Source organism: Agromyces sp. GXQ0307, from assembly GCF_044769845.1.
Classification (GTDB): Bacteria; Actinomycetota; Actinomycetes; order Actinomycetales; family Microbacteriaceae; genus Agromyces.
The window spans coordinates 454,081-510,857 of the sequence record NZ_JBIZVY010000003.1 but is presented as its reverse complement, the minus strand read 5'-3'; the positions used below and the strand labels follow the sequence as shown (position 1 = coordinate 510,857).

51 protein-coding genes, 3 tRNA genes and 1 riboswitch (2 of these 55 only partly in view) are annotated in these 56,777 nt (G+C 71.8%); of the genes, 31 read left to right on the top strand and 23 right to left on the bottom strand.

Annotated elements, in window-relative coordinates:
• Positions 1–1,185, bottom strand: partial view of a maltotransferase domain-containing protein gene (locus tag ACIQH8_RS12420; RefSeq protein ID WP_400999057.1) — the 5' portion only. 831 nt of this gene lie to the left of the window's left edge; 1,185 of the gene's 2,016 nt are visible here — the first part of the coding sequence; its start codon is at positions 1,183–1,185; its stop codon lies beyond the left edge, outside the window.
• A 117-nt stretch (positions 1,186–1,302) separates the two neighbouring features.
• Between ACIQH8_RS12420 and glgP the strand changes: the two genes are divergently transcribed.
• Positions 1,303–3,867 carry an alpha-glucan family phosphorylase gene (gene glgP / locus ACIQH8_RS12415; RefSeq protein WP_400999055.1) on the top strand — a complete coding sequence of 855 codons (2,565 nt, stop codon included), beginning with the start codon at positions 1,303–1,305 and terminating at the stop codon, positions 3,865–3,867.
• A gap of 115 nt (positions 3,868–3,982) precedes the next feature.
• Here the strand turns inward: glgP and ybaK are convergent, their stop codons facing one another.
• Both ybaK and glgX read right to left on the bottom strand, forming a co-directional pair.
• Positions 3,983–4,480, bottom strand: a complete 498-nt coding sequence (gene ybaK / locus ACIQH8_RS12410) for a Cys-tRNA(Pro) deacylase (protein ID WP_400999053.1) — start codon at positions 4,478–4,480, stop codon at positions 3,983–3,985.
• The gene (gene glgX / locus ACIQH8_RS12405) at positions 4,480–6,687 is read right to left on the bottom strand and encodes a glycogen debranching protein GlgX (protein ID WP_400999051.1); all 2,208 of its coding nucleotides are present in this window, start codon (positions 6,685–6,687) and stop codon (positions 4,480–4,482) included. The genes ybaK and glgX overlap by 1 nt, the downstream gene beginning before the upstream one ends.
• 50 nt (positions 6,688–6,737) lie before the next feature.
• On the opposite strand from glgX, the gene ACIQH8_RS12400 reads away from it, so the two are divergent.
• The 16 genes from ACIQH8_RS12400 (at position 6,738) to ACIQH8_RS12325 (ending at position 24,512) form a co-directional block, all read left to right on the top strand.
• Positions 6,738–7,973: a cysteine desulfurase family protein gene (locus tag ACIQH8_RS12400; protein WP_400999049.1), complete on the top strand. Its 1,236-nt coding sequence runs from the start codon at positions 6,738–6,740 to the stop codon at positions 7,971–7,973.
• A 165-nt stretch (positions 7,974–8,138) separates the two neighbouring features.
• Entirely contained in the window at positions 8,139–9,278 is a 1,140-nt protein-coding gene (mnmA, locus tag ACIQH8_RS12395; RefSeq protein ID WP_400999046.1) for a tRNA 2-thiouridine(34) synthase MnmA, read from the top strand.
• Positions 9,279–9,511: 233 nt separating this feature from the next.
• Complete coding sequence (locus tag ACIQH8_RS12390) at positions 9,512–10,273, top strand: hypothetical protein (protein WP_400999044.1); 762 nt, start codon at positions 9,512–9,514, stop codon at positions 10,271–10,273.
• Positions 10,274–10,383: 110 nt separating this feature from the next.
• Entirely contained in the window at positions 10,384–12,726 is a 2,343-nt protein-coding gene (gene ligA, locus ACIQH8_RS12385) for an NAD-dependent DNA ligase LigA (protein WP_400999041.1), read from the top strand.
• An 11-nt stretch (positions 12,727–12,737) separates the two neighbouring features.
• Complete coding sequence (locus ACIQH8_RS12380; protein ID WP_400999039.1) at positions 12,738–14,513, top strand: alkaline phosphatase family protein; 1,776 nt, start codon at positions 12,738–12,740, stop codon at positions 14,511–14,513.
• Between the two features lie 36 nt (positions 14,514–14,549).
• On the top strand, positions 14,550–14,849 hold the full coding sequence (gatC, locus tag ACIQH8_RS12375; RefSeq protein WP_129234694.1) for an Asp-tRNA(Asn)/Glu-tRNA(Gln) amidotransferase subunit GatC: 300 nt from the start codon (positions 14,550–14,552) through the stop codon (positions 14,847–14,849).
• Positions 14,846–16,375 carry an Asp-tRNA(Asn)/Glu-tRNA(Gln) amidotransferase subunit GatA gene (gatA, locus tag ACIQH8_RS12370; protein WP_400999035.1) on the top strand — a complete coding sequence of 510 codons (1,530 nt, stop codon included), beginning with the start codon at positions 14,846–14,848 and terminating at the stop codon, positions 16,373–16,375. The genes gatC and gatA overlap by 4 nt, the downstream gene beginning before the upstream one ends.
• Positions 16,375–17,892, top strand: coding sequence for an Asp-tRNA(Asn)/Glu-tRNA(Gln) amidotransferase subunit GatB (gene gatB / locus ACIQH8_RS12365; RefSeq protein WP_400999032.1), 1,518 nt, complete (start codon positions 16,375–16,377; stop codon positions 17,890–17,892). Before gatA ends, gatB begins: the two co-directional genes overlap by 1 nt.
• Before the next feature lie 118 nt (positions 17,893–18,010).
• Entirely contained in the window at positions 18,011–18,685 is a 675-nt protein-coding gene (locus ACIQH8_RS12360; RefSeq protein ID WP_400999029.1) for a hypothetical protein, read from the top strand.
• A 34-nt stretch (positions 18,686–18,719) separates the two neighbouring features.
• Entirely contained in the window at positions 18,720–20,006 is a 1,287-nt protein-coding gene (locus tag ACIQH8_RS12355; protein WP_400999026.1) for a DNA polymerase IV, read from the top strand.
• Positions 20,007–20,108: 102 nt separating this feature from the next.
• A complete protein-coding gene (locus tag ACIQH8_RS12350; RefSeq protein WP_400999024.1) occupies positions 20,109–20,453 on the top strand; it encodes a hypothetical protein in 345 nt (114 codons plus the stop codon).
• A 92-nt stretch (positions 20,454–20,545) separates the two neighbouring features.
• Positions 20,546–20,656: riboswitch (TPP riboswitch) on the top strand.
• A 37-nt stretch (positions 20,657–20,693) separates the two neighbouring features.
• Positions 20,694–21,347: an ECF transporter S component gene (locus ACIQH8_RS12345; RefSeq protein WP_400999022.1), complete on the top strand. Its 654-nt coding sequence runs from the start codon at positions 20,694–20,696 to the stop codon at positions 21,345–21,347.
• 2 nt (positions 21,348–21,349) lie between these two features.
• Complete coding sequence (locus tag ACIQH8_RS12340; RefSeq protein ID WP_400999019.1) at positions 21,350–22,861, top strand: ABC transporter ATP-binding protein; 1,512 nt, start codon at positions 21,350–21,352, stop codon at positions 22,859–22,861.
• On the top strand, positions 22,858–23,658 hold the full coding sequence (locus ACIQH8_RS12335) for an energy-coupling factor transporter transmembrane component T family protein (protein ID WP_400999016.1): 801 nt from the start codon (positions 22,858–22,860) through the stop codon (positions 23,656–23,658). The genes ACIQH8_RS12340 and ACIQH8_RS12335 overlap by 4 nt, the downstream gene beginning before the upstream one ends.
• The gene (locus tag ACIQH8_RS12330; protein WP_400999013.1) at positions 23,655–24,218 is read left to right on the top strand and encodes an ATP-binding protein; all 564 of its coding nucleotides are present in this window, start codon (positions 23,655–23,657) and stop codon (positions 24,216–24,218) included. The genes ACIQH8_RS12335 and ACIQH8_RS12330 overlap by 4 nt, the downstream gene beginning before the upstream one ends.
• Positions 24,219–24,266: 48 nt before the next feature.
• Complete coding sequence (locus ACIQH8_RS12325; protein ID WP_353814284.1) at positions 24,267–24,512, top strand: hypothetical protein; 246 nt, start codon at positions 24,267–24,269, stop codon at positions 24,510–24,512.
• 2 nt (positions 24,513–24,514) lie between these two features.
• Here ACIQH8_RS12325 and ACIQH8_RS12320 read toward each other — a convergent pair whose 3' ends face one another.
• The 4 genes from ACIQH8_RS12320 to orn form a co-directional block, all read right to left on the bottom strand.
• A complete protein-coding gene (locus tag ACIQH8_RS12320) occupies positions 24,515–25,765 on the bottom strand; it encodes a hypothetical protein (protein ID WP_400999010.1) in 1,251 nt (416 codons plus the stop codon).
• Between the two features lie 25 nt (positions 25,766–25,790).
• Positions 25,791–26,138, bottom strand: coding sequence for a metallopeptidase family protein (locus ACIQH8_RS12315; RefSeq protein WP_155843353.1), 348 nt, complete (start codon positions 26,136–26,138; stop codon positions 25,791–25,793).
• Between the two features lie 25 nt (positions 26,139–26,163).
• A tRNA-His gene (locus ACIQH8_RS12310) sits at positions 26,164–26,239 on the bottom strand.
• A 39-nt stretch (positions 26,240–26,278) separates the two neighbouring features.
• Positions 26,279–26,920 carry an oligoribonuclease gene (gene orn, locus ACIQH8_RS12305; protein ID WP_400999006.1) on the bottom strand — a complete coding sequence of 214 codons (642 nt, stop codon included), beginning with the start codon at positions 26,918–26,920 and terminating at the stop codon, positions 26,279–26,281.
• A 90-nt stretch (positions 26,921–27,010) separates the two neighbouring features.
• Here orn and ACIQH8_RS12300 point away from each other — a divergent pair.
• Positions 27,011–27,083: transfer RNA gene (locus ACIQH8_RS12300), tRNA-Arg, on the top strand.
• Here ACIQH8_RS12300 and ACIQH8_RS12295 read toward each other — a convergent pair.
• The gene (locus tag ACIQH8_RS12295) at positions 27,045–28,226 is read right to left on the bottom strand and encodes a cation:proton antiporter (RefSeq protein ID WP_400999821.1); all 1,182 of its coding nucleotides are present in this window, start codon (positions 28,224–28,226) and stop codon (positions 27,045–27,047) included. The genes ACIQH8_RS12300 and ACIQH8_RS12295 overlap by 39 nt on opposite strands.
• 127 nt (positions 28,227–28,353) lie before the next feature.
• On the opposite strand from ACIQH8_RS12295, the gene nadE reads away from it, so the two are divergent.
• Positions 28,354–29,178 (top strand): ammonia-dependent NAD(+) synthetase, encoded by an 825-nt coding sequence (gene nadE, locus ACIQH8_RS12290; protein WP_400999003.1) that lies wholly within the window; start codon positions 28,354–28,356, stop codon positions 29,176–29,178.
• A gap of 45 nt (positions 29,179–29,223) precedes the next feature.
• Here the strand turns inward: nadE and ACIQH8_RS12285 are convergent, their stop codons facing one another.
• Positions 29,224–29,907: a hypothetical protein gene (locus tag ACIQH8_RS12285; RefSeq protein WP_400999000.1), complete on the bottom strand. Its 684-nt coding sequence runs from the start codon at positions 29,905–29,907 to the stop codon at positions 29,224–29,226.
• Positions 29,908–30,011: 104 nt separating this feature from the next.
• Positions 30,012–31,019: an aldo/keto reductase gene (locus ACIQH8_RS12280; RefSeq protein WP_400998998.1), complete on the bottom strand. Its 1,008-nt coding sequence runs from the start codon at positions 31,017–31,019 to the stop codon at positions 30,012–30,014.
• Between the two features lie 20 nt (positions 31,020–31,039).
• Here ACIQH8_RS12280 and msrA point away from each other — a divergent pair, with 20 nt between their 5' ends.
• The 5 genes from msrA (at position 31,040) to ACIQH8_RS12255 (ending at position 35,202) form a co-directional block, all read left to right on the top strand.
• Complete coding sequence (msrA, locus tag ACIQH8_RS12275; RefSeq protein WP_400999819.1) at positions 31,040–31,564, top strand: peptide-methionine (S)-S-oxide reductase MsrA; 525 nt, start codon at positions 31,040–31,042, stop codon at positions 31,562–31,564.
• 177 nt (positions 31,565–31,741) lie between these two features.
• Positions 31,742–32,320, top strand: a complete 579-nt coding sequence (ssb, locus tag ACIQH8_RS12270) for a single-stranded DNA-binding protein (RefSeq protein WP_400998995.1) — start codon at positions 31,742–31,744, stop codon at positions 32,318–32,320.
• A gap of 66 nt (positions 32,321–32,386) precedes the next feature.
• On the top strand, positions 32,387–32,938 hold the full coding sequence (locus ACIQH8_RS12265) for a DUF6993 domain-containing protein (RefSeq protein ID WP_400998992.1): 552 nt from the start codon (positions 32,387–32,389) through the stop codon (positions 32,936–32,938).
• A gap of 100 nt (positions 32,939–33,038) precedes the next feature.
• Positions 33,039–34,721, top strand: a complete 1,683-nt coding sequence (gene ettA / locus ACIQH8_RS12260; protein ID WP_400998989.1) for an energy-dependent translational throttle protein EttA — start codon at positions 33,039–33,041, stop codon at positions 34,719–34,721.
• Between the two features lies 1 nt (position 34,722).
• Positions 34,723–35,202 carry an acyl-CoA thioesterase gene (locus tag ACIQH8_RS12255; RefSeq protein ID WP_400998986.1) on the top strand — a complete coding sequence of 160 codons (480 nt, stop codon included), beginning with the start codon at positions 34,723–34,725 and terminating at the stop codon, positions 35,200–35,202.
• Positions 35,203–35,274: 72 nt separating this feature from the next.
• Here the strand turns inward: ACIQH8_RS12255 and ACIQH8_RS12250 are convergent, their stop codons facing one another.
• From ACIQH8_RS12250 to ACIQH8_RS12240, 3 genes are all read right to left on the bottom strand, one after another.
• Positions 35,275–35,832, bottom strand: coding sequence for a hypothetical protein (locus tag ACIQH8_RS12250; RefSeq protein ID WP_400998983.1), 558 nt, complete (start codon positions 35,830–35,832; stop codon positions 35,275–35,277).
• The gene (locus ACIQH8_RS12245) at positions 35,829–36,290 is read right to left on the bottom strand and encodes a Rieske (2Fe-2S) protein (RefSeq protein WP_400998981.1); all 462 of its coding nucleotides are present in this window, start codon (positions 36,288–36,290) and stop codon (positions 35,829–35,831) included. Before ACIQH8_RS12245 ends, ACIQH8_RS12250 begins: the two co-directional genes overlap by 4 nt.
• Before the next feature lie 114 nt (positions 36,291–36,404).
• On the bottom strand, positions 36,405–37,286 hold the full coding sequence (locus ACIQH8_RS12240; protein ID WP_400998979.1) for an acyl-CoA thioesterase: 882 nt from the start codon (positions 37,284–37,286) through the stop codon (positions 36,405–36,407).
• A gap of 94 nt (positions 37,287–37,380) precedes the next feature.
• Here ACIQH8_RS12240 and ACIQH8_RS12235 point away from each other — a divergent pair, with 94 nt between their 5' ends.
• A complete protein-coding gene (locus tag ACIQH8_RS12235; RefSeq protein ID WP_400998976.1) occupies positions 37,381–38,061 on the top strand; it encodes a hypothetical protein in 681 nt (226 codons plus the stop codon).
• Between the two features lie 77 nt (positions 38,062–38,138).
• On the opposite strand, the gene ACIQH8_RS12230 is transcribed toward ACIQH8_RS12235, so the two are convergent.
• The 5 genes from ACIQH8_RS12230 to pepN (ACIQH8_RS12210) form a co-directional block, all read right to left on the bottom strand.
• The gene (locus ACIQH8_RS12230) at positions 38,139–39,824 is read right to left on the bottom strand and encodes an FAD-binding dehydrogenase (RefSeq protein WP_400998974.1); all 1,686 of its coding nucleotides are present in this window, start codon (positions 39,822–39,824) and stop codon (positions 38,139–38,141) included.
• Between the two features lie 99 nt (positions 39,825–39,923).
• On the bottom strand, positions 39,924–40,307 hold the full coding sequence (locus ACIQH8_RS12225) for a globin (RefSeq protein ID WP_400999817.1): 384 nt from the start codon (positions 40,305–40,307) through the stop codon (positions 39,924–39,926).
• 14 nt (positions 40,308–40,321) lie between these two features.
• The gene (locus ACIQH8_RS12220; RefSeq protein WP_400998971.1) at positions 40,322–41,437 is read right to left on the bottom strand and encodes a mechanosensitive ion channel family protein; all 1,116 of its coding nucleotides are present in this window, start codon (positions 41,435–41,437) and stop codon (positions 40,322–40,324) included.
• Between the two features lie 109 nt (positions 41,438–41,546).
• Positions 41,547–44,102 carry an aminopeptidase N gene (pepN, locus tag ACIQH8_RS12215; protein ID WP_400998968.1) on the bottom strand — a complete coding sequence of 852 codons (2,556 nt, stop codon included), beginning with the start codon at positions 44,100–44,102 and terminating at the stop codon, positions 41,547–41,549.
• Entirely contained in the window at positions 44,102–46,654 is a 2,553-nt protein-coding gene (gene pepN, locus ACIQH8_RS12210; RefSeq protein WP_400998965.1) for an aminopeptidase N, read from the bottom strand. The genes pepN (ACIQH8_RS12215) and pepN (ACIQH8_RS12210) overlap by 1 nt, the downstream gene beginning before the upstream one ends.
• A 120-nt stretch (positions 46,655–46,774) precedes the next feature.
• Between pepN (ACIQH8_RS12210) and ACIQH8_RS12205 the strand changes: the two genes are divergently transcribed.
• The 6 genes from ACIQH8_RS12205 to ACIQH8_RS12180 all read left to right on the top strand — a co-directional run bounded on the left by ACIQH8_RS12205 (position 46,775) and on the right by ACIQH8_RS12180 (position 53,588).
• Positions 46,775–47,302: a ribose-5-phosphate isomerase gene (locus tag ACIQH8_RS12205; RefSeq protein ID WP_400998963.1), complete on the top strand. Its 528-nt coding sequence runs from the start codon at positions 46,775–46,777 to the stop codon at positions 47,300–47,302.
• A 3-nt stretch (positions 47,303–47,305) separates the two neighbouring features.
• The gene (locus ACIQH8_RS12200) at positions 47,306–48,310 is read left to right on the top strand and encodes an Fpg/Nei family DNA glycosylase (protein ID WP_400998960.1); all 1,005 of its coding nucleotides are present in this window, start codon (positions 47,306–47,308) and stop codon (positions 48,308–48,310) included.
• A 7-nt stretch (positions 48,311–48,317) separates the two neighbouring features.
• The gene (locus ACIQH8_RS12195) at positions 48,318–49,841 is read left to right on the top strand and encodes an amidohydrolase (RefSeq protein ID WP_400998957.1); all 1,524 of its coding nucleotides are present in this window, start codon (positions 48,318–48,320) and stop codon (positions 49,839–49,841) included.
• A gap of 117 nt (positions 49,842–49,958) precedes the next feature.
• Positions 49,959–51,527, top strand: a complete 1,569-nt coding sequence (locus tag ACIQH8_RS12190) for a multicopper oxidase family protein (protein WP_400998955.1) — start codon at positions 49,959–49,961, stop codon at positions 51,525–51,527.
• A complete protein-coding gene (locus ACIQH8_RS12185) occupies positions 51,511–52,923 on the top strand; it encodes a sensor histidine kinase (RefSeq protein ID WP_400998952.1) in 1,413 nt (470 codons plus the stop codon). The genes ACIQH8_RS12190 and ACIQH8_RS12185 overlap by 17 nt, the downstream gene beginning before the upstream one ends.
• The gene (locus ACIQH8_RS12180; protein ID WP_400998949.1) at positions 52,920–53,588 is read left to right on the top strand and encodes a response regulator; all 669 of its coding nucleotides are present in this window, start codon (positions 52,920–52,922) and stop codon (positions 53,586–53,588) included. Before ACIQH8_RS12185 ends, ACIQH8_RS12180 begins: the two co-directional genes overlap by 4 nt.
• 22 nt (positions 53,589–53,610) lie before the next feature.
• Here ACIQH8_RS12180 and ACIQH8_RS12175 read toward each other — a convergent pair whose 3' ends face one another.
• From ACIQH8_RS12175 to ACIQH8_RS12155, 5 genes are all read right to left on the bottom strand, one after another.
• Complete coding sequence (locus tag ACIQH8_RS12175) at positions 53,611–54,321, bottom strand: hypothetical protein (RefSeq protein ID WP_400998946.1); 711 nt, start codon at positions 54,319–54,321, stop codon at positions 53,611–53,613.
• A gap of 62 nt (positions 54,322–54,383) precedes the next feature.
• The gene (locus ACIQH8_RS12170) at positions 54,384–54,890 is read right to left on the bottom strand and encodes a Dps family protein (protein ID WP_400998943.1); all 507 of its coding nucleotides are present in this window, start codon (positions 54,888–54,890) and stop codon (positions 54,384–54,386) included.
• A 174-nt stretch (positions 54,891–55,064) separates the two neighbouring features.
• Positions 55,065–56,153 (bottom strand): hypothetical protein, encoded by a 1,089-nt coding sequence (locus ACIQH8_RS12165; protein ID WP_400998941.1) that lies wholly within the window; start codon positions 56,151–56,153, stop codon positions 55,065–55,067.
• Positions 56,154–56,353: 200 nt separating this feature from the next.
• Positions 56,354–56,424 (bottom strand) — tRNA-Gly (locus tag ACIQH8_RS12160).
• A gap of 105 nt (positions 56,425–56,529) precedes the next feature.
• Positions 56,530–56,777, bottom strand: the final stretch of a protein-coding gene (locus ACIQH8_RS12155; RefSeq protein ID WP_400998939.1) for an SCO7613 C-terminal domain-containing membrane protein. The gene runs 3,412 nt beyond the window's last position; the window shows 248 of its 3,660 coding nt (coding positions 3,413–3,660); the start codon falls outside the window, past its right edge; its stop codon occupies positions 56,530–56,532.

The following is a 56,777-nucleotide window of genomic DNA, read 5'->3' as shown; positions in this document are numbered from 1 at the left end:
GGGCTTGGTGTGCGGGTTGTCGACGCGGAAGATGCGCACGCCCTGCTTCATCCAGTGCCGAACGATCCGGGTCACCTCGGCGACGAGGCCCTCGAAGTCGTCGTCGAAGTTGATCGGGTAGATGTCCTGGTACTTCTTCGGCGGGTTCTCGGCGTACGCGATCGTGCCGTCGGGCAGGGTCGTGAACCACTCGGGGTGCTCGGTCACCCACGGGTGGTCGGGGGAGGCCTGGAGCGCGAGGTCGAGTGCGATCTCGATGCCGAGCGCCGCGGCCCGGCGCACGAACGCGCGGAAGTCGGCGAGCGTGCCGAGGTCGGGGTGGACCGCGTCGTGGCCGCCGGTCGCGGCGCCGATCGCCCACGGCGAGCCCGGGTCGAACGGGCCGGGCGTCAGCGTGTTGTTGGGACCCTTCCGGAACGCGAACCCGATCGGGTGAATCGGCGGCAGGTAGACCACGTCGAAGCCCATCGCCGCGACGCCGTCGAGCCGGCGCTGCGCGGTGCGGAACGTGCCCGACCGCCAGGAGCCGTCCTTCTTCAGCTGGCGTGCTCCTTCCGAGCGCGGGAAGAACTCGTACCACGAGCCCACGCCGGCGCGCCGCCGCTCGACGAGGATCTCGTGCTCCTCCGAGTCGGTGGTGAGCCGCGCGAGCGGTCGGGAGCGGAACTCCTCGAGCACCGGGTCCTCGAGCAGGGCGCGACGGGCGGATGCCGCGGCCTCCGTGTCGCGGAGTGCCGCGGCGTACGCCTTCAGGCGCTTGCGCACGGCCGCGGGGCGGCCCGCCTCCTTCGCGGCGCGCTCGGCGAGGCGCGCGCCGATCTCGTACATGAGCTCGACGTCGACGCCGGCGTCGATCTTCACCTCGGCGTCGTGCACCCACGTGCCGACCTCGTCGCCGAAGCCGGTCACGCGCCAGCGCCATGTGCCGAGCTCGTCGAGCCGGACCTTCGCCTCCCAGCCGTCGGTGCCCGCCGCGAGCGCCGTCATGCGGTGCCGCTGCTTCACGCCCGACGGGCTCGTGAGCACGAGCATCGCGCCGACCAGGTCGTGTCCCTCACGGAACACCGTGGCGCGGAAGGGGACCACCTCCCCGGAGAACGCCTTCGGATTCCATCGCGGATCGGGCAGGGCGGGCGTGAGCCGGGTCACGGGGATCCGGCCGGCTCGGACTGGGCGGCTCGTCACGTTCCGACCGTAGCGCGGATGCCGCTCGATCGACACCGGGTTGCGCGGTGCTGCGCCCCGCGGCGCCGTGCCGTTCGTTCATCTCTCGGACACACGGTGCTGCGTAGGGTTGACCCCGTGAAGCCGATCCGCAAGTTCACCGTCCGCGCCGTCGTCCCGCCGCAGCTCGGCGCGCTCGAAGAGCTCGCCGCGAACCTCCGCTGGTCGTGGCACGAGCCCACGCGACGCCTGTTCGAGCACATCGATCCGGTCGGCTGGCGCCGGTCGGGGCGCGACCCGATCGCGTTCCTGGGCGATGTCGAGGCCCGCCGTCTCGATGAGCTCGCGGCCGACGATGGCTTCATCGGCTGGGCCGAGCGCGAGCGCGACGAGCTCCGCGCCTACGTGTCGGAACCGCGCTGGTACCAGTCGCTCGGCGCGGACACGCCGAGGACGGTGGCGTACTTCTCGCCGGAGTTCGGCATCACCGAGGCGCTGCCGCAGTACTCGGGCGGACTCGGCATCCTCGCCGGCGACCACTTGAAGGCCGCGTCCGACCTGGGGGTGCCGCTCGTCGCGGTCGGCCTGTTCTACAAGGCCGGCTACTTCTCGCAGGCGATCGCGCCCGACGGCTGGCAGCAGGAGCGCTACCCGGCTCTCGATCCCGACGGGCTGCCGCTCTCGGTGCTGCGCCGCGCCGACGGCACACCGGTGCAGGTCACCCTCGCCGTCCCCGGCGGGCGCAGCCTGCATGCCCGGGTCTGGCAGGCCGCCGTCGGACGAGTGCCGCTGCTGCTGCTCGACACCGACATCCCCGCGAACGACGACGACCTCCGGCAGGTCACCGATCGGCTGTACGGCGGCGGCGGTGAGCACCGGCTCCAGCAGGAGCTGCTGCTCGGCATCGGCGGCGTGCGCGCGCTCCGCGCGTGGAGCGGACTCACCGGCCGGCACTTCCCCGACGTGTTCCACATGAACGAGGGGCACGCCGGTTTCCTCGGCCTCGAACGCATCTCGGCGTGCATCGGCGACGGGCTCTCGTTCGCCGAGGCGCTCCAGCTCGTCCGCGCCGGGACCGTCTTCACGACCCACACGCCGGTCCCCGCCGGCATCGACCGGTTCGACCGTGCGCTCGTCGCGAGCTACCTCGAGTCGGGGCTGCTGCCCGGCATCGACCCCGCCGACGCGCTCCCACTCGGCCTCGAACCGGGCGTGCCGGCGGAGGACAGCGCGTTCAACATGGCGATGATGGGGCTCCGCCTCGCGCAGCGTGCGAACGGGGTGTCGAAGCTCCACGGCGAGGTCAGCCGACGCATGTTCGGCGACCTGTGGCCGGGCTTCGACGCCGACGACGTGCCGATCACCTCGGTCACCAACGGCGTGCACGCACCGACGTGGACCGACCCGGCCCTGCTCGCGCTCGCCGAGGAGCGGCTCGGCACCGGCGACACCGAGCACGCCGACTGGCTGAGTGCCGCGGTCAGCGACGCCGAGCTCTGGGGCGTGAAGCGCGGCATGCGCCTGCAGCTCGTCGAGGATGCCCGTCGCCGCCTCGCGAACGCGTGGGCCGAGCAGCACGGCGGCGCCGTCGCGCCCGACTGGGTGCGCCGCGTGCTCGATCCCGACGTGCTCACGATCGGCTTCGCGCGCCGCGTCCCGACGTACAAGCGGCTGACGCTCATGCTGCAGGATCCGGAGCGCTTCGCGGCGATCCTCACGAACCCCGACCGCCCGGTGCAGTTCGTGATCGCCGGAAAGGCGCACCCGGCCGACGAGGAGGGCAAGCGCCTGATCCAGCGCCTCGTGCAGTTCGCCCAACGACCCGAACTCCGCGAGCGCATCGTGTTCCTGCCCGACTACGACATCGGCATGGCCCAGCTGCTCTACCCCGGGTGCGATGTCTGGATGAACAACCCGCTGCGTCCGCTCGAGGCCTGCGGCACGTCGGGCATGAAGGCGGCCATGAACGGCGCCCTGAACCTGTCGATCCTCGACGGGTGGTGGGCCGAGTACGCCGCCGACGATCACGGTTGGGTGATCCCGACGGCGGATGCCGCGGGCGACCAGGCCGAGCGGGATCGGCTCGAGGCATCCGCCCTCTACGACCTCATCGAGCACCGCATCACGCGGCTGTTCTACGACCGCGACCGCGACGGCGTGCCGACCGAGTGGATGGGGCGCGTGCGCCGCACGCTCGCGCACCTCTCGCCCGAGCTCGGCGCCGACCGCATGGTTCGTGAGTACGTCGAGCGGCTGTACCGCCCGGCGGCCGAGCACGCCACCATGGTCGGGGCGGACGGGGCGAAGCCCGCGCGCGAGCTCGCCGCGTGGGGCGCGCGCGTGCGCGCCGCCTGGCCGGGCGTGCAGGTCGCGCACGTCGAGTCGGGCGGGCTCGAGTCGACGCCGCACGTCGGCGACGAGCTGCACCTGCGTGCGCACGTCGCGCTCGGCGCGCTGACGGAGGCCGATGTCTCGGTCGAGGTCGTCTACGGCCACTCGCACGGCGACGACCGCATCGACGACGCGCGCGTCGCCGAGCTCGTGCCCGACGGGGCGTCGACGACGGATGCCGCGACCTGCGTGTACACCGGCACCGTCACGCTCGACCGGGCCGGCGCGTTCGGGTACACCGTGCGGGTCGTGCCGCGGCATCCGCTGCTCGTGTCGCCGGCCGAGCTGGGCCTCGTCGCGTCCGCGGGCTGATCCCGGCAGACGCGTCCGGCCGTTCGTCGGACGAATCGATCGGCGCGCCGACGAGCGGACGGCGTGTCGCCCGGTTCGTCCGACAACCGGACGGTCGTCCGGGCGGTGCGCCGGGTCAGCGCCCCCGGGCGATCGGCGCGTAGCGGCCGGAGGTGACCGCGAGGAGGTCGTCGGGCGCGAGTTCGAGGTCGAGGCCGCGGCGCCCGCCCGAGACGAGGACCGTGTCGAAGAGGATCGCGGTCTCGTCGAGCACGGTCGGCAGGGCGACCTTCTGGCCGATCGGGCTGATGCCGCCGACCACGTAGCCGGTCTTGCGTTCGGCGACGGCGGGGTCGGCCATCTCGGCGCGCCGGCCGCCGAGCGCCGCGGCGAGCGCCTTGAGGTCGAGCTGGTCGGCGACGGGGACGATGCCCACCGCCAGCGCCCCATCGACGTTCGCGAGCAGGGTCTTGAAGACGCGCTCGGGTTCGATGCCGAGCTTCTCCGCGGCCTCGAGGCCGTACGCGGCGGCGCGCGGGTCGTGCTCGTAGGGATGCGCGGTGAAGCGGATGCCTGCTCGCGTCAGCAGGGCGGTCGCGGGCGTGCCGGCCGAGGCATCCGCTCGCCTCGCCATCAGGCCGGCTCCTCGGCCGCCGCACCTCCGGCGTCGCCCGCACCGACCTCGGGCGCATCGGCGCGGCGACCGTCGTCCGCGACGTCGGCCTCGTCGGCACCCGCGCCGAGCGAGCCCGCCGCGGCATCCACCAGCACCGGTGCCGGCTCGCCCGACGCGCGGAAGAGGCGCATCGACTGCGCCGCCATCGTCAGGCGCGTGCCCGGCTCGTGGCGTGCCCCGAGCTCGTCGCCCGGCTCGTCGACCGCCGAGTCCCACAGCAGTTCGTAGTCCTCGACGCCCGGATGCGCGGGCAGCAGCACGTCGGCGGTCGTCTCCGAAGCGTGCACGACGAGCAGGATGCGGTTGAACCCCTCGAACTCCGGCGTCGAGGCCGCGAGGAACTGCAGGGTCCGCTGCGAGGGGTCGTGCCAGTGCTCGATCGTCATGGTCTCGCCGTCGGCGTTGTACCAGTCCATCTGCGACGCGCTCGGCACGTGCTCGCCGAAGCGCCCGTAGTGGACCGGACGCAGGGCCGGATGCTCGCGGCGCAGCCGCAGCAGGTGCCGCGTGGTCGCCTCGAGCGCGGCATCCCGATCGACGGGCGACCACACGAGCCAGGTCAGCTCGGAGTCGTGGCAGTACGCGTTGTTGTTGCCGCGCTGGCTGCGCCCGTACTCGTCGCCCGCGGTGAGCATGGGCACGCCCGCCGAGAGCAGCAGGGTTCCGAGCAGGTTCCGGATGCTCCGCCGGCGCGCCGCGATGACCTCCGCGTCGTCCGTGGGGCCCTCCACGCCGTGGTTGTACGAGTTGTTGTGATCGGCGCCGTCGCGGTTGTGCTCGCCGTTGCCGAGGTTGTGCTTGACGTCGTAGGCAGTGAGGTCGGCGAGCGTGAAGCCGTCGTGCGCCGTGATGAAGTTGAGGCTCGCGAGCGGCCCGCGCTCCGCGGCGAACGAGTTCGACGACCCCGCGAGGCGGGTCGCGAAACGCCCGATGCCGCTGCCGGGCTCGCCGAGGCGCTCGCGGCGGAGGTCGCCGAGCCAGAAGTCGCGCATGCGATCGCGGTAGCGGTCGTTCCACTCGCTGAAGCCCGGCGCGAAGTTGCCGGTCTGCCAGCCGAACGGCCCGACGTCCCATGGTTCGGCGATGAGCTTGCCCGCGCCGATCACGGGGTCGGCGAGCATCGCCCGCAGCAGCGGGTGGTCGGGGGAGTAGGCGCCCAGCGCGTCGCGACCGAGCGTGGCGGCGAGGTCGAGGCGGAAGCCGTCGACCTGGAGTTCGTCGGCCCAGTACCGCAGCGAGTCGAGCACGAGGCGGACGGGCGCGTCGTGGCCGAAGTCGAGCGTGTTGCCGCACCCCGTCGTGTCGACGTAGCGTCCGTGCGCATCGTGACGGTAGTACGCGGCGTTGTCGATGCCGCGGAAGCTGTACGTGGGTCCCTGCCGACCCTCTTCGGCGGTGTGGTTGTAGACCACGTCGAGCACGACCTCGAGCCCCGCCTCGTGCAGGCGCTTGACCATGCCGGCGAATTCCCGCCGCACGGCGGCGGGCCCCCGGGCCTGCGCCTCGGCGCTCGCGTACGGCGCGTGCGGCGCGAAGAATCCGAGCGTGTTGTAGCCCCAGTAGTTGACCTGCCCCTGGCGGACCAGTCGCTCCTCGGCGACGAACGCCTGCACCGGCAGCAGTTCGACGGTCGTGACGCCGAGCCCGGTGAGGTACTCGAGCGATGCGTCGTGCGCGAGCCCGGCGTACGTGCCCCGGAGCGCCTCCGGGATGCGGTCGTTGAGCCGGCTGAACCCCTTCGGGTGCGCCTCGTAGATCACGGTGTGGTCGAGCGGCACGCGGGGCTTGCCGACGCCGCCCCAGTCGAAGCCCTCGGACGCGAGCGAGTCGAGCACGATGCCGCGCCAGGAGCCGTCGGCCGCCGGTTGGAGTCCGCGGGCCCACGGATCGAGCAGCGTGTGCGCCGGGTTGTAGGCGTGCTCGAGACCCGGCGGCCCGTCGACGCGCAGCCCGTAGCGCGCGCCGGGCACCAGGGCGTCGGATGACGCCTGCCACACGCCGTGCTCGTCGCGTTCGAGCGGCACGCGCTCGACGGCCCAGTCCAGGTCCTCGGCGCCGAAGACCTCGAGGTCCACGGAGGTGGCGTGCTCGGACCAGACGCGGATCGTGCCGCCGCCCGGTCCGGTGCGCACGCCCAGGTCGCGGAGCGGGTCGGCCGGAGACATGCGAACTACAGTAGTTCGTGGGGAACCGGTTCCCGGTCAGGAGGTGCTCGATGCCCCGCCCCGACCCCGTCTACCTCGATCACGCCGCCACGACGCCGCTCCGAGCCGAGGCGATCGACGCGATCACGAACGCGCTGCGCCTCGTCGGCAACCCCTCGTCGATCCACAGCGCGGGCCAGCACGCGAAGCGGCTCCTCGAGGAATCGCGCGAGCAGGTCGCCGCGACGCTCGGGGCCGACCCCATCGAGGTCGTCTTCACCGGCAGCGGCACCGAGGCGGTGAACCTCGCGATCAAGGGCCTCTTCTGGCGACGCCGGGCCGAGGCGTCCGCCCGACGCATCCTGCTGCCCGGCGGGGAGCACCACGCCACGATCGACACGGTCGAGTGGCTCGCCGCCATGGAGGGCGCCGACGTCGTCGAGCTGCCGCTCGACGGGCTCGGACGGCTTCGGATCGACGCGCTCGCCGCGGAGCTCGCGCGGGACGCGGCATCCGTCGCCCTCGTCACGATGCTCTGGGCGAACAACGAGGTCGGCACGATCGAGCCGGTGCGCGAGGCGGCCGAGCTCTGCGCGCGGGCTGGCGTGCCGCTGCACGTCGACGCGATCGCCGCGTACGGGCACGTGCCGATCGACCTGCACGCGATCCGCCGCGAGACCGCGGCACCCGCGGGCGCGGGCCTCGTGGCGATCAGCGTGTCGGCGCACAAGGTCGGCGGGCCGGTCGGCATCGGCGCGCTCGTGCTCGACCGCACGACGCGCCTCGAGCCGCTCCTGCACGGCGGGGGGCAGCAGCGACGCATCCGGTCGGGAACGCAGGACGTCGCGGCGGCGGCCGGGTTCGCCGCGGCGGCACTCGCGACGTCCTCGCAGGCGGCCGCCGAGGACGAACGGATGGCGCGCCTGCGCGATCGGTTGGTGGCGGGGGTCGCGGCGTCCGTGCCCGACGCGCGCCTCTCGGGCGATGCCGAGCGCGCGGGACGGCTGCCCGGCAACGCGCACTTCTCCTTCCCCGGCTGCGAGGGCGATTCGCTCCTGTTCCTGCTGGACGCCGCCGGCGTCGCGGTGTCGACGGGGTCGGCCTGCCAGGCCGGCGTCCCCGAGCCCTCCCACGTGCTGCTCGCGATGGGTCGCACGGAGGCCGAGGCGCGCGGCGCGCTGCGGATCACCCTCGGCGCGTCGACGACGGACGCGGACGTCGACGCGTTCCTCGCGGCGCTGCCCGGCGCGGTCGAGCGCGCCGCTCGCGCCGGCATGGCGGACCGCGTCACGAGCTTCGACCGCTGACCGTGGGAGTGCCTTTTTCAGGAGTTTTTCGGCGTGTCGCCGGATTCGTCGGCGTTTCTTCCTGAGAAATGTGCGGATCGGCGGATTCCTCCTGAGAAACGGACGAGACGGGCGGGGAGGAGCGGATCCAGCGAGGGCGCAGGGAGGGGTTCGTAGACTGGGGGCATGCGAGTCCTGGCAGCGATGAGCGGCGGCGTCGACAGCGCCGTCGCGGCCGCGCGCGCCGTCGAGGCCGGCCACGACGTCGTCGGGGTGCACCTCGCGCTCAGCCGCATGCCCGGCACGCTCCGCACCGGCAGCCGCGGCTGCTGCACGATCGAGGACTCGATGGACGCCCAGCGCGCCGCGAACGTCCTCGGCATCCCGTACTACGTGTGGGACTTCTCCGAGCGGTTCAAGGCCGACGTCGTCGACGACTTCATCGCCGAGTACGCCGCCGGCCGCACCCCGAATCCGTGCATGCGATGCAACGAGCGCATCAAGTTCGCCGCGCTCCTCGAGAAGGCGCTCGCGCTCGGCTTCGACGCCGTCGCCACGGGGCACTACGCGAAGATCACGACGGATGCCGCGGGCCGCCGCGAGCTCCACCGCGCGAGCGCGGAGGCGAAGGACCAGTCGTACGTGCTCGGCGTGCTCACGGCGGAGCAGCTCGCGCACGCGTACTTCCCGCTCGGTGACACGCCGTCGAAGCAGCTCGTCCGCGAGGAGGCCGCGCGCCGCGGCCTGTCGGTCGCGCAGAAGCCCGACTCGTACGACATCTGCTTCATCTCCGACGGCGACACGAAGGGCTGGCTCGCCGAGAAGGTCGGCACCGCGCCGGGCGACATCGTCGATCGGTCGGGCGCCGTCGTCGGCGGGCACGACGGCGCGCACGCGTACACGGTCGGCCAGCGTCGCGGGCTGCGGCTCGGCACGCCCGCTGCCGACGGCAAGCCGCGGTTCGTGCTGGAGGTGCGCCCGAAGGAGCGGACCGTGGTCGTCGGCCCGAAGGAGGCGCTCGCGGTCGCCGAGATCGCCGGTTCGCGGTTCTCGTGGGCGGGCGCCGACCCCGTGGGATCCGGCCTCGTCGCCGCCGACGGCGACGTCTTCGAGTGCGAGGTGCAGATCAGGGCGCACGCCGACCCGGTGGCCGCGGTCGCGAGGGTGGGCTCGGATGCCTCGGGCACGGCCGAGCTCGTGATCACGCCCGTCACGCCGCTCGACGGCGTCGCGCCGGGACAGACGGCGGTCGTGTACGTCGGCACGCGCGTGCTCGGCCAGTGCACGATCGACCGCACTGTGAGCGCGGTCCCGGTCGACGTCTGATCCGGGACCGATCTCCGTCAGGGGGTCGACTCGCGTACGCGCGCCGAGGCGGCGGCCACGCAGGTCCGCGGTCCGCGCGTCCGCCTGAGCGCCTGCTGGACGTCGCCTGCATGCCTGGAGCGCGGGCGGCGGCCGTTTGTCAAGGCCTGCGCGCTCGTCGCGAACCGCGCGTAGGGTCGCAGGCGCGCCGACGGGGCGACATCCCACGGCCACGACCAGAGAGGGGACCCACCATGAGCACCTCATCCGATCGACCCGCCCGCGACCGGTTCGCGAGCACCCCCGCCGATCGCGACGGCGACGGCATCCGCGACGACCGCGAGGTCGTCGATCGCGACGGCGACGGCATCCGCGACGACCGCGAGGTCGTCGATCGGGAGGGGCGGGTGGTGCACGACGAGCGGCCGGTCGTGGCCGATCCCGCGGTGCGGGCGGCCATGCTCGAGCGCGAGCGCGAGCGGTTCGGCGGCATGATGTTCGGTTCCGCCTTCTTCGGGTGGCTGACCGCGGTGGGCGTCGCCGTCCTGCTCACGACGTTGCTGGCCGCGACCGGCGCGGCACTCGGCCTCGGCACGCTCGGCGAGGACCTCGACGAGGCGGCCGCCGAGAACGCCGGCACGATCGGCATCGTCGGCGCCATCGTGCTCCTGATCATCCTGTTCGTCGCCTACTTCGCGGGCGGCTACGTCGCGGGGCGGATGGCCCGCTTCAACGGACTGAAGCAGGGGCTCGCCGTCTGGCTCTGGGCCATCATCGTGGCCGTCGTGGGTGCGATCATCGCCGCGATCGCGGGCAGCCGGTACGACGTCCTCGCGAACCTGAACGCGTTCCCGCGCATCCCCGTGACGGAGGGCGAGTTGACGATCGCCGGCATCGCGACGCTCGTGCTCGTGATCGCCGCCAGCCTGGGCGGAGCCGTGCTCGGCGGGAAGGCGGGGACCCGGTACCACCGTCGCGTCGACGCGGTCGGCTTCGGCACCGAGCCCGTCCGGTGACCGCTCGCCGGGAGCGCGGAGGCCGCGCACCCGGTCGGTAGCGGGAGGCCGGCGTCGGGTTCGGCGCCGGCCTCCTGTGGCGCCGTCGGACGTCGGAGGGCGCTCATAGGATGACACTCGTGAGCGACATCCCCACCGAGTTCGACGACGCCCGCAGCGAGTCCGAGGCGCTCCGCGAGCGCATCGAGCGATACCGGACGACGTACTACTCCGAGGGCGTGAGCCTGGTCAGCGACGCCGAGTACGACGCCGACTTCCACCGACTCGAGGCCCTCGAGCGGGCGTTCCCCGAACTGGCGGGGCAGGACAGCCCGACGCAGCAGGTCGGCGCAGCGCTCGTGTCCGTCGGGTTCCCGTCGCACGAGCACGCCGAGCGAATGCTGAGCCTCGACAACGTGTTCAGCGTCGACGAGTTCGTCGAGTGGGCGACGAAGGCGCAGGCGGCGGCGGGCCGCCCGGTGCGCTGGCTCTCCGAGCTCAAGATCGACGGGCTCGCGATCAGCCTCGCGTACCGCGACGGCGTGCTCGAGACCGCGACGACGCGAGGCGACGGTCGCGTGGGCGAAGACATCACCGAGAACGTCGAGTTCATCCCCGCGATCCCGCGCCGGCTCGAGGGCGACGGGTTCCCCGCGTTCTTCGAGGTACGGGGCGAGGTCTTCCTCCGGTCCGAGGACTTCGAGGCGCTCAACGAGCGCCAGCATGCGCTGCAGGCCGACTTCGCCGCCGAGCAGCGCGCCAGGGGGCGGGCGGAGGAGACCATTCCGACGCGTTTCCCGGAGTTCGCCAACGCCCGCAACACCGCAGCGGGCAGCCTTCGGCAGCGGCGCGAGAACAAGACCCCGCAGCAGCTCGAGCTCATGCGGGACCGGCTCGGCCGACTCGCCCTCTACCTGCACGGCATCGGCGCATGGGAGCGCCCGCCCGTGTCGAGCCAATCCGAGATCTACGGGCTGCTGTCGGGGTGGGGGCTGCCGGTCTCGCCGCACTCGCGCGTGTTCGACACGATCGACGAGGTCACCGCCTTCATCGCCGATCGAGGCGAGCATCGTCACGACGTCGAGCACGAGATCGACGGCATCGTCGTGAAGATCGACGAGCTCGCCCTGCACGACGAACTCGGTGCGACGAGCCGGGCGCCGCGTTGGGCCATCGCGTATAAGTACCCGCCGGAGGAGGTGCACACGAAGCTCCTCGACATCCGCGTCGGCGTGGGCCGGACGGGCCGCGCGACGCCGTACGCGGTGATGGCACCGGTGAAGGTGCAGGGCAGCACGGTCGAGCAGGCGACCCTGCACAACCAGGAGGTCGTGAGGGCCAAGGGGGTGCTGATCGGCGACACGGTCGTGCTGCGCAAGGCCGGCGACGTGATCCCCGAGATCCTCGGAGCGGTCGAGGAACTGCGCGACGGCACGGAGCGCGAGTGGCGGATGCCGGAGCGCTGTCCCGAGTGCGGCACGCCGCTGCGCCCCGCGAAAGAGGGCGACATCGACCTCCGCTGCCCCAATGCGCGCAGCTGTCCGGCGCAGGTCCGCGGGCGGGTCGAGCACATCGGCTCGCGCGGCGCCCTCGACATCGAAGCGCTCGGCGAGGTCACGGCCGCCGCGCTCACCCAGCCCTTCGTGCCGTCGACACCGCCGCTCGTCACCGAGGCGGGGCTCTTCGACCTCACGGTCGACGAGCTGGTCCCGATCGAGGTCGTCGTCCGCGACGCCGAGACCGGCGAGCCGAGGACCGATCCGGTCACCGGCGAGGAGATCCGTCGCGCACCGTTCCAGAAGGTCCGGGTCACCTATCCTCCGGGCAGTGAGCAGATGTCGGCGGCCGAACGTCGCGCGGCCGGAATCCGGAAGGACCACCGCGAACTGATCCCGTCGGAGGCGGCCTCGAAGCTCCTCTCCGAGCTCGAGAAGGCGAAGACCAAGCCGCTCTGGCGAATCCTGGTCTCCCTCAACATCCGGCACGTCGGACCGGTCGCTGCACGTGCGCTGGCCGACCACTTCGGGTCGCTCGAGGCGATCCGTGCCGCGAGCCACGACGAACTCGCCGAGGTCGAGGGTGTGGGCGGCATCATCGCCGATTCGCTGCTCGAGTGGTTCGGCGTCGACTGGCATCAGGAGATCGTCGATCGGTGGCGGGCGGCGGGCGTGCAGTTCGCGACGCCGGGCCATCCCGGGCCGGGGCGGGCCGCGGACGCGGGCGGCGTGCTCGCTGGGCTCACCGTCGTCGCCACGGGCAGCCTCGAGGGCTTCACGCGCGAGGGGGCGCAGGAGGCGATCATCGCAGCGGGCGGCAAGGCGGCCTCGAGCGTGTCGAAGAAGACCGACTTCGTGGCGGCCGGCCCCGGTGCCGGATCCAAGCTCGCGAAGGCCGAGGAACTCGGCGTCCGGGTGATCGACGCCGCCCAGTTCGCGATCCTGGTGACGGAGGGACCCGACGCGCTCGTCGGATGAGGGGGCGGAGCATGCAGGCCGAGGAACACGCCGAATCGTCCGAGCTCGTGCGCCCGGAGGGCGAATCCGGCACCACGCGTCGGGACTTCCTGCGCTACGGCGGCGTGGCGGGGGCGAGCGCGATCGTCGCGGGCGGGGGAGCGGCCGCGATCGCCGCCGCAGCCGGCCACTCGGCAGGCGTCGACGAGGGGGCGGCGGGGATCGCCCCGCTGCCGCCCCCGCCGCCGACCCGCTCGAAGCCGGGCTTCGACCACCTCGTCGTCGTGATGGGCGAGAACCGGTCCTTCGACAACCTCCTCGGCTGGCTCTACGACACCGGCGACCTTCCCGACGGGGTGAGCTTCGACGGCCTCGCGTTCGGGGAGTTCGCGAACGCGACCGCCGATGGCGAGCGGGTCCCCGCGCACGTCTACGACGGCCCGACCGACGCGATCATGCGGCGCCCCGACCCCGATCCGGGCGAGGAGTACCCGCACGTCAATACGCAGCTCTTCGGAACCATCCGGCCCGCGTCGAACGCGACCGCCGAGATCGACGACATGACCGCGCCCTTCAACGCCCCGGACGGCGGTGCGACGGCGGGCATGGACGGCTTCGTGATCGACTACGCCAACCACGTCGAGCATCGCCGTCGCGACCCGGAGGACCGCGACATCCGTCAGATCATGGGCTCGTTCTCGCCCGAGATGCTGCCCGTGCTCTCCACGCTCGCGAAGGGGTTCGCGGTCTATGACGCCTGGCACTGCGCGGTGCCGTCGCAGACGTTCTGCAACCGGTCGTTCTTCCATGCCTCGACCTCGCACGGCTTCGTGACCAACCGGGGCGACGGCGGCTATCGCAAGTGGCTCGACGCCGAGGCGAGCCCCACGATCTTCAACCGGCTCGACGACGCGGGCCTCGACTGGCGGATCTACTTCGACGACCTGCAGCTGGTGTCGATGACGGGCGTCATCCACGCCCCCGCGCTCGAGAAGTTCTGGCGCACCGCGCATTTCGCGCCGATGTCGCAGTTCTGGAGCGACGTGGCCGACGGCAGGCTGGCGCCGTACAGCTTCGTCGAACCGCGGATGATCTTCGACCACAACGACTTCCACCCGCCGGTCGGCCGCCTCCGCGAGTCCGACGTCGACGGCGACGAGGTGACCGACGGTGCGATCTCCGACGTCCGGGCCGGCGAGGCCCTCATCCACTCGATCTACTCCGCGATCCGCGAGAGCGCGGCCGAATCGGGTTCGAACGCGATGAACACCATGCTCCTCGTCACCTTCGACGAGCACGGCGGCACGTACGACCACGTGCCGCCGCCCGCCGCGACGCCGCCGAGCGCCGACGACGGCGCCGGGGAGATGGGCTTCACGTTCGACCGGCTCGGGTGTCGCGTCCCCGCCATCGCGATCTCGGCGTACACGGCCGAGGGCGCGGTCATCCACGACCCCATGCACCACGGCTCGGTCATCGCCACGCTGTGCGCCGCCCACGGCCTCGACCCGCTGACCGACCGCGATGACGGTGCGCCGACCATCCGCAACGCCGTGACGCTGGAGGCACCGCGGCATCCGCTCACCTGGCCCGCCACCACGCCGCAGTACACGCCGCCGAATCCCGAGGCCGAACCCCCGCACCCCGGCGACGCGCACCGCACCGCCCCGCTCAGCCCGCCCGCGAAGGGGCTGCTCGGTCTCCTCGTCGCCAAGTACGGCGGCGACGAGGCCGAACCGCAGACGTATGGCGACGCGTACGAGCTGCTGCAGAAGTACGGCGTCGGCCTGTTCGGCACGCCTCGATAGAATCGCTGCATCCCCATTCCCGGACGACGGAGCAGCATGTCTGAAATCAGCGCCGAGCAGGTCGCGCATCTCGCGAACCTCGCACGTATCGCGCTCACCGAGGAAGAGATCGAGCACCTCACGACGGAGCTCGGCCAGATCATGCAGGCGGTCGAGAAGGTGAGCGAGGTGGCCACGCCCGACGTGGTCCCCACCAGCCACCCGATCCCCCTGCACAACCCGCTTCGGGAGGACGTGCCGGCCGACGTGCTGAGCGTCGAGCAGGCGCTCTCGGGGGCGCCCGAACACGACGGCACGCGATTCGTGGTCTCGGCGATCCTGGGGGAGGAGCAGTGAGCGAACTGATCCGGCTGAGCGCCGCCGACCTCGCCGCGAAGCTCGCCTCCGGCGAGGTCTCGTCCGTCGAGGCGACGAAGGCCCATCTCGACCGCATCGCTGCGGTCGACGGCGCGGTGCACGCGTTCCTGCACGTCAACGCCGAGGCGCTGGAGACCGCCGCCGACGTCGACCGCCGTCGCGCGGCCGGTGAGGAGCTCGGCCCGCTCGCGGGCGTGCCGATCGCCGTGAAGGACGTGCTCGTGACCAAGGGCATGCCGTCGACGTCGGGCTCGCGCATCCTCGAGGGCTGGATCCCTCCGTACGATGCGACGCCCGTGCGCAAGGTGCGCGAGGCGGGCATGATCCCGCTCGGCAAGACCAACATGGACGAGTTCGCCATGGGGTCGTCGACCGAGCACTCGGCCTACGGGCCCACCCACAACCCGTGGGACCTCGAGCGCATCCCCGGCGGCTCGGGCGGCGGCTCGGCTGCGGCCGTCGCGGCGTTCGAGGCGCCGCTCGCCCTCGGCAGCGACACGGGCGGCTCGATCCGCCAGCCCGCGCACGTCACCGGCACGGTCGGCACCAAGCCCACGTACGGCGGTGTCAGCCGGTACGGTTCGATCGCGCTCGCGTCCTCGCTCGACCAGATCGGCCCCGTGAGCCGCACCGTGCTCGATGCGGCGCTGCTCCACGACGTCATCGCCGGGCACGACCCGCACGACCAGACCTCGATCCCCGACTCGTGGCCGTCGATGGCCGAGGCCGTTCGACGCGCGGATGTCTCGGGCCTCCGTATCGGCGTCGTGAAGGAGCTCGACTCCGACGGCTTCCAGTCGGGTGTCCGCCAGCGCTTCCACGAGTCGCTCGAACTGCTCGCGGCGAACGGCGCCGAGATCGTCGAGGTGAGCGCCCCGAACTTCGAGTACGCGATCGCCGCCTACTACCTGATCCTCCCTGCCGAGGCATCCTCGAATCTCGCGAAGTTCGACTCGGTGCGCTTCGGCCTGCGCGTCGTCCCCGAGGGCGGCGGCACGGTCGAAGAGGTCATGGCCGCCACGCGCGAGGCCGGATTCGGGCCGGAGGTCAAGCGCCGCATCATCCTCGGCACCTACGCGCTGTCGGCCGGCTACTACGACGCCTACTACGGCAGCGCGCAGAAGGTCCGCACCCTCGTGCAGCAGGACTTCGACGCCGCGTTCGCGAAGGTCGACGTGCTCGCCACGCCGACGGCGCCGACGACGGCGTTCAAGCTCGGCGAGAAGCTGCACGACCCGCTGTCGATGTACCTCAACGACGTCGCCACGATCCCCGCGAACCTCGCCGGCGTGCCGGGCATCTCGGTGCCCGCCGGGCTCGCTCCCGAGGACGGCCTGCCGGTCGGCATCCAGTTCCTCGCGCCCGCTCGCGAGGACGCGCGGCTCTACAACGTCGGCGGCGCCCTCGAGGCGCTCCTCGTCGACCGCTGGGGCGGCCCGCTGCTCGCGCAGGCGCCCGACCTGTCCACCCACGAACTCAAGGCGACCGAGGAGGGCGTGGTCTGATGGCGCGCGCGGCACTGATGGACTTCGACGAGGCCCTCGAGCGCTTCGAGCCGGTGATCGGCCTCGAGGTGCACGTCGAGCTCAACACGAAGACGAAGATGTTCTCGTCGGCCCCGAACCCGGCGCACGACGAGTTCCACGGCGCCGAGCCGAACATGCTCGTCGCGCCGGTCGACATGGGCCTGCCGGGCTCGCTGCCGGCCGTGAACGGCACCGCCGTGCGCTACTCGATCTCGCTCGGGCTCGCGCTCGGCTGCTCGATCGCGCCGTCGAGCCGGTTCGCGCGGAAGAACTACTTCTACCCCGACCTCGGCAAGAACTACCAGATCTCGCAGTACGACGAGCCGATCGCCTTCGAGGGCTCGGTCGAGGTCGAGCTCGAGAACGGCCGTACGTTCGAGGTCGCGATCGAGCGTGCCCACATGGAGGAGGACGCCGGCAAGCTCACCCACGTGGGCTCGACGGGCCGGATCCACGGCGCCGAGTACTCGCTCGTCGACTACAACCGCGCGGGCGTGCCCCTCGTCGAGATCGTGACGAAGCCGATCGTGGGTGCGGGGGCGGATGCCCCGGCGCTCGCGCGCGCGTACGTCGCCACGATCCGCGACATCGTGCTCTCGCTCGGCATCTCCGAGGCGCGCATGGAGCGGGGCAACCTGCGCTGCGACGCGAACGTCTCGCTCCGTCCGAAGGGCCAGGCGAAGTTCGGCACTCGCACCGAGACGAAGAACGTCAACTCGATGCGCTCGGTCGAGCGCGCGGTCCGGTACGAGATCCAGCGTCAGGCGGCGATCCTCGCCGACGGCGGCACGATCACGCAGGAGACGCGGCACTGGCACGAGGACACCGGCACCACGAGCCCGGGCCGTCCGAAGTCCGACGCCGACGACTACCGGTACTTCCCCGAGCCCGACCTGCTCCCGGTCGAGCCCGACCCGTCCGTCATCGAGGAGCTGCGCGCCGCGCTGCCGGAGCCGCCCGCCGCGCGCCGGCGTCGCCTGAAGGCCGAGTGGGGTTTCACCGACCTCGAGTTCCAGGACGTCGCGAACGGCGGCCTGCTGAACGAGGTCGCCGCGACGATCGCCGCGGGTGCGAGCCCGGCCGCCGCCAAGAAGTGGTGGACGGGTGAGCTGACCCGCATCGCGAACGCGCAGGGCGCGGATGCCGCGGGCCTGGCGGAGCCGGCGCACGTCGCCGAGCTCGCGGCGCTCGTCGACGAGGGCACGCTCACCGACCGGCTCGCCCGCCAGGTGCTCGAGGGCGTCATCGCGGGCGAGGGGTCACCGCGCGAGATCGTCGACGCCCGAGGGCTCGCGGTCGTCTCCGACGACGGCGCGCTCATCGCCGCGATCGACGAGGCGCTCGCCTCGCAGCCGGATGTGCTCGCGAAGATCCGCGACGGCAAGGTCCAGGCCGCGGGCGCGGTCATCGGCGCGGTCATGAAGGCCATGCAGGGCAAGGCCGATGCGGCCCGCGTGCGCGAACTCGTGCTCGAGCGCGCGGCCGCCGACAGCTAGGTCGATCCCGTCGACGGATGCCGCGGCGCGCGTGATCCCGCCCGCGGCATCCGTCGTCTCACAGCCCGCTCTTGGCGGGCCTCAGTAGCCTGACCCCCCGAACCTTTGCGAGGACACCATGGGATTCCTGGACCGACTCTTCGGCACCGACGACCGCACGGCTCGACCCGCCCGGCCCGTGCCGCCCGCACCGCAGGCGCGACGGCTCAGCGAGGACGAGCTCGCGATCGAGCGCTACCGGTACCTGCTGCGCACCGCGCCGCCCGAGTCGATCGAGGCGGTGCACGCCGAGGCGTTCGCGAAGCTCACCCCCGCGCAGCGGCAGCAGGTGTACCGTTCGCTCGCCGAGCAGGCGCCCGAGGGTGAACGGCTGGTCTCGGACGACCCGAATTCGCTCGCGCGCGCGGCGACGCGGCAGGAGCTGCGCCAGCCGGGGTCGATGGAGCGCGCGTTCGCGGGTGCTCCGGGCGGGGCGGGCGCGGCCCCCGGAATGCGGCAGGGGCCCTCGTTCGGCTCGATGGTGGGCGGCTCGATGCTCGGGACGATCGCGGGCGTCGTGGTCGGCTCGGCTCTCGCGCAGGCATTGCTGCCCGACCCGGCGGCGTTCGACGCGTCCGCTGCGACGGATGGCGGCGCTGATGCGGGCGGCGACGCCGGCCCGGACGCGGGTGCCGATGCGGGGTCGGTCGACGCCGCCGGCGCGGGCGATGCGGGCGGCGACTGGGGCGGCTTCGGGGATCTCGGCGGCGGCGGGGATTTCGGCGGCGGCGATTTCGGCGACTTCGGGTTCTGATCCCGGTGTCGGCGGCGGGCGCTAGGGTTCCTGCGTGAGCAAGCAGGACGGCTCGTCGAGACAGGTCACGACCGGGCCGGTCGACGACTCCGCGACCCCGATCCTGCACGTCGACATGGATGCGTTCTTCGTCTCCGTCGAGCTGCTGCGCCGCCCCGAACTGCGCGGTCGGCCCGTACTCGTCGGCGGCACGGCCGGCCGCGGGGTCGTCGCGGCCGCGAGCTACGAGGCGCGGCGCTTCGGCGTGAACTCGGCGATGCCGATGTCGGTCGCGCTGCAGCGGTGCCCGAACGCGATCGTGCTCCGCGGCGACTACCGTCGCTACTCCGAGTACTCCGAACGCGTGATGACGATCTTCCGGGAGCTCACGCCGCTCGTGGAGCCGCTGTCGATCGATGAGGCGTTCCTCGACGTCTCGGGGGCGCGACGCCTGCACGGCAGCCCGGCCGAGATCGCCTGGACGATCCGTCGGCGCGTCCGTGATGAGACGGGCCTCACGTGCTCGGTCGGCGTCGCTGCGAGCAAGTACGTCGCGAAGGTCGCGTCCTCCCGCGCCAAGCCCGACGGCATGCTCGTCGTTCCCGCGACCGAGACGACCGCGTTCCTGCACCCGCTGCCGGTCGCGGCGTTGTGGGGCGTCGGTCGCGTGACCGAGGAGTCGCTCCTGAAACTCGGCCTCCGCACCGTCGGCGACGTCGCCGAGATGCCCGAGGAGGCGCTCGCACGCGCCATCGGCCCGGCCCTCGCGGCCCGCCTGACGCGGCTCGCGAACGGCATCGACCCGCGCGACGTCGAGACGCGACGGGTCGAGAAGAGCATCGGGCACGAGACGACGTTCCACCACGACCTCGTCGCGCACGACGAGATCGCGCGCGAGCTCCTCAGACTGGCGAATGATGTCGGCGTGCGCCTGCGCCGCGCGGGGATGCTCGCGCGCACCGTCACGCTGAAGCTCAGGTACGGCGACTTCACGACCGTCACGCGGTCGCGAACGCTCGCCGAGCCCACCGATGTCGCGCGCCGCATCTACGAAGAGGCCATGGTGCCGCTCGGCGAGCTCGTCGGAGACGGCCGCCGCGTCCGGCTCATCGGCGTGCGCGCCGAGCACCTGCGCCACGCCGGCGACGGGGCGCCGCTCTGGGATCCCGACGAGGAGTGGCGCGACGCCGAACGGACGATCGACGAGGTCGTGCGCCGGTTCGGGCGCGGTGCCGTGCGTCCGGCGGCGCTCGTCCGGCCCGCGGCGGAGTCGGCGGCGCCCACGATTCGCGATGCGGCGGCCGACGACGAGCCGCCGCCGGGCCCCCGCTCCTTCTGGTGACGCGCACCGTCGACGGCGTGCGAGGGTCGACCGAGCGGGGAGCGGACCGCGGCATCCGTCAATGCCCTTCCGAGGGCCGCGACGCGCAGGTAGCGTGGCCGCATGGCTGATTTCGTGCTCGAGCTCGCAGACAAGGTCGCCGGCGTCGGCGTTCGCACCTCCTACGCCGACAAGGTCGAGATCGGCGGTGCCGAGGTCGTGCCGGTCGCGCTCGGCGCCTACGGCTTCGGTGGCGGCGCCGGCAGCGGCACCGACAGCTCCGACCAGCAGGGCGAGGGCTCGGGCGGCGGTGGCGGCGGCTGGTCCGTCCCGCTCGGCGCGTACGTCGGTCGCGGCGGCGACGTCCGATTCGAACCGAACGTGCTGGGCCTGCTCATCGTCTCGATCCCGCTCGTCGTCGTGACCGGCAAGGCACTGCGGCTGGTGATCCGCGCACTGAAGAAGTAGCGCCGCCCCGCGGCATCCGCCTGCCGCGCCGGCGCAGGTGCGGGCGCCTGGCGTCATCGACGACGCGAGGCCCTCCCGTCGCGCGTATACTCGTTCTCGAACACGGGAGTCCGGTGAGCCGGGCTGAGAGGAAGGTTCTCCAACCTTCGACCGTCGAACCTGATCTGGGTCATGCCAGCGCAGGGAGGGCATCCGATCTCATTTCCCGTGCCGCTTTCCACCAGACGAAAGGGCACGACAGTGCACGAGACATCCACCGACCAGACCCCCACGGCCGGCACCGGCGGCGAGCGTGAGCTCGCGGCATCCCGCACCACGCGCTGGCGGGTCGTCGACATCGTCGTCGCGAGCGTGATCGGCGTCGCCACCGGACTGGTCTTCCTCTTCTGGAACAACGTCGGCTACGCGTGGTTCAGCGCCGCCGACGCCCTGACCCCTGGCCTCGGCGGCATCGCCGTGGGCATCTGGCTGATCGGCGGCGTGCTCGGCGGACTCATCATCCGCAAGCCGGGCGCCGCGCTCTACGTCGAACTCCTCGCGGCGATCGTCTCCGCGCTCATCGGCAACCAGTGGGGCATCGAGACCATCTACTCCGGCCTGGCGCAGGGCCTCGGCGCCGAACTCGTCTTCCTCGCGACCGGTTACCGCCGGTTCGGCGTCGTGACCGCGATGCTCGCGGGCGCGGCGGCCGGTGCCGCGGCGTGGGTCCTCGAGCTGTTCCTCTCCGGCAACCTGCAGAAGTCGGCCGAGTTCCTCGCGCTGTACTTCGGCACCGTCGTCGTCTCGGGCGCCGTCCTCGCGGGACTGCTCGGCTGGATCGCGGTGCGAGCCCTCGCCGCCACCGGCGCGCTCAACCGGTTCGGCGCCGGACGGGACGTCGCCGGACGGGTCTGAGCATGGACCGTTCGTCGTCCGCCGCCGGCCCCGCCCGCGTCGAGGCCACCGGGTGGGGCTGGCGGCACGCCGGCCGTCATCGACCCGCGTTGCACGGGATCGACCTGCCTATCCACCCGGGGGAGCGGGTGCTGCTGCTCGGTCCGTCCGGGTCGGGCAAGTCGACCCTGCTGCACGCTCTGGCCGGAGTACTCGGCGGCGACGACGAGGGCGAGCACCACGGGAGCCTGCACATCGACGGTCGCGCACCCGCCGAGGCGCGCGGGCGTGCGGGTCTCGTGCTGCAGGACCCGGATTCGCAGGTGATCCTCGCTCGCGTCGGCGACGATGTCGCCTTCGGCTGCGAGAACCTCGGCATCCCTCGCGACGAGATCTGGGCGCGCGTGCGCGAAGCGGTCGACGCGGTCGGTCTCGACCTTCCGCTCGATCATCCGACGTCGCGCCTGTCGGGCGGCCAGAAACAGCGGATGGCGCTCGCCGGCGCGATCGCGATGCGTCCCGGCCTGCTCCTCCTCGACGAACCCACCGCGAACCTCGATTCCGTCGGCGTCGGCGAGGTGCGAGCCGCCGTCGCACGCGTACTCGACCGGACCGGCGCGACGCTCGTCGTCGTCGAGCACCGCGTCGACGTGTGGCTCGACCTCGTCGACCGCGTCGTGGTACTCGGGGCCGACGGCCGGCTGCTCGCAGACGGGCCTCCCTCAGGCGTGCTCGACGCGCGGCGCGAGGCGCTCGCCGCCGCTGGGGTGTGGGTTCCGGGCGTGCCGCTCGGGGTGCCCGAGGCGGCGGAAGCCGCGGCGCTCGGCGCGGGGGCCGCGATCTCGACCGAGGCACTCGCCATCGGGCGCCCGGGCGGCGCCGTACTGCACGAGGGGCTCGAACTCGTCGTGCCCGAGGCATCCTCCTCGGTGCTCACCGGGCCCAACGGCGCAGGCAAGTCGACGCTCGCGCTGACGCTCGGCGGTCTCGTCCCACCGCGGGCCGGGCGTGTCGTCGCCGCACCCGGGATCGCCCGCGGGATCGGCGACACTCCGGTCCGCTGGCGCTCGCGCGACCTCCTGTCGCGGATCGGCACGGTCTTCCAGGAGCCCGAGCATCAGTTCGTCGCCACGACCGTGCGCGACGAGATCGCGGTCGCGCCGCGTGCACTCGGGCTCGCGCCCGGCGAGGTCGAGGCCCGGGTCGACGAGATCCTACAGCGGCTCCGCCTCGATCACCTCGCCGCGGCCAACCCGTTCACCCTCTCGGGCGGTGAGGCGCGGCGTCTCACGGTCGGCGCCGTGCTCGCCACGCGGCCGAGCGCGGTGATCCTCGACGAGCCGACGTTCGGCCAGGACCGGCTCGGTTGGATCGAACTCGTGCGACTGCTGCACGAGCTCGTCCGCGAGGGCACGACGCTGTTGTCGGTGACGCACGACGCGGCCTTCATCGCCTCGCTCGGCGCGCACCGGATCCGACTCGATGCGCGCGGCCCCGTGGCATCCGCAGCTGCGACACGGGACGGACGCGCATGAGCACGGTCGACACGGCCGATGCGACGGCCTCCCTCCCCACCCTCCGCTTCGTCGACCGGGTGAACCCGGCCACGAGGCTCGCCGCGGCCATGGTGCTCACGACACCGCTCCTCCTCACCGTCGACTGGGTGAGCGCCGCGATCGCGCTCGCCATCCAACTCGTGCTCTTCGCGATCGCGGGTGTCACTCCCGGCCTTCTGCCTCGACGGACGTGGCCCATCCTCGTCGCCGCACCGCTCGCCGGCATCAGCATGCTCCTCTACGGCCGCCCGTCCGGAACCGTGCACTGGGAGTTCTGGCTGGCGAAGGTCACCGACGGATCGATCGAACTCGCCGTCGCGGTGACGCTGCGGGTGCTCGCCATCGGGCTGCCGGCCGCATTGCTGTTCCTCCGCGTCGATCCGACCGACCTCGCCGACGGGCTCGCCCAGGTGTGGCGGCTGCCCGCGCGCTTCGTGCTCGGCGCGCTCGCGGCGACGCGACTCGTCGGACTGTTCGTGGAGGACTGGCGCGCCATGTCGCTCGCGCGCCGCGCGCGCGGCATCGGCGATCACGGCGCGGTGCGTCGCGCGGCCACGATGGCGTTCGCGCTCCTCGTGCTGGCGATCCGGCGGGGGTCGAAGCTCGCCACCGCGATGGAGGCGCGCGGCTTCGGCGCCGATACGCCGCGGACGTGGGCGCGCCCCTCGACCGTCGGCGCGCCCGACGCGGTGCTCGTCGTGATCGCCGCCGCGATCGCCGCGACCGCCATCGCCGGAGCCGTGTGGGCGGGGACCTTCCACCCGGTGTGGGTGTGAACGCCGTGCGCGCGCTCGCGTTCCGTCCTGCGCTCGACGCGGTGCGCCGCGCCGCGCGCGCGCGGCGGCATCCGCTCGTCCTCGTCGACGGTCCGAGCGGAGCCGGCAAGAGCACGTTCGCGGCCGCGTTGGTCGCCGAGTGGCCGGGGCATCCGCCGACGCTCGTGCGAGTCGACGAGGCGGTCCCCGGATGGCGCGGCCTCCGTCGCGGCGCGTCCGCGCTCGGTCCCCGACTCGTGCGCCCGCACGGCTCGGGGCTCGTCGGCGCGCTCGACCGCTGGGACTGGCTCGCCGACCGACCCGGCGCCGTCGAGCGACTGCGTCCCGGGCGACCGCTCGTGCTCGAGGGGTGCGGGGCGTTCCTCGCGGGTGTCGACGCGACCGACGCGGTCCGGGTCTGGCTCGACGCCCCCGATGACATCCGTCGCGAGCGCGCGCTCGCGCGCGACGGGGGTGCGTTCGACGACTTCTGGGCGTCGTGGGAGTCGGACTGGCGGCGTGTCCGTCGCCGGACCGACGCCGAGCGGTCACTCGCGATCCGGGTACGACTCGGCGACTGATCCGCGCGGATGCTGCGCCACGGACCCGGCCGGGACTACGCTCGGCACATGGGTGATGCGACGTATGTGGCGGAGTTCATCGACGGCCCGCTCGAAGGCGACTTCGAGCAGCGGGCCCTCGTCCGCGGCGAGCCGGAGAAGCGCGTCGGCATGGTCGCCGCCGTCGACGGTCTCGAGTCCCTGTTCTGGTACGACGCGGTCGAGCAGCGTGATGTGGGCGGACAGCTCCGCGTGCGGTTCCGCTTCGACGCGGCGGACTCCGACCCGGTCGAGTCCGACGAGGAGAACGACTGACCCTAGGCGTCGCCGTTCAGGAAGGCGCCGATGAGCTCGCCCGGGTGGGTGAGACGCCAGATCGGACCAGGATCGGTGATCGCCGCATCGAGTTCGAGCGTCGAACTGACCTCGCGTCCGCCGATCGCGACCGTGACCGTGCCGACCTGACGTCCGGCCGGTGAGGTCGTGAACGGTTCCACGTCGACACTCGCGTCCTCGGCGGTCGCGCCGAACGCGGCATCCGTTCGCCCAGCCGTCGCGATCAGCTTCGCACGGTCGCCCCATGCCGAGGCGACCTCGCCGTAGCTCGCCCCGGCCACGATCACCTCGATCGGCTCGGATGCGGCCTGCATCCCCTCGACCGCGGCCAGCACCGCGGGATCGAGCGTCTCGTAGTCGTCGACGCCGGTCATCGCGCCCACCATCGTGCGCCGCTCATCGCCGGACCCGAGGTCGGCCGTCCAGACGAACGTGATGGCCGCCTGATCGGTGAAGCTCCGGCTGATCGCGCGGATGCCCGCGTCGCCGAGGTGCGCGACCGCGTCGGGGATCCGCCGGTCGTCGATCGGCGTTGGCGCACCCGCGTCGCCCTCGAACATCGCGCCGAGCGCAGGTTCCGAGAGCACCATCGCGGCGAGGCGCGTGAGCTCCGTGGCGGTCCCGACGTTGTCTCCGGACAGGCCGGTGGCGTCGACCACCGATGTCGACGTGAAGCCCAGTTCCTCGAGCCACCCGTTCGCCGTCGTCACGTAGGCGTCGAGGCTGCCGAAGGCCCACCTGGCCAGGGTGTCGGCGTGGTTGTTGCTCGATCCGAGGACGACGGCGCGGACGACGTCGCGCTCGGTCCAGGAGTCGCCGGGGGAGACCTGCACGGTTCGCGACCCCTCACTCGAGTATCGGAGGTAGTCGGTGTAGTCCTCCGGCCCGATCCGGATCGCGGGCCCGTCGTCATCGGCGGTGAGGGGAAGCGTGTCGAGCACCACCAGCGCTGTGACGAGCTTCGCGGCACCGCCGATCGGCGCCGCCCGGTCATCGGCGGAAGCGGCGACGAGGGAGGATGTGCCGTCGTCATCGACGAACGCGACCGCCGAGGCGTCCTCCGCGGGAAGGGCGACCGAGCTCGTCGCCGGCGCGGCCGCCTGCGCCGTGTCGACGCGGACCTCGACGTCGGGAAGCGGACCCAGGAGCATCGCCGGACCGTACACGCCGATGCCGAGGATCGCGAGCGCGCCGACGGCGATGCCGACGACGCGTCCGGGGGAGGGGCTCATGCGAATCAGGCTAGCGCGCCCGGGGTCACGCCCAGCCGAGCTCGTGCAGCCGGTCGTCGTCGATGCCGTAGAAATGCGCGATCTCGTGGACGAGCGTGACGTGGATCTCGTCGCGGAGCTCGTCTTCGGTGTCGGCGATCGCGAGCAGCGGCTCTCGGTAGAGCACGATGCGGTCGGGCATCTCGCCGAAGCCGTAACGGTCGCGTTCGGTCAGCGACACGCCCTCGTAGAGGCCGAGCAGGTCGAGTGACCCGTCTTCCGGGCGGTCCTCGACCACGAACACGATGTTCTCGAGGCCCTCGACCATGTCGTCCGGCAGCTCGTCGAGTTCATCGACGACGAGCCGTTCGAAGGCCTCGGCATCGAGTTCCACCAGCGGCTCCGATCTGGAGGCGAATTGGGGTGAGTAACGGGGCTTGAACCCGCGACCTCCTGGACCACAACCAGGCGCTCTACCGACTGAGCTATACCCACCATGGCCGTCTCGTTCGCACGAGCGGCAACCCTACGAGATTACACCACGTTCGAGGTACCCGATGACACCGCGGTGCCTTCGCCGACCACGTCGGCCGCGATGGCCTGGAGTTCCTGGCTGGTCGGTCCGGGATCGGCGACGAAGACCGCCCGGCGGTAGTACTGCAGTTCGCGGATGGACTCGAGGATGTCGGCGAGCGCCCGGTGCCCGCCGTCCTTCGCCGGCGCGTTGAAGTAGGCGCGCGGGAACCAGCGCTTCGCGAGTTCCTTGATGGAGGAGACGTCGACGTTGCGGTAGTGGAGGTGCGCGTCGAGGCGCGGCATGAAGCGGCTGATGAACGCACGATCGGTGCCGATCGAGTTGCCTGCGAGGGGGGCGCGCTGCTCGTCGGGCACGTGCTTCAGCACGTACTCGAGCACCTGGTATTCGGCATCGGCCACGGACACGCCGTTCGGAATCTCCTCGATGAGGCCGGACTGCGTGTGCATGGCCCGAACGAAGTCGCCCATCGACTCGAGCGCGCTCGCGTCGGGCTTGATGACGATGTCGAGGCCCTCGTCGACCGGCTCGAGGTCGTAGTCGGTGATCACGACTGCGATCTCGACCAGTTCGTCGACCTCGAGGTCGAGCCCCGTCATCTCGCAGTCGATCCAGACCAGTCGGTCGCTCGAGGATGCCATGCGGTGAGTCTAGCCGCGCGGGCCGACACGGCTGCGAGTCGCGCGCGCTCGAGGGGCGCCCGGGCCCCTGCGGTATCGTGGTGGCGATCGGCCCTCGTAGCTCAGCGGATAGAGCAGGAGCCTTCTAATCTCTTGGTCGCAGGTTCGATTCCTGCCGAGGGCGCCGAGACCCGCTCCGGGCGATCGCGATCGCGACGAGCGGGAAGAGCAGCAGCGAGAGCAGGCCCGCGCCGACGAGCGCCGACGCCGTGCCCGAGTCCATGTCGCCGGCCTCGACGCCGATCGTGGTCACCGCGACGATGATCGGCAGGCCCGTCGCCCCGAACAGCCCGGTCGAGATCCGATCGCGCGCGCTCGATCCGGGCGGGGTCAGCAGGGCCGACGGCACACCGCGGATGACGAGCAGCAGTGCGGTGAAGAGGGGGAGCAGTAGCAGCGTCCGGGCGTCTTCGACGAGGGCCTCGAGATCGAAGGTGATCCCGGTGTAGATGAAGAAGATCGGCACGAAGACGCCGAACCCGATTCCGTCGAGCTTGACCTCGATGGTGCGGCGATCCTGTTCGGGCGCTCCCTCGAGCAGGAGCCGGGTGATCACTCCGGCGGCGAATGCGCCGAGCAGCATGTCGAGGTCGAGCACGATCGACAGTCCGACCAGCGCGAGCATGACGAGGATGACGAGCCGGATGGCGAACTGGCCGCTCGTGTGCAGCGTCGCGGTGATCGCCGCGTGCAGCCGGCGCCCGTCGCCCCTCGACGCGCGCCAGATCGCCACCCCGGTGATCGCCGCGAAGGCGACGAGCACGATCGCCGCGTGCAAGGGCGCCCGACCGGACAGGAACAGCGAGATGGCGATGAGCGGCAGGAACTCTCCCGCGGCGCCGATGGCGAGCACGGAGACGCCGAACGGCGTCCGCAGCATTCCGGCGTCCCTGAGGATCGGCAGGAGGGCGCCGAGCGCGGTCGAGGTCAGCGCGATGCCGATGAACACGGCTCCGGCGTCGGGATCCACGAACCAGCCGGCTGCGAGGCCGAGGACGATCGAGATCGCCCAACCGAGGCTCGCCCGCACGAGCGGGCGCCCACGGATCGCCTCGAAGTCGATCTCCTGTCCGGCGAGGAAGAACAGCATGGCGAGTCCGAAGTCGGAGAGCAGTTCGATGAATGGGTCGGGCTGCACCCAGCCGAGCGCCGACGGGCCGAGGACGATGCCCAGCACGATCTCGAAGATGACGACGGGGATCGCGATCCAGCGGCCGAAGGCCCTGACTGCGAGCGGGGCGAGGGCGGCGATGGCCGGGATGAGCACCAGTGTGGGTACGTCGACCTGCACGCGGCCCCCCTTCGTCGTGGGAATGCTATCCGACGGCACGCCCGGGTCCGGGGAACGCCTTACGCGACATCCGCCCGTCACACGCGTGTCGTATCGTCATGGCATGCGCGACCTCCAGGCACGGATCATCGAAGAACTGCACGTCGAGTCCTCCATCGACCCGGCCGACCAGGTCCGCCGGCGCGTGGACTTCCTCAAGGCCTACCTCACGGCGTCCGGCGCGAACGGTCTCGTGCTCGGCATCAGCGGCGGGCAGGACTCCTCCCTCGCCGGGCGGCTCTGCCAGCTCGCCGTGGACGAACTCGCCGCGGAGGGGCGCACGGCGCGGTTCATCGCCGTCCGGCTGCCGTACGGCGTGCAGCGCGACGCGGCCGACGCCGACCTCGCGCTCGAGTTCATCCGGCCGTCCGAGACGATCGAGTTCAACATCAGGGGCGGCGTCGACGGGCTCGCGGCCGAGTTCGAGGCCGCCGTCGGCGGTCCCGTCAGCGACTTCGGCAAGGGCAACGTCAAGGCTCGAATGCGGATGGTGGCCCAGTACGCGTTGGCCGGCGAGGGCGGGCTGCTCGTCGTCGGCACCGACCACGCGGCCGAGGCCGTCACGGGCTTCTTCACCAAGTTCGGCGACGGCGGTGCCGATCTGCTGCCCCTGTCCGGGCTCACCAAGCGCCAGGGTCGGTCGCTCCTCGAGCACCTCGGTGCGCCCGACCGGCTCTACCTGAAGACCCCGACCGCCGACCTGCTCGACCACGACCCCGGCCAGGCCGACGAGGCGAACCTCGGGTTGACGTACCGCGACATCGACGACTTCCTCGAGGGCCGCGACATCGACGACCTGGTCGCCGAGCAGATCGAGGCCCGGTTCCTGCAGACACGGCACAAGCGCGCCGAGCCCGTCACGATGTTCGACGCGTGGTGGCGCGGCTGACGCGTCGCCACCGATCGAGCCCCGCCCGATGAGCGGTGGGTCGGATCAGTCGCGCCGGGCGACCGTGCGGCGGTCGGTGTCGGCGTCGGCGAGCTCGTCGGCCTCCGCTGCGGCCGGCGTCGCGACCGGCTGCGTCGCCGCGTCCTCGACGAGCGGAGCCTGCGCGTAGCGCTCGTGGTGCTGCTCGGCGACCCAGGTGTCCTGTTCGGCGGCGAGCTCCTGCACCGGCTCGTCGCCCTGCAGGCGCCACCGCTCGAGGTCGTTGCGGAAGTCGCGCCGGGTCCGCGACGGATGCCGCTGCCACTCGAGCATGCGCTCGCGGAACTCGGCCACCGCGGGATCGAGCTGGTAGCCGAACGTGGCCGAGGCTCGCTTGAGCTCGTGCAGCTGGTGAGCCGCCCAGTCGGCGGCGACGTCGGCGCCGCGCAGCGGCAGGAGGCGGACCTGGATGTCGGCCTGTCCGACCGCACGATCGGCGAGGACCTGCTCCTGCGGCGTCAGCGAGTTCCACACGGAGGCCTCGGTGGCGGCGTCGATGAGCGTCGCGATGGCCGCGCGGCGCAGTTCCCGGTCGCGCTGCCGGATCAGGCCGCGCACGGCGGACCGTGCGATCCACGCCGAGAGCAGCCCCGAGACGAGGACCGAGACGAACACGACGCCGGCCGTGAACAGCACGGGACGGTTCTCGTCCGAGAGGAGCCAGGCGACGACGTCATTCCACCACTGCATGAGCGCAGGCTAGCGCTGCGCGGCTTCGGCGGGATGCAGCCTGCCCGGCGTGCCTCGCGACCGTCGGGGTTGCGACGCGCGCCGGGTCCCGGCATCCGCTCGGCTCAACCGAGGGCGGTGCCGTCGGCGGCGTACGGTTCGATCGCGGCGATCTCCGCGTCGGTGAGCGGCGCCGCGTCGAGCGCGGCGACGTTCTGCTCGAGCTGTGCGACGCTGGACGCGCCGATCAGCGCGCTGGCCACCTGCGGAACGCGGAGCACCCACGACAGCGCGAGCTGGGCGAGCGACTGGCCACGGCCCCCGGCGATGGCGTTCAGGGCCCGCGCGCGCTCGAGGTACTCCTCGCTGATGCGTTCGGCGGGCAGGAAGTGGCTCGTCGCCGCACGCGAACCCGCGGGCACGTCGCCCGAGAGGTAGCGATCGGTGAGCAGGCCCTGCGCGAGCGGCGAGAAGACGATGGCGGACGCCCCCACCTCGTCGAGCGCCGGGAAGAGGCCGTCCTCGATGTGGCGGTCGAACATCGAGTAGCGGGGCTGGTGGATCGTGAGGGGCACGCCCTCTGCGGCGAGCGCCTCGGCGGCGGCGATCGTCTGCTCGGGCGAGTAGTTCGAGATCCCGGCATACAGGGCCTTGCCCTGGCGCACCGCGTGCGCGAGCGCGCCCATGGTCTCCTCGATCGGCGTCTCGGGGTCGGGGCGGTGCGAGTAGAACACGTCGACGTAGTCGAGCCCGAGCCGTCCGAGGCTCTGGTCGAGCGAGGCCAGCAGGTACTTGCGCGAGCCCCACTCGCCGTACGGGCCGTCCCACATCAGGTAGCCCGCCTTCGACGACACGATGAGCTCGTCGCGATACGGCTTCAGGTCGGTGGCGAGCAGCCGGCCGAAGTTCTCCTCTGCGCTGCCGGGAGGAGGGCCGTAGTTGTTCGCGAGGTCGAAGTGGGTGATGCCGAGGTCGAACGCACGGCGGACGATCGCGCGCTGCGTGTCGAGCGGACGGTCGTGCCCGAAGTTGTGCCAGAGGCCGAGCGACAGGGCCGGCAGCTTCAGGCCGCTCCGCCCGATCCGGTTGTAGGTCATCTGGTCGTAACGGTCGGGGGAGGCGACGAAGGTCATGCCGGTAGCCTAGGGCCGTGATGGAGAGCTTCGTTCTGGCCGGTGGCTGCTTCTGGTGCCTGGATGCGGTGTACCGGACCCTGCGCGGCGTGCACGAGGTCGTGTCGGGCTACACGGGCGGCACGACCCCGAACCCGTCCTACGAACTCGTGTGCACCGGCGCGACCGGGCACGCCGAGGTCGTGCGCGTCGACTTCGACCCCGACGTGCTGCCGCGCGAGGTCGTGCTCGACGTCTTCTTCACGTTGCACGACCCGACGCAGCTGAACCGGCAGGGTGCCGACGTGGGCACCCAGTACCGTTCGGCGATGTTCTTCGACGGCGAGTCGCAGCGCGACCTGTTCGAGGCGGCGCGGACGCGGGCGGCGGACTGGTGGCCGGGTGAGGTCGTCACCACGATCGAGCCGCTGGGCGAGTTCTTCGCTGCGGAGGAGTACCACCAGGACTTCTTCGCGAAGAACCCGGGCCAGGGCTACTGCCTCGCGGTCGCGCTGCCGAAGGTGAACAAGATCCGCCGTTCGTATGCGGACTACATCGTCGCCTGACCTCTCCTCACCAGCCGCCGCGATCCCACTCGATTCCACGGGTCGCGTCGGGGGCCGTCGGATGTCTCGGGTGCACCGCGACGCTGTGGGAAGCGGCATCCGGGGTCGTTCCGGCACGAGGGCCCCGGATGCCGCGAGCCGCCGATCCGCGGCGGCGTCGACCCCTGAGGAGCACCCATGTCCGACCTCGTGACCGTCACCGGCGTCATCGGCAGCGATCCGCGCCACAACGTCACCGCGACCGGCCTGCCGATCACCAACTTCCGCCTGGCGTCCACGCGCCGCATCTTCGACCGCGCCACCGGCGCCTGGAAGGACGGCGAGACCAACTGGTACACGGTCTCGTCGTTCCGCCAGCTGGCGCTCAACACCGCGCGCTCGCTGCGGAAGGGCGAGCGCGTCGTCGTCCACGGGCGACTCCGGATCCGGGCGTGGGAGACCGCCGAGCGCTCGGGCACGGCGATCGAGATCGATGCCGACGCCATCGGCCACGATCTGTCGTGGGGCGTCGCGGTCTACTCGAAGACGTCCGGCTCGCGACTCGTCGAGTCGGCCGGCGAGTCGGAGTCGGAGCCGGAGGCGCAGGACGCGACGGCGACCGACGACCCCGCCGAGACCTCCGCCTGGGCCGCCGGTTCCGACTGGGCGCTCCCGGTCGCCGACGGCGAAGGCGACGCCGACGACATCGCCGGCGACCTGCTCGATCACGACGACGAAGCGGAGGAACTCGCGCTCGAGTCGTCGATCGCCCGCTGACCGACCGCCGCCGTTCCCGCCCGCCCGCACGGTCCCCACCGCAGCCGCGCCGTAGACTCGGCCACCGTGGAGATCGAGCGGGGTCGGAGCGTCGCCGTGCGGCGCGCGCGGGGGTCGGCGCCGAGGAGCCGGGCCGCGGCGGTCGTGCTCACGAGCGTCGTCGTCGTCGGTCTGGCGGGATGCAGCATGTTCGACGGACGCGGCACCGATGATGCGCAGCCGTCGTCGCCGTCGGGCATTCCGTCTTCGACGCCGTCGGCCGCCCCGTCCACCCCGCCGTCGAGCGAGGGCGAGGCGCGGCCGCCGTCCGACGCCGAGGCCCTCGCGCGCTTCGATGCGTCGAACCGCGCGGTGATCGCCGGTGTCGCATCCCCGACGGCGACTGCGTTCGTCGATTCGCTCGTCGAGGCGGGTTTCGATCCCGCATCGATCGAGGTCACCTCCGACACCACGACCCTCGGCGAGCGAGCGGACTCGATCCAGTTCGCGGTCCGCATCGACGACCGGTGCCTGATCGGGCAGTACGGCGCGGGCTCCGACGGCTACCGCAGCACGGAGGCCGGTGTCCTCGGAACGGGCGGATGCCTGGTCGGGGCCGCGGTCGCCGTCGGCGGATGACCGGCGGCGCCGGCCCGCGGCGGAGTCGGAGACCTGAACGCTCGGGCGCGGGCCGCTAGGCTGGTGGGCTGAACCGTGCACTCCACTCGTGAGGAACCCAGTGGCTGACTACATTTACTCGATGGTCCGCGCCCGCAAGGCGGTCGGCGACAAGGTGATCCTGGACGACGTCACGATGGCGTTCCTTCCCGGGGCCAAGATCGGCGTCGTCGGCCCGAACGGCGCCGGCAAGTCCACGATCCTGAAGATCATGGCCGGCCTCGACCAGCCGTCGAACGGCGAGGCGCGGCTCACGCCGGGTTACTCGGTGGGCATCCTCATGCAGGAACCCGAGCTCGACGAGACGAAGACGGTCCTCGAGAACGTCCAGGAGGGCGTGGGTCCGATCAAGGCGAAGATCGACCGGTTCAATGAGATCTCCGCCGCCATGGCCGACCCCGATGCCGACTTCGACACCCTGCTCGCCGAGATGGGCACCCTCCAGGAGGAGATCGACGCGGCCGACGCATGGGATCTCGACTCCCAGCTCGAGCAGGCCATGGACGCACTGCGGTGCCCGCCGAGCGACACGCCCGTGTCGGTGCTCTCGGGCGGTGAGAAGCGCCGCGTCGCGCTCTGCAAGCTCCTGCTTCAGAAGCCCGACCTGCTGCTCCTCGACGAGCCCACCAACCACCTCGACGCCGAGAGCGTGCTCTGGCTCGAGCAGCATCTCGCCAAGTACCCCGGCGCGGTGCTGGCGGTCACGCACGACCGGTACTTCCTCGACCACGTCGCGGAGTGGATCTGCGAGGTCGACCGTGGCCGGCTGTACCCCTATGAGGGCAACTACTCGACCTACCTCGAGAAGAAGGCCGAACGCCTCCAGGTGCAGGGCAAGAAGGATCAGAAGCTCCAGAAGCGGCTGAAGGACGAACTCGAGTGGGTGCGCTCGAACGCCAAGGGGCGCCAGGCGAAGTCGAAGGCGCGCCTTGCTCGGTACGAGGAGATGGCGGCGGAGGCCGAGCGCACGCGGAAGCTCGACTTCGAGGAGATCCAGATCCCCGCCGGTCCGCGACTCGGCGACGTCGTGCTCGAGGCCAAGAAGCTCGAGAAGGGCTTCGGCGACCGGATGCTCATCGACGGCTTGAGCTTCACGCTGCCGCGCAACGGCATCGTCGGCATCATCGGCCCGAACGGCGTCGGCAAGACGACGCTCTTCAAGACCATCGTCGGGTTCGAGCCGCTCGACGGCGGAAACCTGAAGATCGGCGAGACCGTGAAGATCTCGTACGTCGACCAGTCGCGCACCGGCATCGACCCGAACAAGACGCTGTGGGAGGTCGTCTCCGACGGGCTCGACTACATCCAGGTCGGCAAGACCGAGGTGCCGAGCCGCGCGTACGTATCCACCTTCGGCTTCAAGGGGCCCGACCAGCAGAAGCGGGCGGGTGTCCTCTCGGGCGGCGAGCGCAACCGACTGAACCTCGCGCTCACGCTCAAGCAGGGCGGAAACCTCCTGCTCCTCGACGAGCCGACCAACGACCTCGACGTCGAGACGCTCTCGAGCCTCGAGAACGCGCTGCTCGAGTTCCCCGGCTGCGCCGTGGTCATCACCCACGACCGGTGGTTCCTCGACCGCATCGCGACGCACATCCTCGCCTACGAGGGCACCGACGAGAGCCCGGCCGACTGGTACTGGTTCGAGGGCAACTTCGAGGCCTACGAGGCCAACAAGGTCGAGCGCCTCGGCCCCGAGGCCGCGAAGCCGCATCGCTCGACGTACCGCAAGCTCACGAGGGACTGAGATGCGCCTGCACGTGCCGACGCCGCTCCGCTGGAGCGACCTCGACGCGTACGGTCACGTGAACAACGCCCGGATGCTGAGCCTGCTCGAGGAGGCTCGCATCCAGGCGTTCTGGGTGAACGACGACGGAACGGCCGAGCATGCGGTCGGCGCCTCGACCGCGGTGATCGACGCATCGCCGGGTTCGGCGACGCTCTCGCTCATCGCGCGACAGGAGGTGGAGTACCTCGCGCCGATCCCGTACCAGCGGCTGCCGCTCGACATCGAGCTGTGGATCGGCCGGATGGGCGGGGCGAGCCTCGAGGTCTGCTACGAGGTGTACTCGCCCGACGGCGCCGTACCGCGCACGCTGTACACGCGCGCCGCCACGACGATCGTCCTCGTCGACGCCGGGACCGAGAAGCCCCGGCGCATCACCGACGCCGAGCGGGTCGCCTGGGAGCCGTACCTCGGCGACCCGATCGCGTTCCGGCGACGCTGATGAGCAGCCGGACCCGACGCGGTCGGGCCAGGCGCAGCGCGGTGCGGCGCCGTGCCCGCGGCATCCGCTCGCTCACTCCTCGAGCGGCTCGTCGCTGAAGGACCCCTCCCACACCGCGCGGCTTCCCGCCTCGCCGATCCGCACCGTGGTCCAGACCGCACCGATGCCGACGCCGACGGTCGCGACGAGCAGGAGGACCGCGATCGCGACGCGCGCGGGACTCCGTCGCGCGGGCGTGGACACGCCGCGCGCGGCGGCGACCTCCGCATCGGTCACCCGACGAGTCGAGGCGCGTTCGACGAGCGCGAGCGCACCGATGAGGGCGGCGACCACTGCGAGCGCGACGACCCACGGCAGGATGTCCTCGCCCTGGTCCGCGTGCTCCTCGATGAGCGGCGTCTCGGGGACCCGCTCGACGAGCCACTCGCCGGCCTCCACGGTGAGCCACGTCAGCCCGAGCAGCACGACGGCGCCGACGAGCGTCGGGATCCAGAGCACGCGCCGTGCCGCCGGCCAGGCGGCGAGCACGACGAGGAGAGCCGAGAGCAGCGGGACTCCGACCACGACGACGTGCACGAGCAGCACGTGCATCGGCAGGCCGGCGACCTGGAAGTCGAAGAGCTCGCTCATCCGGCGATCACGCGATCCCCGTCGACGCTGACCGGCACCGACGGAAGCGGCTCGAGCGCGGGCCCCTGCTCGACCTTGCCGGTCGCGAAGTCGAAGGTCGAGCCGTGGCACGGGCAGATGAGCGCCGCCCCCTCGGGCGCGACCGTGCAGCGCTGGTGCGTGCAGATCGCGCTGAATGCCACGACCTCGCCGGCGGTCGGCTGCGACAGCAGCACCGGCTCGCCGCCGATCGTGGCGCTGATGCTGCCGCCGACCGGGATGTCGGCGAGCGCCGCGACATCCTCGCCGGCGGCAGCCGTCGGCGTGCCGTCGCCGCCGGCGTCGGTTCCTGTGCCGGAACCACCGGCGCCGTCGGAGTCCGAGGGCGCGCAGCCGGCGAGGATCAGCGCGCCGCCGAGCGCACCGGTCCCGCCGAGCGCGAGCGCCGTCCGGCGCGAGAGTTCGCGGGCATCGTCCATGGTGGTGCCTCCCTCTTCGGGCCGCGGGGGCGCGGCAGTGGTGCCATTCTGCGGCACATCGCGCGGCGGATGGCGCATTCGCCGTGATCCCTCAGGTCGCGCGGCGGACGCAGGTCAGCCGAGCGCGGCCGGATCGGGCACGCGCACCATGCCCTCCTGTGCCACGCTCGCGACGAGCAGGCCGTCGCGTGTGTAGATGCGGCCGAGCGAGAGGCCCCGGCCACCGGCGGCCGACGGCGAGTCCATCGTGAACAGCAGCCACTCGTCCACGCGTGCGTCGCGGTGCCACCACATCGCGTGGTCGAGGCTCGCGACCTTCAGGCCGGGGGTCGCCCAGGCGACGCCGTGCGCGCGCAGCACGGGCTCGAGGATCGAGTAGTCGCTCGCGTACGCGAGCGCGGCGCGGTGTTGGCGCAGGTCGTCGGGAAGTCGGCCGTAGGCCTTCATCCAGACGACCTGATGCGGCACCCGCTCGCCCTCGACGGTGAGGTAGACCGGCGATGGGATGTGTCGGACGTCGAACGCGCGCTCGCTCGACCAGTACTTGGCCACGTCGTGCTCGAGGTGGCCGAGCACATCTGCGGTCGACGGCAGCGACTCCGGGTCGGGGAGGTCGTCCGGCATTCCGATCTGGTGTTCGAACCCCTCGTCGCGAGTCTGGAACGAGGCGATGAGCGAGAGGATCGGCAGGCCGTGCTGGAACGCCTGCGTCCGTCGGGTCGAGAACGACCGGCCGTCGTGGATGCGGTCGACCGAGAACGTGATCGGGTGCTGCACGTCGCCCGGTCGGAGGAAGTAGCCGTGCATCGAGTGGATCGGCCGCTCGTCGGGCACCGTGTGCGTCGCCGCGATGATCGACTGGGCGAGCACCTGACCGCCGAAGACTCGGCCGAGCGGCATCCACTGCGATGGGCCGGTGAAGATGTCCTCGTCGGTGCGGGCGCCGGTGTCGGTGAGGCGCAGCGTGCTCAGCAGGCCCTCGATCGAACCGCTCATCGTTCCTCCGTCTGGTCGGTCGGCCGTCGTGCGGCCGATCGGCGGGTGGGCGACGGGCGGTGCCGCGGCGCTCTCTCGGTAGTCTAGACAGGCCATGGTCCAGCAATTCACGCTTGCCGACAGCCTGTCGCTCGGCGATCTGCACACCTACCTGCAGCGCGCGTCGCGCGTCGAGGACGGCTCGGTGCGCCTCGTCGCAGCGAACGGGATACTGGCCGTGTACACCGCCATCCTGTACCCGCGCGGCATCCTCGACGAGAGCCCGACCGTGCTCGGGCTCCGGACCTTCGAGCTGTTCGAGACGGACGACTTCGACGTCGTCGTGCCGATGCGCTCCGTCGTCGACCGCATCGTCCGTGCGCGCGGCGAGATCGGCGAGGACGACGAGTCGCGCCCGGTCACCATGACGAGACCCCCGGAGGTCAATACGGTGACCTGGGCGGGCATCTCGCCGCCGCGGGGTGGATGGCGACCGCTCGGCGAGACGGATGCCGCGACGCTCGAGCGCGCCGCCCGCGGAGGGATCGACGAGGTCGCGGCCGCCATCCCCGACGGCACCGGCGAACAGCTCGTACAGCGCGTGCGTTCCGAGGTCTGGGGGCGCGGCATCGAGGGTCTCGAGTACGTGCCGGCCGGTGCGGCGTTCGCGGCATTCAGCCTCGGCTTCCTCGGCGACGACTCGACATCGCTCTTCGAGACCGGACCGTGGACGCGCCTGAGCTCCCGACGGGGGCACGTGCTCGTGCGACGCAAGGCCTGGACGCTGAAGGCGTAGCCGCGGGGTCCGACGGCGCCGCGTCCGACGCCGACGCCGAATCCGACGCGGCCGACGCGAACGGACGCCGGGTGACCTCAGCCGGCCGCGATCGCGCGGCCCGCGGCGCGACCGGTGAAGAGGCACCCACCGAGGAAGGTGCCCTCGAGCGCCCGGTAGCCGTGTACGCCGCCGCCGCCGAAGCCCGCCGCCTCGCCGACCGCGTAGAGGCCGGGAACCGGGCGGCCGTCGGCGCCGAGCGCCCTCGAGTCGAGGTCGGTCTGGATGCCGCCGAGGCTCTTGCGCGTGAGGATGTGCAGCTTCACCGCGATCAGCGGGCCCGCCTTCGGATCGAGGATGCGGTGCGGCGGTGCCACGCGGATGAGCTTGTCGCCCCGGTAGTTCCGGGCTCCTCGCACCGCGGTGAGTTGGAGATCCTTGGAGAACTCGTGCTCGACCTCGCGGTCGCGCGCGACGATCTCGCGCTCGATGCGATCGGTGTCGAGAAGCTCGCCCGGGGAGAGCCGGCGCATGCCGTCGAGCAGTTCGGGCAGCGTGTCCGCGACGACGAAGTCGGCGCCGTGCTGCTTGAACGCCTCGACCGGGCCCGGCGCGCCGGAGCCGAGCCGGTCGGCGAGCAGCCGCAGGTCCTTGTTGGTCAGGTCGGGGTTCTGCTCGCTGCCGGAGAGCGCGAACTCCTTCTCGATGATCCTCTGGGTGAGCACGAACCAGGAGTGGTCGTGACCGGTGCGCGCGAGGTGCTCGAGCGTGCCGAGCGTGTCGAAGCCGGGGAAGAGCGGTGCCGGCAGTCGCGCCCCGGTGGCGTCGAACCACATCGATGACGGCCCGGGGAGGATGCGGATCCCGTGTCGGGCCCACACCGGATCCCAGTTCGTGATGCCCTCGGTGTAGTGCCACATCCGGTCGCCGTTGACGAGGCGCGCACCGGATGCCTCGGCGATGCCGAGCATGCGTCCGTCGACGTGGGCGGGGACACCGGAGAGCATCTCGGCCGGTGGCTCGCCGAGCCGCTCGGGCCACGCCGCACGCACCAGGTCGTGGTTGCCGCCGATCCCGCCCGACGCGACCACGACCGCGGGCGCGCGGAGCTGGAATTCGCCGACGACGTCGCGATTCGAGCCGACGCCGCGCTCGACGTCGTCGGGCGCGAGGCGTGCGCCCCGTACACCCACGACCGCGCCGTCCTCCACGACGAGCTCGTCCACCCGGTGGCGGAATCGCAGCGAGACGAGCCCGGCCGCCTCACCCGCGCGCACGCGCGCGATGAACGGCTCGAGGACGCCGGGTCCGGTGCCCCAGGTGATGTGGAACCGCGGCACCGAGTTCCCGTGCCCGACCGCCATCCCCGCGCCCCGCTCGGCCCAGCCGACGACCGGGAAGAACCTCAGGCCCTTCTCACGGAGCCACGACCGCTTCTCGCCGGCCGCGAATTCGAGGTACGCCTCGGCCCACCGCCGACCCCACTCGTCCTCGTCGCGATCGAAGCCGGCCGTGCCCAGCCAGTCCTGGCGCGCGAGGTCGAGCGAGTCGCGGACGCCGAGGCGTCGCTGTTCGGGCGAGTCGACGAGGAAGAGTCCGCCGAACGACCACCACGCCTGCCCGCCGAGGCTCGCCTCGGGCTCCTGGTCGAGGATCGCGACGCGCTTGCCTGCGTCGACGAGCTCGGACGCCGCGACGAGGCCGGAGAGGCCCCCGCCGACGATGATCGCGTCGAACTCGGTGCGCGCGGGCGATGCCGCGGGGGGAGTGGTCGGGTCGGCCACGTGGGACTCCTTCGTCTCGGGCGGGGGCGGCATCCGGTTCAGGGGCGCGGATGCCTCGGGGCGGGCGTCGGGCGATGCAGGCGGCGCACTGCGCTCGGGCTACTCCTCGAAGGTGTTCACCATCGCGAACGCCGCACGCTGGAGATAGTCCCACAGCGTCGCCTCCGCGACGGGCGGAAGGTCGAGCGTGTCGACGGCCGCACGCATGTGGGCCAGCCATCGATCGCGCGCCTCGGGATTCACCTTGAACGGCTGGTGCCGGAGCCGGAGCCGAGGGTGGCCGCGCTGCTCGCCGTAGGTGGTCGGTCCGCCCCAGTACTGCTCGAGGAACATCAGCAGGCGCTCCTCGGCGGGGCCGAGATCCAACTCCGGGTACATCGGCTTCAGCACCGGGTCGCCGGCGACGCCGCGGTAGAACTCGTGCACGAGTCGCGAGAAGGTCTCGTGGCCGCCGACCTGGTCGTAGAAGCTCGGCGAGGGCAGGTTGTCGGGCAGGCTCACGGCGTGTCCTTCGGGCTCGTGTCGTCGGTCGTGGTCGGAACGCTCCCCGTGCCGGTGACGGTGTTCGCGGCGCGCATCGCGCGGAGGAGGCGCTTGCTCGGCGCCTTCCGCTCCACGACGGGACTCGGTTCGGTCTTCGGGGGCTTCGCGCCCTTCACGCGCGTGACGCCGTCGAAGCCGGTGAGCACGACGCTCGAGAGGCTCGGCAGGGTCAGATCCATCGCGTCGAGCGTGCGCTTGAGTCGCATCCGGAGTTCACGGGCGACGTCGTCCTTCGCCGAGGTCCGCACCTTCATCACGATCCGGATGACCATCGCGTCGGACGAGACCGACTCGAGTCCCCAGATCTCCGGCTTCTCGAGCACGCGCGAACGCCACTTGCCCGAGCGGGCCATCTCGTTCGCGGTGGCGAGCATGGCCGCCTCGACCTCGTCGACGTCGGCGGTGTAGGGCACCGCGAGGTCGATGATGACGCGGGCCCACCCCTGCGACATGTTGCCGACGCGCGTGATCTCGCCGTTGCGGACGAACCACAGGGTGCCGTTGACGTCGCGCACGGACGTCACGCGGATGCGCACCTCCTCGACGATCCCGGTCGCGTGCCCGAGGTCGACGATGTCGCCGACGCCGAGCTGGTCCTCGACCACCATGAACATGCCGTTCAGGGCATCTTTCACGATGTTCTGCGCGCCGAAGCCGAGGCCGGCGCCGATCGCTGCCGAGAGCAGCGTGAACGAGCCCAGGATGTCGGGGGCGAGGACCTGGACGACGAGGAGCACCACGATGACGGCGATCGTGACGTTCACGATGTTCGTGAGCACGGATCCGAGCGTGCGCGTCCGCTGGACGACGCGCACCGCCTGAAGGGGAGATGCGGCGTTCAGTGCCTGGGTGTCGGTGACGTCCTGCTTGCGCTTGACGCCCGTGACGATCTGGTTGACGGTGCGGCGGATCGCGATGTGCAGGATCCAGCGCACGAGCAGCGCGACCGCGACGATCACGGCGATCGTGATCACGTTCGACAGCACCTGGCCGTACCAGGTCTGCCAGAACCCGTCGACCTGGACCCAGATGTCGACCTGCTCGGTGTCGGTCTCTTCGAACGGGCGCATGATCCCCGAATTCTACTGAGGCCGAGCGGTGCGGAAGCTGGATGCACCGACGACACGCGGCCCGCCGCGGCCCGAAGCGGGCGGACCGGCGGGCCGCGTGCGGGCAGCCTCAGCCGGCGGCCGCCGCGTCGCGATGGCGCGCGGCCAGCGCCCGTTCGAGCTCGCTCAGCTGCTCGGCGACGAGTCGGTGCAGCGGCGCCGGCTCCGCGTGGGCGTCGAGCCAGCTGCGCACGCGGCGCGCGAGCCCGGGGTCGACGACGGGCGCAGGGAAGAGCCGCCGCACGATCAGCGAGGCCATCGTGTAGCTCCGCTCCGCCCACACCCGGTCGAGCATCTCGAGGTAGTCGTCGGCGGTACCGGCGAGCAGCGCCGGATCCGTCGTTCGCTGCCAGCCGTCGGCGATCGCGCGGGCGAGGTCGTTCGACAGCGACGTGTCGGTCGCGACGCGTCGCCACGCGGCATCCTTCAGTGCCTGGTCGGGTCGCGCGGCACGCGCGGTCTCGGCGAGCTGACGGCCCTTCGCGGTGTCGTCCGCCGCGAGCGCCGCGTCGATCTCGCCGTCGGATGCCGCGCCGAGCGTCGCCCGGGCGATCGTGATCTCCCACCGCAGGTCGAGGTCGACGTCGAGCCCCGACAGCCGGGTCTCGCCGGACGCGAGCGCCTCGAGGACGTCGGCATGCGCGGGCACGCACGCGAGTCGCGTGAACGCCTTCACGAACTGCAGCTGCGCGTCGGAGCCCTCCGGAGCGAGCTCGGCGAGCGCCCAGACCGCGTCGGCGGCTTCCTCGGCCAGCACGTCCCGGTGGTGGTCGGCGAGGTAGCGGGACGCGGCGAGCTCCAGCCGGGAGAGGGCGAGGCCGCGCGCGGCGGACTGCGTCTCATGCCCGACGTTCGCCACGACGAGGCGCACGAAGTCGGAGGCGGGGACCTCCGCGTCGCGCACGCCGTCCCAGGCGGAGCCCACGATGACGGCTCGTGCCACCGGGTCCACGACGTCGGACAGTCGGTCGCGTGCGACCGCGAACGACGGCTCGTCGAGCCGTACCTTCGCGTAGGTCAGGTCGTCGTCGTTCACGAGGAGGAGCGCCGGGCGCGACCGTCCGACGAGGTCGGGCACGTCGGTCGACGCGCCGTCGATGTCGAGTTCGACGCGGTGGATCCGCTCGAGCCGGCCGTCGACGTCGTCGTACGAGCCGATCGCGACGCGGTGCGGCCGGAGCGTCGGGTGCGACGCGGCCGCCGTCTGCTCGACGCGGGCCGCGGTGATCAGCCCCGCGGCATCCGTCTCGACGATGAGGCGCAGCGTGTTGACGCCGGCGGTCTCGAGCCACTTCGCCGACCAGTCGGCGAGGTCGCGTCCGCTGGCGCGCTCGAGTTCGACGAGGAGGTCCGACAGGGTCGCGTTGCCGCCTCCGTGCCGGCCGAGGTAGGCGCCGACGCCGCGCTGGAAGGCGTCGAGGCCGACCCACGCGACGAGCTGCTTCAGGACCGATGCGCCCTTGTCGTACGTGATCGCGTCGAAGTTCACCTCGACGTCGCCGAGGTCGTGGATCTCGGCGACGATCGGGTGGGTCGAGGGCAGCTGGTCCTGCTCTGCGGCGTGCGTCTTCTCGTCGGTCGCGAAGGTTGCCCAGACATCGGTGAACTCGGTGACCCGCGACGTCGCGAGGGTCGACGCCCAGGTCGCGAACGACTCGTTCAGCCAGAGGTCGTTCCACCAGCGCATCGTGACCGAGTTGCCGAACCACATGTGGCTGAGTTCGTGCAGCACGACGATCGCGCGCTGCTCGCGCCGCGCGTCGGACACGCGCGAGCGGAACAGGTAGCCCTCGTTGAACGTCACGGCGCCGACGTTCTCCATCGCGCCCCAGTTGTACTCGGGCACGAAGACCTGGTCGTACTTGCCGTACGGGTAGGGCACACCGAAGGCGTCCTCGTAGAACGCGAGACCGCCCCGCACGAGCTCGAACATGACCTCGGGCTCCGCGTACTGCGCGAGCGACGCACGGGTGAAGACGCCGAGCGGGACCTCGCGGCCGTCGCGACTCGCCGCGGACGAGTGCCACGACGCGTACGGTCCGGCGATGATCGCGACGATGTAGCTCGAGATCACCGGCCCGGTCTCGAAGGCCCAGACCGCGGTGCCGGATGCCGCGGGGTGCGGCTCGGGCGAGGGAGCGTTGCTCAGCACGCTCCAGTGGTCGGGCGCGGTGATCGTGAAGCGCACCGACGCCTTGAGGTCGGGCTGGTCGAACACGGCGTAGACGCGATTGGCCTCCGCCACGGCGAACTCGGTGTAGAGGTAGGCCTCGCCGTCGACCGGGTCGACGAACCGGTGGAGCCCCTCGCCGGTGTTGGTGTACTTGCGCGTCGAGACGACGAGCAGCTCGTTCTCAGCCTCGAGGCCGTCGAGCCGGATCCGGTAGCCGTCGGAGACGGATGCCGCGTCGAGCGGCCGGCCGTTCAGGACCACCTCGTGGAGTTCGGCGGTCGTGGCCTCGATGAAGGTCGAGGCGCCCGGCGTCGCGGTGAAGCGGACGAGCGTGTCGGAGCGGAACCGGCCGCTCTCGTCCGTCAGGTCGAGCGTGACCTCGTACGCGGCGGAGCCGAGGAGCGACGAGCGCTCCTCGGCCTCCGACCGCGTCAGATCGGGGCGGGCCGACATCACCCCTCCTGCGCGTCGCGCGCCTGCGCGGCGAGCGCGCGGTCGACGCCGGCGAGCTTCTCGACGACGAGTCGGCGCAGCGCGGACGGAGCGTCCGGATGCCCGTCGAGCCAGGCGCGGCTCGCGTCGGCGAGGGCCCGGCTCGCGAGCGGCGACGGGTAGAGCCCGTCGACCAGCTTCTCGGCGATCGCGTAGCTGCGTGCCTCCCAGATGCCCTCGAGCATGCCGAAGTAGCGTCCGATGAAGGCCTCGAGCAGCGCCGGGTGCGACGCGCGGACGAACCCCTCGGCGGTGTCGCGCACCACCGAGTTCGACGCCGTGTCCGAGTCGACGATCGACGCCCATGCACGTTCCTTCGCCTCGGAGGTCGGGATCGCCGCGCGCGCCTTCGCGGCGGCCTCGCGACCCGTCACCGTGTCGTCCTCGGCGAGGCGCGCGCCGATCTCCGCGTCGCCGGCGCGGCCCGCGGCGGCCAGCGCGATGAGCAGCTCCCAGCCGAGGTCGGTGTCGACCGCGAGGCCGTCGAGCGAGATCGTCCCGGCGTACAGCTCGTCGAGCGCGTCGAGGTTCGACCCGTGCTCGGCGATCGACGCGAAGGACTTCACGAACTGGAACTGGGCGTCGCCGCCGGCCTCGGCCTCGTTCGCGAGCTCCCAGAAGCCGTCGGCGAGGAGCCGGAGCATGTCGGCGCGGCGGGTCGGGTCGGTGTACGCGCTCGCCGCGAGGATCGAGTTGGCGAGCACGATGCGGAGCGTGGTCGACTCGGTCTCGCTCGCGATGTTGCCGAGCACGAGCGCGAGGTAGTCGCTCGCGCGGGTCTCGCCGTCGCGCGTGGCGTCCCAGACCGAGCTCCACACGAGCGCGCGCGCCAGCGGGTCCTCGATCTCCGACAGGTTCGCGAGCGCGACGCCGTGCGAGGCCGCGTCGAGGCGGATCTTCGCGTAGGCGAGGTCGTCGTCGTTCAGCAGCACGAGGTCCGGGCGCGCGAGGCCGACGAGCTCGGCGACCTCGGTGCGCTCGCCGTCGACGTCGAGTTCGACGCGGTGGTCGCGCACGAGCTTGCCGCCGGTGAGGTTGTAGAAGCCGATCGCGAGGCGGTGCGGCCGGATCGTCGGGTGCTCCTCGATCGCGGACTGCAGCACGGCGAACGAGGTGATGCGGCCGTCGTGGTCGGTCTCGATCTCGGGGCGCAGCGTGTTCACGCCCGCCGTCTCGAGCCAGAGCCGGCCCCAGCCCGACAGGTCGCGGCCGCTCGCGGACTCGAGCTCGGCGAGCAGGTCGGCGAGGGTCGTATTGCCCCACGCGTGCTTCCGGAAGTACGCCGAGACGCCGGCGAAGAACTCGTCGACGCCGACCCAGGCGACGAGCTGCTTCAGCACCGACCCGCCCTTGGCGTACGTGATGCCGTCGAAGTTCACGAGCACGTCCTCGAGGTCTCGGATCTCCGCGACGATCGGGTGCGTCGACGGCAGCTGGTCCTGCCGGTACGCCCAGGCCTTCTCCATCGAATTGAACGTCGTCCAGGCGTTCTCCCACTCGGTCGCCTCGGCCGTGGCGATCGTCGACGCCCACTCCGCGAACGATTCGTTCAGCCACAGGTCGTTCCACCACCGCATCGTCACGAGGTCGCCGAACCACATGTGGGCGAGCTCGTGCAGGATCGTCACCACGCGGCGCTCGCGGATGGCGTCCGTCACCTTCGAACGGAACACGTAGAACTCGGTGAACGTGACCGCGCCCGCGTTCTCCATGGCGCCCGCGTTGTACTCGGGCACGAAGAGCTGGTCGTACTTGGCGAACGGGTAGGGAACGCCGAACTTCGCCTCGAAGTACTCGAAGCCCTGCTTGGTCTTCTCGAACACGTACTCTGCGTCGAGGTACTCCGACAGGCTCCTGCGGGCGAACACGCCGAGCGGGATCACGCGGCCGTCAGCGCTCGTCAGTTCGTCGCGCACGACGTCGTAGGGCCCGGCGATGAGCGCCGTGATGTAGCTCGAGATGCGCGGCGTCGGCTCGAACGCCCACGTCTTCGCGCCGTCGTGCGCGTCGATGGGCTCGGGCGTCGGGGAGTTCGACACGACCTGCCAGTGCGCGGGCGCGGTCACCGTGAAGCGGAACGCGGCCTTCAGGTCGGGCTGCTCGAACACGGCGTACATGCGGCGCGAGTCCGGCACCTCGAACTGCGTGTAGAGGTACACCTCGTCGTCGACCGGGTCGACGAACCGGTGCAGTCCCTCTCCCGTGTGCATGTAGCGCCCGTCGGCCACGACGGTCAGCTCGTTCTCGTCGTCGAGGTCGTCGAGCCGGATGCGGACGCCGTCGCTCACCTCGGCCGGGTCGAGCTCGCGACCGTTCAGGGTGACCGAGTGCACGGCCGCGGTGATCGCGTCGATGAAGGTCGACGCACCCTGCCGGGCGGCGAAGCGCACGGTCGTCTCCGACCGGAACACCTCCGGGCCGGTGGTGACGTCCAGCCGGACGTCGTAGTCGTGCACCGTGACGAGCGCGGCGCGCTCCTCGGCCTCGATGCGGGTGAGGTTCTCTCCAGGCACTCAGGTCTCCATCTGCGTCGAACGGATGCGTGGCCCGGCGTTCGTGGCGCGGGCAACCCGATCAGCCTAGCCGCGCCGCATCCGGCCCGGGAGGGGGCCCGCGATCCCTAGACTTGGCGCATGCGCATCCACATCGCGACCGATCACGCCGGCCTCGAGTTCAGCCGGACGCTCCAGGCGCACCTCACCAACGGCGGGCACGAGGTCGTCGACCACGGGCCCGCCGAGTACGACGCGCTCGACGACTACCCGGCCTTCTGCATCAACGCCGCGCTCGCCGTGGCGCGCGATCAGGCCGCGGGCGTGAAGACGCTCGGCGTGGTCTTCGGCGGGTCGGGCAACGGCGAGCAGATCGCCGCGAACAAGGTCGCCGGCATCCGTGCCGCCCTCGTGTGGAGCATGGACACCGCGATCCTCGCGCGCCAGCACAACGATGCGAACGTCATCTCGATCGGCGCCCGCCAGCACACGGTGGAGGAGGCGATCCGCTACATCGACGCGTTCATCGCCGAGCCGTTCTCGGGCGACGAGCGGCACGTGCGCCGCATCGGCCAGCTCGCCGAGTACGAGGCCACGGGCGACATCGCCGGCAAGGGCGTCGACGTCGAGGGCTCGACCGGTCGCGTCGTCGGCGCGACCGCGGAGTAGCCGGTGCCCGAGGGCCACTCCGTCCACCGCATCACCCGTCAGTTCGAGCGCAACTTCGTCGGTCGCCTCGTGCGCGCGTCGAGTCCGCAGGGCCGCTTCGCCGAGGGTGCGGCAGACCTCGACGGGCGACGGATGACGGATGCGCGCGCCGTCGGCAAGCAGATGTTCCTCGGCTTCGAGGGAGACCGGTGGCTGCGGGTCCACCTCGGCATGTACGGCGCGTGGGACTTCGCGGGCGACATCCTGATGGACGCCACGATCGCGTCGTCCAACGGCCGCATGGGGCAGACGAACCAGAAGGGCACCTTCCTCGACGGCCCAAACCCCGATGCGGTCGTCCTCGACGCCGCGGGCGAGAACTCGATCACCTCCATCGGCGCACCGCGCCGCACGCGACTGCGGATGTCGGAGTCGGAGAAGGAGGGCGCCGAGCTCGAGGCCTTCCCGCCCGAGCCGATCGGGCAGGTCCGCGTGCGCCTGCTCACCGACACCGTCGTCGCCGACCTGCGCGGCCCCACCGCGTGCGAGGTGCTCGACCCCGCGCAGGTCGAGGCGGTGGTCGGCAGGATGGGCCCCGACCCGCTGCTTGACGACGGCCCCGACGCCGAGGAGCGCTTCACGAACGTCGTGCGGCGCAAGCCCACGCCCATCGGCCTGCTGCTCATGGACCAGAACGTCGTCTCGGGCATCGGCAACGTCTACCGCGCCGAACTGCTCTTCCGCGCTCGACTCAACCCGCACACGTCGGGCCGGCTCGTGCCCGAGGAGACCGTGCGCGAGCTCTGGCACGACTGGGCGAGGCTCCTGCGCGTCGGCGTCGAGACGGGCCAGATGATGACCATGGACGGCCTCGAGGGCGAGGCGTGGCGCGCCGCGATGTCGAACCGCGACGACCGGCACTGGGTCTACAAGCGCGAAGGACTGCCGTGCCGCGTCTGCGGCACGAACATCGTCCTCGAGGAGATGGGCGCACGGAAGCTGTACTGGTGCCCGAACTGCCAGGCGTAGGAGCGGAATGAGCGACGACCCGACCATCCCCGACTCGCGCGAGCCGATGATCCTCGCCGGCGGGCGCCTGCCCGGCGAGGCGCTGCCGGTCGACCTGCACCTCGACGGCGGTGTGGTCCGCACCGTCGCACCCGCGGGCAGCGTCTCCCCGGCGCCCGGCGCCCGGCGTCTCGAGCTCGGCGGTCGGTGGATCGTCCCCGGCCTGTGGGACCGCCACGTGCACCTCTCCCAATGGGCGATGGTGTCACGGCGACTCGACCTCGGCGACGTCGGGTCGGCGGCCGAGGCGGTCGCCCTCGTCGCGGCATCCGTCGACGGCGGGGCCGACGAGGTCGTCGGATTCGGATACCGCGACGGACTCTGGCCCGACGCGCCGACGATCGCCGCGCTCGACGCGGTCTCGGGCGACGTCCCCGTCGTACTCGTCTCCGCCGACCTGCACTCCTGCTGGGTGAACCGCCCTGCGGCGCGGCGCCACGGGCTCGACGAGCAGGCGGGGGAGAGCGGCGTGCTCCGCGAGGACGACTGCTTCCGGCTCGTCCGCGAACTCGACGACCTCCCCGACGACGTGCTCGACGCCTGGGTCGACGAGGCGTCGCGCGCGGCCGCTGCGCGGGGCGTCGTCGGCGTGGTCGACCTCGAGATGCGCTGGAACCGCGACGACTGGGCGCGCCGCGCGGCGCGCGGCGCCGACTCGCTCCGTGTCCGGTTCGGCATCTACACGCGAGACCTCGACCGCGCCCGAGCCGAGGGCCTGCACTCCGGCGACGAGGTCGCCGGCACGGCCGGACTCGTCCGTGTCGGCCCGTACAAGGTGATCACCGACGGTTCCCTGAACACGCGCACCGCATGGTGCGTCGACCCGTACCCCGGTCTCGGATCCGACCAACACCCGCACGGCGTCGTGAACGTCCCGTACGACGAGCTCGTTCCGCACCTCCGGCACGCGGAGCGGATCGGACTCGTGCCCGCCGTCCACGCGATCGGCGACCGCGCCAACGAGCGCGCGCTCGACGCGCTCGAGGCGGTGCGGCCCGGCGGATGGCAGGGGCGCGCGACGATCGAGCACGCGCAGCTGCTCCGTCGCGACGACCTGGCCCGCTTCGCCGCGCTCGGCATCGTCGCGAGCGTGCAGCCCGAGCACGCCATGGACGACCGCGACGTCGCCGACCTCTACTGGTCCGGGCGCACCGATCGCGCCTTCATGCTGCGCGACCTCGCCGCGGCGGGCGTGGAACTCGCGCTCGGCTCGGACGCGCCCGTCGCACCCCTCGACCCGTGGATCGCGATCGCCGCGGCCGTCGGGCGCTCGCGCGCAGGGCGCGAGCCGTGGCATCCGGAGCAGCGCCTCGACGCTCGTGCCGCGCTCGCCGCCTCCACCGACGGCGTCGGCGCCGAGGTCCGCGAGGGGATGGCGGCCGACCTCGCCGTCGTCGAGCTCGACCCGCTCGCGGCATCCGTCGACGAACTGCGGGGGATGCCGGTGGCGCTGACGCTGCTCGGCGGACGCGCGACGCACGACGCCCTCTGAACCGCCTGCGCGGCAGCCCGCCTCCGGTGCACCCCCGCGCCGACGGGGGCGAACCCCCGTGCCGATCGGGGTGGCGGTCGGCTGGGGCGCGCGCGTATCGGCCGCGAGGCTCGAAGCATGATCCACCGGACCGCTCAGTCTCGCTCGCGTGAACGCCCACGACCCCGCCCGCGCCGGCCGCTCGCCGTCGCCGTCGCGGCCGCCTCGATCGTCGTCGGGGCGGGCGTCGCGCTCGCCTTCGCGGGCTGCGGGCTCGTCGGCCCGACTCCCGTCTCCACGATCGGGGACGTCGAGTTCGACACGCCGTTGCCCGTGCCACCGCTCGCCGAGACGCGGATCGACGCCGACGGCACCCGCGTCGTCTCGCTCGTGGCGCAGACCGGCACGACCGAGTTCGCGCCCGGCGTCCCGAGCGAGACATGGGGCTTCGACGGGTCGTACCTCGGGCCGACGATCGTCGCCGAACGCGGCGAGCGGGTGCGCGTCGACGTCACGAACTCCCTCGACGAGGCGACCAGCGTGCACTGGCACGGCATGCACCTTCCCGCGGAGATGGACGGCGGGCCGCACCAGATGGTCGAGCCCGGCGCGTCGTGGTCGCCGGAGTGGAAGGTCGACCAGCCCGCCGCGACGCTCTGGTACCACCCGCACCCGCACGGCGCGACCGAGGAGCATGTCGCGCGGGGCCTCGCGGGGATGTTCCTCGTCCGCGACGACGTCGAGGCGGCGCTGCCGCTGCCGCGCGAGTACGGCGTGGACGACCTGCCCGTCATCGTGCAGGACGCCGCGTTCACGGATGACGGCCGGCTCGAGTCCTCCGCCCGCGGCTTCGCGGGCCGTATGGGCGACGAGCTCATCGTCAACGGCGCACGCGCCCCGTACGCCGTGGTGGAGGACGAGGTCGTGCGGCTCCGCCTCCTCAACGCCTCGACCGCGCGCACCTACGCGTTCGGGTGGGAGGACGGGCGGGCGGTCGACGTCATCGCCACCGACGGCGGGCTGCTCGAGGCATCCGTCGCCCTCGACCGCGTCGTGCTCTCGCCCGGCGAGCGCGCCGAGGTGCTCGCGCGGATGACGCCCGGCGAGCAGCTGCGACTGCAGTCCGTGATGACCCCCGACGCAGCGGGCCTCATGCCGCCCATCGCGGCGATGAACGGTGCGACCGACGCGTTCGACGTGCTCGAGTTGCGCGCGGCCGACAGGCTCGATCCCGCGCCCGACCTGCCCGAGCGGCTCGCGGTGCTGCCGGAGATCGACGAGGACGACATCGCGACGACGCGCGCCTTCCGGCTCGACGGGTTCGAGATCAACGGCGCGACGATGCGCATGGACCACGTCGACGAGACCGTCACGGTCGACACCACCGAGCGCTGGGTCGTGGAGAACGTCAGCGAGATGCCGCACAGCTTCCACGTGCACGACGTGCAGTTCCGGATCGCCGCGATCGACGACGCGCCGCCGCCCGCTGAGCTCGCCGGGTGGAAGGACACGATCCTCGCCCGCCCCGGGAGCCGCTACGAGCTGATCCTCCGATTCGAGGACTACGCCGACCCGGACACGCCGTACATGTACCACTGCCACCTGCTGCAGCACGAAGACCGGGGGATGATGGGCCAGTTCGTGGTCGTCGGACCCGGTCAGCGTGCGACCATGACCGAGGAGACGAACCATGACCACGCTCATTGACCCCGCTGCGACCGGCCCGACCGCGCCGGCGACGACGGATGCCGCCCCCCGGCGCCGCGGTTACGGACGCCTCTGGGCCGGGCTGCCGCGCGAGCTCGGCTACCTGCTGCTCGGATTCCCCGTCGCGCTCGTCGCCTTCGTCACGCTCGTGACGCTGTTCTCGACCGGCGTGAGCCTGCTCGTGGTCGTCGTCGGACTCGTCATCGTCGTCGCTTCGCTCTACACCGCCCGCGGGTTCGGCACGTTCGAACTCGTGCGCCTCGGCTGGGCGGGGCGGCGCGCCATCCGTCGCCCGCGGTGGGACGCCGCGGCCCCCGTCGGCGAGGGCCCCTGGCGGGCGTTCTTCGCCCCGTTCGTGGACGGCCACTACTGGCTGTACCTGCTGCACGGCATGGTCGTCGCCCCGATCGTGTCGCTGTTCAGCTGGACCGTGACCGTCGTGTGGCTCTCGATCGCGCTCGGCGGCGTGACGTACTGGATCTGGGCGATCTTCCTCCCGCAGGGCTCGCGTGACGTGTGGCCGGTCGAGTGGGCCCTGGACCGGGTCTGGCCCGGCGGTTCCGCTGCCGTCGCCCTCGACCCGCTCGCGATCGAGGTGATCGCGCAGTTCGTGCTCGGCGTGGCGTTCTTGCTCACACTGCCGCTCGTGACGGCCGGACTCACGTGGATGCACGACGCGATCGGGCGCGGCATGCTCGGCGCCTGGCGGTCCGAGGCGCTCGAACGCCAGGTGCAGCACCTCGCCGCCTCCCGCGGTGCGGCAGTGCAGGCCGAGGACGCAGCGCTCCGTCGCCTCGAGCGCGACATCCACGACGGTCCGCAGCAGCGGCTCGTGCGCCTGCAGATGGACCTCGCGGCGATCGAGCGCAAGCTCGACGCCGATCCCGACGCCGCGAAGGGCCTGCTCGCCGAGGCGCGCGACCAGGCGCGCGACACGCTCGACGAACTCCGAGCGCTCTCCCGCGGCTTCGCGCCGCCGCTGCTGCAGGATCGCGGGCTCGCGAGCGCGCTCGAGTCGCTCGCCGCCCGGAGCCCCGTGCCGGTCGAGTTCGAGTGGCTGCTCCCGGCGGATGCCGCCCTGCCGGCCGCCATCGAACGCAACGCCTACTTCATCGCCGCCGAACTCCTGACGAACGCGGCCAAGCATTCGGGTGCGAGCGCCATCCGGTTGCGCATCGCCCAGCGCGACACCGGTGCGACGGGGCTGTGGCTCGATCTCTGGGTGACCGACAACGGCCACGGGGGAGCGGTCGCACTGCCCGGGCACGGACTGGCGGGCCTCGACGAACGGGTGCGCGGTCTCGGGGGCGTGCTCGTCGTCGACAGTCCGACCGACGGTCCCACCGTCATCGGCGCCCACTTCCCCTTCACGCCGGTGGATAGGGTGGGCGCGTGAGCCAGACGCCACCGCCCGCCCGACCGATCCGCGTGGTCCTCGCGGAGGACTCGATGCTCCTCCGCGAGGGACTCGTCCGGCTCTTCGACGAGGCCGGGTTCGAGACCGTCGGCGCCTACGGCGATGCCGAGGCGCTCCTCGACGACCTCGAGACGACGGCGCCGGAGGTCGCGGTGCTCGACGTGCGCATGCCGCCGACCTTCCGCGACGAGGGCGTGCGGGCCGCGATCGAGCTCCGCCGACGGCGCCCGGGCACCGGCGTGCTGCTGCTCAGCCAGTATGTCGAGGGCACCTACGCCCACGAGCTCCTCTCCTCCGCGGACGGCGGCATGGGCTACCTCCTGAAGGATCGCGTCGCCTCGCTCGACGACCTGCAGGACGCGGTGCAGCGCATCCGCGACGGCGGAACCGTGCTCGACCCGCAGGTCGTGCGCGAGTTGCTCGCCCGCCGCGGCGACCCGCTCGCCTCGCTCACCCCCCGCGAGCGCGAGGTGCTCGAGCTCATGGCCGAGGGCCGAACGAACGCCGGCATCGCGTCGCAACTGTTCATCGGGGTCGGCGCGGTCGAGAAGAACGTCACCGCGATCTTCCAGAAACTCGGCCTCGAGGACTCCGGCACCGACCACCGGCGCGTGCTCGCGGTGCTCGCCTGGATGCGGCGCTAGCCGGCGGGGTCCGCTCGGCCGCTCACGCCGGAGGGCTGGTGCGCAGGGGCGAGTGGACCCGGAACAGGGCGACGTATCCGCGATAGCCGATCACCGTCCACACCGCGATCCAGCCGACCCCGACGATCACGCCGAGCGTCACGGTGAGCCACACGGGTCCGGCGGCGGCGAGCACGACGCCGCCGACGAAGAGGCCGATCACCGCCGACTCGACGACGGTGATGATCATCGCCGAGCTCGCCAGCATCTGCCCGGTCCGCGGGCCGAACGCGTAGTACGTGCGGTGCGCGCCCGACTCGTCGTCCTCGGACGCCGAGATCAGGTATGGGGCGATGCCCGGGTCGAGGTCGAGGTAGGCACCGCGGAGCCGGTTCATGGCGATCACGTACATGAGGTCGTCGAGCGATGCGTTGAACGTGCGCAGCTGGGTGATGAGTCCGAGGAGCACCAGCAGGAGCAGGACGCCCAACGCGGCGACACCGAACCAGCCGCGGAACTGCGTGGCGTTGCCGAGCACGCCGAGCGTGACGAGTCCGGCCGACACGAGTGTCAAGAAGATCGCGATGCGAGTGAGCACCTCGCTCTGCGTGGTGCTGCGCGAGGCGAGAAGGCTCCAGTGCTCGGTCGCGAGCATCTGCGCTCGGAGGGACTTCTGCGCGTCGGTCAGCCCACCGGCCTCACGAATGCCTCTCTCCGACTCGGGAGACGGGTCGGGCCCGGGTGCGTCCGCCATGTCGGCATTCTGCACCCGGGCCCGTTCGTCCGCACCCTGTCGCGCGGGATTCCGAGCGGCTCCTACTTCACGCTGACGTGCGCCGCGAGGAACCAGCGGTCCTTGTCGAGCCCCTGACGGATCGCGATCGCCACGTCCTGGCTCGCCGGGTCGAGCTCCTCGAGCCCCTCGATCGCGGCGTTCACGCGCGCCGTGGCGACGTCGATCTGCGCGACCACGTCGGCGATCGTGTCATCCGACTGCTTGAAGCCCGCCTTCGGGTTCGCCGCCTCGGTCTCCGAGGCGATCGTCGCGAGGCGGGCGTCGATCGGCAGCCCGAGGGCGACGACGCGCTCAGCTGCGAGGTCCGCCCATTCCTGGGCGTGGTCGACGACCGTGTCGAGGAACTCGTGCACCTCGAGGAAGTCGCGGCCGCGCACGTTCCAGTGCGCCTGCTTGCCGTTGATCGCGAGCACGGTGAGCTCGTGCACGAGCGGCGTGAAGAACTGCGAGACGCCCGAGGCGACCTCCGGGTCGGCACCGCTCATCGGCGCCTTGGTGGACTTCGATGCGGTCTTCGAGTCGGTCATGTGGTCCCCTTCCACTCGTTCCGTACGGATGCCACGGTAGGGCCAACGCGCCTCGATGTCGCGGGATTCCCCGCGGACTCGCAGGGGCTTGACTTCCCGGGTGCTTCGGCGCGTCAGCCTCGGCGGCCGCGCTCACGCTCCTGCTCATGCGCGGACGGTGCGAGCGCCGGCTCGTCACCGGGTCGGCGTCGCGGTCTCCGCTCCCGCTTCCAGCGGCGCGCGTTGCTTCGGGCGCCACCTTCGGAGGGCGACGACGAACACCCAGGTCGCGAGGATCACGATCGCCGCACTGGCGAACGCCACGCTCAGGCTCCCAGTCGGGAACAGCGGATTCGCAAGGTTGATTGCAGCGTTGCCGACGGTGAAGGCGATGAGCGAGTCGCCGCCGAACGGGCCGGCAGCGAGTGGGCGAGACCGGAAGCGGATGCGCCAGACGAGGAAGCCCACGGCCAGGACCGCGCAGGTCAGGATCAGGCCGATCGCGTAGTACCCCGGATGATTCGTGAAGCGGTATTCGGCGGCGGTCACGTACGCCCCCAAGACGGGGCGTAGGCCGTGTCGTGCGATGAGCACGCCGACGACGAGGGCAGCGGCGGCGACGCACCCTGCGAAGAGCCCCCAACGCCGGACGAGGCTTCCGGCGTCGCGGTTTCGGATCGCCTCGGCGAAGACCATTCCGACGACGGCGAGCATGATCGCGTGGAAGACGCTCGGGCCGTAGACGTCCCCGAACCCGAAGATCCGTGAGAGCGCCAGCCGGGGCGAGCCCTCAGGGGGTGCGGGCACCAACTCGGCGACCACCCACCACGCGCTCGACAGCAGGAGCGTCGCGACCAGTCCGAACTTGATCCGGAACGCCACGAGCGGGACGGCGAGCAGGAAGAACACGACGTAGAAGACGAAGATCTCGGCGTTGGGCACAGCCCTGACTCCGACGAGCGACCACAGGAGATCCTCGACGCTCATCGCGCCTCCGATCACTGCAGCGACTCCGATGACGAAGAGGGCGATGGCGCACCTGAGGCTCTGCCGCAACAGCCGCGCCCTGCCGACGGCGGGGTCGGCTCGCCAGGTGCGCACGTAGTGCAGTTCCACCGCCGCCCCCGCGAGGATGATGAACATGGGCGTCGCCGTGCGGGTGAACGAGCGCAGGACGAGATAGGCGTCCGGGTGTTCCACTTGGAGCAGGGACCAGCCACTCGTGCTGATCATGACGTGGGAGAAGAGCGCGAGGATGATCGCGAGTGAGCGTGCCCAGTCCAAGGGAGCCAGCCGGGTACCCCCACGAGCGGGAAGTGCCCGATCGCGTCCCGTTCGCGCCTGCGATGTCACGGGCCGATCGTATTGCCTGTGTGCTCATGTGGGAACGCCGAGCTTCGGTCGTTCGACTGAGCGCCTCAACGTGCGAAATTCGCGGGTTCAGCCGGTCACGATGTCCCGAGACATCACCACATCGCACACGGAGGGGATGACGGGAATCGAACCCGCACCATCAGTTTGGAAGACTGAGGCTCTACCATTGAGCTACATCCCCGAGCACCCGAACGCGGGCACCCGATCATCGTACACGTCGGCAGGCCCGTGGTCGTGCACGACGGGGGCGTCCGCGTCAGCCCGAGGCTTCGGCACCGTCCGCCGTTCAGCGCAGCGCCGCGATGCCGCGCAGCACGCCGCGTGCCAGGCGCATCTGCCGCTCGTACGTCGCGGCGATCGCGATGAGCAGTGCGCCGGCGATCCCGAGCCACAGCCACCACCAGACCGCCTCGTACAGTCGCGTGATCCACGGCCAGAGCTGCGCGACGGCGTGGACGAGCAGAACGCCGGCGCCGAGCAGCAGCGGCGCCTGCAGACGGAACAGCGCGCCGGCGACGACGGCCACGAGCGCGG

Coding starts and splice junctions, on each gene's coding strand:
- ybaK (WP_400999053.1), bottom strand. CDS start 4,480: ATGGCGAGGCGAGCGGATGCCTCGGCCGGCACGCCCGCGACCGCCCTG.
- glgX (WP_400999051.1), bottom strand. CDS start 6,687: ATGTCTCCGGCCGACCCGCTCCGCGACCTGGGCGTGCGCACCGGACCG.
- ACIQH8_RS12400 (WP_400999049.1), top strand. CDS start 6,738: ATGCCCCGCCCCGACCCCGTCTACCTCGATCACGCCGCCACGACGCCG.
- mnmA (WP_400999046.1), top strand. CDS start 8,139: ATGCGAGTCCTGGCAGCGATGAGCGGCGGCGTCGACAGCGCCGTCGCG.
- ACIQH8_RS12390 (WP_400999044.1), top strand. CDS start 9,512: ATGAGCACCTCATCCGATCGACCCGCCCGCGACCGGTTCGCGAGCACC.
- ligA (WP_400999041.1), top strand. CDS start 10,384: ATGACACTCGTGAGCGACATCCCCACCGAGTTCGACGACGCCCGCAGC.
- ACIQH8_RS12380 (WP_400999039.1), top strand. CDS start 12,738: ATGCAGGCCGAGGAACACGCCGAATCGTCCGAGCTCGTGCGCCCGGAG.
- gatC (WP_129234694.1), top strand. CDS start 14,550: ATGTCTGAAATCAGCGCCGAGCAGGTCGCGCATCTCGCGAACCTCGCA.
- gatB (WP_400999032.1), top strand. CDS start 16,375: ATGGCGCGCGCGGCACTGATGGACTTCGACGAGGCCCTCGAGCGCTTC.
- ACIQH8_RS12360 (WP_400999029.1), top strand. CDS start 18,011: ATGGGATTCCTGGACCGACTCTTCGGCACCGACGACCGCACGGCTCGA.
- ACIQH8_RS12350 (WP_400999024.1), top strand. CDS start 20,109: ATGGCTGATTTCGTGCTCGAGCTCGCAGACAAGGTCGCCGGCGTCGGC.
- ACIQH8_RS12340 (WP_400999019.1), top strand. CDS start 21,350: ATGGACCGTTCGTCGTCCGCCGCCGGCCCCGCCCGCGTCGAGGCCACC.
- ACIQH8_RS12335 (WP_400999016.1), top strand. CDS start 22,858: ATGAGCACGGTCGACACGGCCGATGCGACGGCCTCCCTCCCCACCCTC.
- ACIQH8_RS12325 (WP_353814284.1), top strand. CDS start 24,267: ATGGGTGATGCGACGTATGTGGCGGAGTTCATCGACGGCCCGCTCGAA.
- ACIQH8_RS12320 (WP_400999010.1), bottom strand. CDS start 25,765: ATGAGCCCCTCCCCCGGACGCGTCGTCGGCATCGCCGTCGGCGCGCTC.
- orn (WP_400999006.1), bottom strand. CDS start 26,920: ATGGCATCCTCGAGCGACCGACTGGTCTGGATCGACTGCGAGATGACG.
- nadE (WP_400999003.1), top strand. CDS start 28,354: ATGCGCGACCTCCAGGCACGGATCATCGAAGAACTGCACGTCGAGTCC.
- ACIQH8_RS12285 (WP_400999000.1), bottom strand. CDS start 29,907: ATGCAGTGGTGGAATGACGTCGTCGCCTGGCTCCTCTCGGACGAGAAC.
- ACIQH8_RS12280 (WP_400998998.1), bottom strand. CDS start 31,019: ATGACCTTCGTCGCCTCCCCCGACCGTTACGACCAGATGACCTACAAC.
- msrA (WP_400999819.1), top strand. CDS start 31,040: ATGGAGAGCTTCGTTCTGGCCGGTGGCTGCTTCTGGTGCCTGGATGCG.
- ssb (WP_400998995.1), top strand. CDS start 31,742: ATGTCCGACCTCGTGACCGTCACCGGCGTCATCGGCAGCGATCCGCGC.
- ACIQH8_RS12255 (WP_400998986.1), top strand. CDS start 34,723: ATGCGCCTGCACGTGCCGACGCCGCTCCGCTGGAGCGACCTCGACGCG.
- ACIQH8_RS12250 (WP_400998983.1), bottom strand. CDS start 35,832: ATGAGCGAGCTCTTCGACTTCCAGGTCGCCGGCCTGCCGATGCACGTG.
- ACIQH8_RS12245 (WP_400998981.1), bottom strand. CDS start 36,290: ATGGACGATGCCCGCGAACTCTCGCGCCGGACGGCGCTCGCGCTCGGC.
- ACIQH8_RS12240 (WP_400998979.1), bottom strand. CDS start 37,286: ATGAGCGGTTCGATCGAGGGCCTGCTGAGCACGCTGCGCCTCACCGAC.
- ACIQH8_RS12235 (WP_400998976.1), top strand. CDS start 37,381: ATGGTCCAGCAATTCACGCTTGCCGACAGCCTGTCGCTCGGCGATCTG.
- ACIQH8_RS12220 (WP_400998971.1), bottom strand. CDS start 41,437: ATGCGCCCGTTCGAAGAGACCGACACCGAGCAGGTCGACATCTGGGTC.
- pepN (WP_400998968.1), bottom strand. CDS start 44,102: ATGTCGGCCCGCCCCGATCTGACGCGGTCGGAGGCCGAGGAGCGCTCG.
- ACIQH8_RS12205 (WP_400998963.1), top strand. CDS start 46,775: ATGCGCATCCACATCGCGACCGATCACGCCGGCCTCGAGTTCAGCCGG.
- ACIQH8_RS12195 (WP_400998957.1), top strand. CDS start 48,318: ATGAGCGACGACCCGACCATCCCCGACTCGCGCGAGCCGATGATCCTC.
- ACIQH8_RS12190 (WP_400998955.1), top strand. CDS start 49,959: ATGATCCACCGGACCGCTCAGTCTCGCTCGCGTGAACGCCCACGACCC.
- ACIQH8_RS12185 (WP_400998952.1), top strand. CDS start 51,511: ATGACCACGCTCATTGACCCCGCTGCGACCGGCCCGACCGCGCCGGCG.
- ACIQH8_RS12175 (WP_400998946.1), bottom strand. CDS start 54,321: ATGGCGGACGCACCCGGGCCCGACCCGTCTCCCGAGTCGGAGAGAGGC.
- ACIQH8_RS12170 (WP_400998943.1), bottom strand. CDS start 54,890: ATGACCGACTCGAAGACCGCATCGAAGTCCACCAAGGCGCCGATGAGC.